Source organism: Algibacter sp. 2305UL17-15 (assembly GCF_040720935.1).
Taxonomy (GTDB): domain Bacteria; phylum Bacteroidota; class Bacteroidia; order Flavobacteriales; family Flavobacteriaceae; genus Jejuia.
Window position 1 is genome coordinate 1 of the sequence record NZ_JBFDAE010000013.1, and the last position, 57,671, is coordinate 57,671.

Consider the following 57,671-nt stretch of genomic DNA (forward strand, 5'->3'; position numbering starts at 1 on the left):
ATGATTGATCAGAAATTCAGGTAAGATAAGTTTGAGTAAGTCTAGATAATTGTCCAAGGTTCTTTTTTTAAACAAAAATCGGAATCTTATTCCAATTCACACACAACTTTTTGACTTGATCCAATCTTTGTCCTCCAATTCCAATTGAAAAGGAATCCATTTGATTCAGTCATCAAACCTACCACCATTTAACTTTATGTCATGGCCTTTCCGTACATGATGAATTTGGATCTCGAAATACGTTAGCAGGATTTAAGTCTTCTCCAGCCGGTATATACCTTAATGTAAAAGCTTCTCCAACCATGTTTTTTTCAAAAGACTAAAGAATATCGTTTTTAATAAATTGATTCCTTAATCCTCTTTTATATAAAAATGTAGCTATGGTTGCAGTACTTATTAATTGAAGTTTTTCTCTTAATTCTTTCGATAGTTTAGTCATTTCTAGTGTTTTTTGTTAAAATTATTTGGAGAATACAAAATAATAATTATATTTGGAAAACCAAATTGGTTTACCAGATTGGAAAACCAAAAAATAATCATTTATAATTAATGTAAAAGAATTGAGAGAAACATTTTATATTATGAAAACAAATCCCCTTTTATTTTGCGCTCTCATATTGGGTAAATCAATACCTCTTTTTTCATGGCATTTTTATGGTGCACTAAACTTCGGTTTTGGTAAAAAAGTAATTTCTGAAAAGAATTTAATTAATTGCAGTTTAAATATTTCAGATTTGAGCAGAGGTGTTTATGTATTGAAACCAAAAGGCGATGTAGAAAATTTAGTTTAAAAAAAAATAATTATTGAGTAGTTTGAGTTAGTTTGATTATTAAAGCCTTTTAAGTGTTAAAAGGCTTTTTTTGAATATGTAATAACTAATTGCAGATTATTTTAAAAGTGACTTAGAGAACAAGCTATTTAGTCAGTTATATTTAAAGTTAAAGAAAAACATAAGTGACAACACGAAGAAATTTTATTTTTAAAACGGTATGCGCAGCAAGTTTGCTGCCTTTTTCGATATTTCCTTACCAAGTGTCTAAAGGAAGTTTTAATGAGGCACGTTTAGATGTCAATATTTTTTCTAAACACTTGCAGTTTCTAGATTATAAGACTACCGGAGAAATGGCTGCAGAAATGGGTTTTTCAGGAGTGGACTTAACGGTTAGACCAAGAGGACACGTGCTGCCAGAATCGGTAAAAACCGATCTTCCAAGAGCCGTTCAAGAAATTAAAGAAGGCGGTTCCAGTTGTAAAATGATTACAACAAGTATTGAGAGCGTAACTAATACTTTGGATATCGACATCTTACAAAGCGCTTCTAAATGTGGTATAGAATATTATAGAACCAATTGGTTTAAATACATTGAAGGGAAATCTATGTTAGATGCATTAAAGGTGTATCAGAAAGAAATAGATAAATTAGGTAATATTAACGAGAAGTTAGGACTTATAGGATGTTATCAAAATCATGCCGGTAAAAATGTAGGCGCTTCTTTTTGGGAGTTAAAGAAAATTATTGAAACTGTTAACCCAGAATATTTTGGAGTTCAATATGATATTCGCCATGCTATGGCTGAAGGCGGATTTTCTTGGGAAAACGGATTACAACTTTTACATCCAAATATTAAAGTAATTGTATTGAAAGATTACAAATGGGGTAAAATTAATGGCAAATGGGAAGCTGTTAACGTTCCAATCGGAGAAGGCATGGTTGATTTTGATAAATATTTTAAGTTACTTAAACATTATAAATTAAAACCACCTGTTTCACTTCATCTTGAATACGATTTGGGAGGAGCAGAAAAAGGACATAGTTATATATCTATAGATAAAAAAGTGGTGTTTGATGCCATGAAAATTGACTTAAATAGAATTCAAGAACTCTGGAGTCAAGCTTAATAATTTATATCTATTTGAAAGATAAAATAAAAAACAATCAAATGAAAAAAATCATATTTATCTTAAGTTTAGTCTTGCTATTAGCGAATTGTAAACAACAAGTGCAAATAAATAGTGTTAAAGTAACTAATATCGATGAGCTCAATACGGCTATTGAAAATAGTAAGGCAGGAGATCATATTATTTTAAACAATGGTATTTGGAAAGATGTAGAAATTAAATTTCTAGCACAAGGCGCAAAAGAAAACCCAATAACTTTAAGCGCAGAAACTCCAGGTAAAGTATTTATTGAGGGTATTTCAAACTTAGCTTTTGGTGGTGACTATTTAGTCGTTAGTGGCTTACATTTTAGAAATGGATATTCGCCATCAGAAAATGTAATAGCTTTCAGAATAGATGAAAATATGATAGCAAATAACTGTAAAGTAACAAACTGTGTTATTACAGACTTTAATAAACTTCAACGAGATAATGATGATCTTTGGGTGCAGTTTTATGGAAGGCACAATCAATTAGACCATTGTTATATTGCTGGAAAAACAAACGGAGGCCCAACAATTAGGGTTGACTTAAAAGGAAATCAAAGCATAAGAAATTATCATAAAATTGTAAATAACCATTTTGGGCCTCGACCTCGAAAAGGTGGTGCAAGAGGTGAAACAATTCAGTTAGGAAGTAGTTTTACATCTATGAGTCCAAGCCATACAACTATTGCCAATAACTTGTTTGAAGCATGTAATGGCGAAGTTGAAATTATTTCTAGTAAAACTAATTTCAACGAAATTAAAAACAATGTGTTTTACAAAAGTGAAGGTTCAGTAGTAACACGACACGGCAATTATGCAATGATTGATGGGAACTATTTTATAGGTGACGGCATAAATGAAAATTACGGAGGTATCAGAATTGTAAATACAGGACATTGGATTGTAAATAACTATTTCTATAATATTATTGGTGAAAATTTTAGAAGCCCGTTGGCTGTTATGAACGGTATTCCAAAATCGCCTCTAAATCGATATAACCAAGTAACCGATGTCGTGGTAGCTTATAATACATATGTTAACTGCAGGTCGCCTTGGCAATTTGGAGTAGGTACAAATATTGCTCAAAAGGATGTGTTGCCTCTATCTGAAATTCGTTCAGCAAGACCTATTAGAACCATAGTTGCAAATAATATTATTTATAACGATAATGGCGATAAATTTCTTGTTATTGAACACGATAAAGCTGATGGTGTTCTTTTTAAAAGTAACGTAATTGATAATAAAGGTGTGGCATTTAAAAATTATGATGGAGGTGTTCAAGCAGCTTCGTTACAATTGAAAAATATTTCAGAGAGCATTAAAATTCCAACAGGAATTCCAGATACAGTAAAACCTTACATTGGTTTTGATTTTAAGACAATTACAGAAGATTTATTCGGAAATTCAAGAGCAAATAATAATAGAGTAGGAGCCGTTATAAATGCAGATGTTGAGAACCCTAATATATTAGATAAATCCAAATACGGTGCCGATTGGTTTTCAAATGAAATAGAAGTGAAAGAACCTGTAACTCATGTTGTTAATAGAGTAGAAGATATTCAAACTAAAATAAATGAAGCCAATAATGGTGACATTATAGCATTAAAAGAAGGTGTTTTTATTTTAAATAAATCATTAGTAATTAATAAAACAATTACCATTCAAACTCAAGGTGATGGCAAAGCACAAATCAATTTTTCCGGAGATGATAATACACCATTATTTGAATTAAATCCAAAAGGTAAGTTAACTGTAAATAACTTAATTCTTAAAGGAAACACTTCAAATTACGCCTTTGCAAGTTTAAAAGAAAACATGTCGAATCATTTTGGACTAACAGTTTCAGGATGCGAAATAAGCAACTTTAACTATATTTTAAAAGCCTATAAACAAACATTTTCAGAACGAATTACTTTCGAAAGTTCATTATTTTATGACTGCGAAAATGGTATAGAACTATCAGAAGAAACAAACGACAAAGGCGATTATAACACCGAATATTTAACCATTAATAACTGTAATTTTAATAACGTAAAACAAAATGTTGTTGATTATTATAGAGGTGGTTATGATGAATCTACAATTGGAGGAAACCTTTTGGTAACCAATAGCACATTTACAAATTGTGGAGCCAAAGAGAAAAACAAAAGACTACTAAACCATAACGGAATTGTAAATGTGAACATTAATAATAACACATTTAAAAACAATAAGGTAAAATTTGTTTCTATTCTTTGGGGTGCAAAAAACAATGTGGAATCAGAAAATACAATAGTTAATTCGGGACAAATTAAGACAGAAGAAAACTTAGTGATGACACTAATGTATTAATTTATTCCTGCGCAGACAGGAATCTCATAAAATCTAATATAAAGCTTAAAATGAAGAAATCGCTAATCATTATAATCACAGTTTTTACAGTTTTTTCATGTAAAAATAATTCAAAAACGGAATCAAGTACATCTGAAAAAAGCGAAATAAAAGAACAGGTGAAATTCCCTAGTGACGTCATTCCATTTATGGATAAATGGAAAATCCTTTTAGGAGATGGAACAAAATCTGAAGACTTAGTTGGTTTTCAAAAAGCCGATTTCTTTTATGTAGAAAGTGATGAAGATACAGATTGGGTGGTTTACAAAACACCAAATTCTGGCGTTACGTCAAGAACTTCAAGCAATACCAGAACAGAATTAGGAGAAAAGAAACATTGGGTTCCAGAAGAAGGAGGTAAATTAACCGGTACTTTGAAAGTAATGCATGTTTCAACTACTGGAAATGCAGATGTTTCATCTTCTTATTCTGTTGTTGTTGGTCAAATTCATAGTGATGAAGGTCATGAAAATGAACCACTTAAAATCTTTTATAAAAAATTCCCAGTACACAAAAAAGGGTCAGTTTTTTGGAATTACGAAATCAATACAGAAGGAGATAACTCTGGAAGATGGGATTATTCCACAGCCGTTTGGGGATATGATTTTTCTGTTGTTGGGACAAGTCCAACGTCTTATCCTGAAGAACCCGAGGATGGTATTACATTAAATGAAACGTTTAGTTATGAAGTAAATGTTTATAAAGGGATGATGTATCTCACTTTTACAAGTGATGGTCACTGCGCTAAGAAATTTACAAAAAACTTGTTGAAATCAGATTTCGAAAAAAAATCAGATATTCCCCAACAGGTATTGAAATTATATGCTGCAAAAGGACGAGACGGTGTTGAGCGTGATACTGCCTATGCAGGTGAACTACAATATTTTAAGCAAGGCGCTTATAATCAGGCGAACGGAAAGACTACTAAATCAGAAACTTACGGTGGTGATATAGCAAAGCAGTACGCAAATGGAAGTTATGCAGAAGTATGGTTTAAAGACGCTACTTTAGGTTCTGGTTCGCCACCGATAAATGAAGAGTGAATAACTTAAACTATTGTGCCAAAAGGGAATAAAAGTTTATAAAACATGCTCAAGTGTTTTTTTAATTTACCATTGTCCGATTAAATTTCGCTCCTATGTGCTTTCTAACATTTTTTTGCTTCGGTCTATAAAGATTACGGAGCTATGGAGCTAAAAAATTCCCATAGGCATGGAATATTTGTAGCAAAAGAAGAACTTAAAAAATAAGCCCTATCGAGGCGACATCTTAAAAATCGCTTATTTAGTAAGTGGTTGAAAGGTTTCTATAATTTTTTTATCGGATACAAATGTCTTGTCTCCTACAGCGCAACGCCTACCGGCCGGAAGGGTCTTTTGCTTTTTATCGAACAACACTATTTTTTTATATCCAATGCGCATGGTTTTATGTTAAATCTCCATATAATTTTGGTGTGTCGTAAAAATCATGTATATTTGGTAAACCAATCTGGTAAACCAATTTTATTCAATTCACTTTGAAACAAAAAAAGTTACTGTTTATGATATGTTTTACTAGGAGTAGTAGTCAATATGATACGGTTTTTTATTGAATAATATCAGGTTCAGATTGGTAAAGACAAAAATAAAACCTAAAAAACTATAGAGATTTTATCTTGTTTTTAAACTGATACATATGTGCTTTCTAAAAACTCCTTGAATGTAAAAGTATATATTAATTAGATTTTAGGACTAATTTTTAATAATTAATATGAATTCAAAAATTAAAATTACGCTCTTGGCTATGTTTTTTATAGTGTTTTCTTGTAAAGAAAAACCTGTTGAAATAGATAAAGACCAATCGGATAATCAAGGTCATCCTAGTTTGATTTTAACAAAATCTGGCGTTGAAAAAATTAAATCCCATTTGGGGAGTATTCCCATATTCGATACATCTTTAGAAAACACAAAAGAAGAGGTTGATGCCGAAATAGCGTTAGGGATTGAAGTGCCAATACCAGTAGATTATTCTGGTGGATACACACATGTTCGTCATAAAAGTAATATGGTAGTGTTACAAAAGGCTGGTGTGTTGTATCAAATTTTAGATGATGAAAAATATGCGAAATATGTAAAAGACATGTTAATGCAATATGAAGCACTATATAAAACATTACCTGTGCATCCAAAAACAAGATCGTATGCAAGAGGTAAATTATTCTGGCAATGTTTAAACGATTCCAACTGGTTGGTTTACGTAAGTCAGGCTTATGATTGTATTTATAATTACTTATCTGAAGAAGAGCGCCATACGCTAGAAACTAATTTATTTAGACCATTTGCAGATTTTATTTCAATTGGCAATCCACAATTTTACCAAAGAGTCCACAATCATAGTACTTGGGGAAATGCAGCAGTTGGCATGATTGGTTTAGTGATGAATGATGAAGAATTAATTGATCGTGCTCTATATGGAATTAAAGGGGTAAACTTAGATAAAACCGCAAAAGATGATGATGGTGGGTTTTTAAATAAAGATGGAAAAGCTGGTTTTTTAGCAAATATAGAAGAACCTTTTTCGCCAGATGGTTATTACAACGAAGGCCCATACTACCAACGTTACGCTATGTACCCTTTTTTAATTTTTGCTGAAGGATTACATAACGTAAAACCAGAATTGAAAATATTTGAATACAAAGAAGGTGTACTGTTAAAATCTATTGATGCCTTATTAAATTTATCGGATGCAGATGGCGATTTTTTTCCGCTTAACGATGGTCAAAAAGGAATGTCTTATTACACAAGTGCATTGGTTACCGCAGTAGATATTTCGTATCATTTTGGGACGCAAGATCCAGGTTTGTTAGCAATAGCACTGGCTCAAGATCGCGTTTTATTAGACGATTCCGGTCTGGCAGTAGCGCTCGGTATTAAAAATGGTAAAACCGAGCCTTTCCGTAAAAAATCCATTAACCTTTCTGATGGACCAAATGGAAAACAAGGTGGTGTTGCTGTGTTGCGACAGGAAGCTATTGAATTAGTTTTTAAATATACTGGACAAGGATCCAGTCATGGCCATTACGATAAGTTGTCCTTTTCTCTATATGAAGATGGAGAAGAGGTTATCCAGGATTATGGTTTGGCACGATTTGTAAATATCGAGCAAAAAGGTGGCGGTAATTATTTAAAAGAAAATAAAACATGGGCGAAACAAACCATAGCACATAATACCCTAACACAAAATGAGGTGAGCCATTTTGGAGGTAAATATGAAGTAGGTAGTAAATATCATTCTGAATTACATTTTTATGATGCTACAAATCCACACGTTCAGATAGTAAGTGCAAAAGAAGCGAATGCATATCCTGGTACCCAAATGCATCGAACGTTTGCAATTATTAAAGATGAAGATTTTGAAAAACCTTTTGTAGTAGATATAATGAATATAAATTCGGAAAATAAAAACCAATACGATTTTCCATATTACTATTTAGGGCAAATTATGAAAACCGATTTTGAATATAAAGTGCCTTCAGAACTGAAACCTTTGGGAAAATCGTTCGGTTACCAACATTTATGGAAGGAAGCAGAAGGCAAACCAGCATCAACTAATGCAAAGTTTTCATGGTTAAACCATGATAAATTCTATACCATAACAACTACATCCGATGCTACAGATAATTTAATTTTAGCAAGAATAGGAGCAGAAGACCCAGAGTTTAATTTAAGAAGAGAGCCCGCTTTTATAATAAGAAGGCATGCTAAAAGTACAACCTTCGCATCTGTAATCGAGTCACACGGAAGCTACAGTCCGGTTACAGAATCTGCGGTAAACTCAAACAGTAATATCAAAGAATTAAAGGTCGTTCTGGATTCGGACCTATATACAGCAATTGAAATAACGACTGTAAATGGTAATACTAAACTGTTTATAATTGCTAACAGAAATGCTTCCAAAGTAGCAACACACAACGTAAAAATTAAAGATAAAGACTACCAGTTTACAGGTGCTTATTATTTTAAATAAAAACAAATAAATTATAAATTATGAAAAGATTTAGTGAAAAGTACGTCATCACAAAAGACATGGAATGGGAAGAACTTGGTGGCGGCGTATCAAGAAAGTTCTTAGGTTACGATAACCAAATCATGATGGTAAAGGTGAAATTTGATAAGGGAGCATTGGGTTCCCCTCATCAACATTTTCACACGCAAGCTACCTATTGTGTATCAGGTAAATTTGAATTTGAAATTGATGGCATAAAGCAAATTGTGGAAGCAGGAGACGGAGTCTATATTGAGCCTAATTTATTGCATAGCGCCGTTTGCTTGGAAGAAGGGATACTGATTGATACGTTTAGTCCGGTAAGAGAAGATTTTTTAAGTGGTGGTGGAGTATCTTATTTTGGAGATAAAGAGTCATAAGAAAAAATCTGTTAGCCCCAATTCACTAGGATTTTAAATAATAAAAGTGTTAAAATTCAAAATTAATTTGTTTTAACAAAAAATTAGCATATATTTGGAAAACCAATTTGGTAAACCAGTTTGGTTTTCCAAATAAAACAACAACTAACTAGATGTATAACGCTTCACAAAACATTAACTCAATATGAAAAATTAGCACAAAAAAAGGATAGGTGCACGCCTATCCTTTTAGAATCATTTACTTCTTTTAGGAGGGAAGTAAAATTAAGAACAAGCTATTGCTTAACAATAAACTTGTATTCTTCAAAATTACAAAATTTAATTGAAGGTTCGGTTTTTTGTGAAGTAATTAATGATGGTTGAATTCTTTCGATCACATGGTTAGTATAAGAGCAATACTAATTAAGATTTACAATTTAAACATAAAAAAACTAATTATGAATTTAAAAACTAAGCTAACGCTAATTGCAATATTGTTTTTCAATATTGTATTAATTGCCCAGAATGGCACTATGGTTAAAGGTACAGTTGTGTCTGCAACAGACAACATTCCTATACCAGGTGTTAATGTTATTGTACTTAATACTTCAAGAGGTACTACTACTGATTTTGATGGCAACTATCAAATACAAGTAAATAAAGGAGAAGTATTACAATTCTCTTACATTGGTTTTGTGGCACAAACCAGAATTGTGGGAGATCAAGCAGCAATAAATATTTCATTAGCAGAAGACTTAGCTCAATTGGACGAAGTTGTTGTTATAGGTTACGGTACTCAAAAAAAATCAACAGTTACTGGGTCAATATCCAAAGTTGTTAACGAAACCTTGGACCAAATAGCGGTAGCAAGGGTAGATGATGCTCTTATTGGTCAAGTATCTGGTGTAAATATTCAATCCACCAATGCAGAAGCGGGTGGAGCTCCCACTATTACTATTAGAGGTGTAGGATCCGTAACCGGAGCATCAGGTCCAGCCATTGTGGTTGATGGTATTATAGTAGATTCTGACTTTCTTGGAACTCTAGATATGAATGATGTTGAATCTTTTGAGATTTTAAAGGATGCCGCATCTGCTTCTATTTATGGTAGTGAAGGAGCTAATGGGGTTATTCTAATTACAACCAAGACGGGAAAAGAAGGAAAAACAAAATTTAACTATGACGCTTACACGGGTTATAAAGAGGCTTTCGGGAGTGATGATTATAAGAGAAATGCTACCGATTGGGCAGCTAAAGAATTGGCTGAGACTGGTTCCATTTCTAATAGTAACTTGTACGCACTAAAACTTATAGAAGCAACTGGTATTGATAGAGATTGGCAAGATGTTTTCTTTGATGGAGGCTTTATTACAAGTCACTCGCTTTCTGCAAGAGGCGGTACTAAAGATACAAAATTTAGTGTGGCTTTAAGATATCTTCACGATGAAGGGGTTGTAATAACAGATGACTACAAGGTATATTCTGGAAAATTGAAAGTAGATTCCAAATTAACCAATAAGCTTAAATTTGGATTGAGTGCTACACCTTCTTATTCAAAACAAAGACGATTACCGACATCTATTCATAATCCTATAAGACAATCGCCTTGGTTACCTATTTATCATACAGCAGAAACGCTTCAGTTTATAGATAGGGATGCGTATCCAAATGTTGGAATAGGAGATTATTTTAGAGAAGACCATTTAGATGAATTGGACATAAATGGAGATGGTAGTAGTACAACGCCACGTACCTCAGGAGATCAAAACCCTTTTGCACAATATGTTGAAAGAGAGCATTATGAGTATGAGACGAAAGTATTAGGTTCTACTTATTTAAGTTATGAGATTATTGAGGGATTAACAGCAAAAACAAGTTTTGGTGTTACTTTAGAAGATGAGAAAAGAACAAGATGGGATGGTAGTGAACATCATCATTCAAACCCAGCAGTTTACGAGCTGAGAAATAGATTTAGATCGAGATTGATTTCAGACAATACCTTATCTTATAATAAACAAATAGGCAATCATGAAATTAGTCTATTGGCGGGTGCGACTTTTCAAAAGAGAAATGATGAAATTAGTACGGTTAACGGTTCTGGATATACTAATGATTTGCTTAAAAACTTACAAGGAGCAACAACTATTACCAAACCAGCAGATGGCGAAATCAATCTAAAAATAAGAAAGATTGGTTATTTTGGGAGGGTTACTTATGCTTACGCAGATAAATACTTATTTAATGCTTCAATTAGACGAGATGGTAGTTCGGTTTTTGGTATAGATTCTAAGTGGGGTAACTTCCCTGCAGTATCTGTAGGTTGGAATGCGCACAATGAGGATTTCTTAAGTGATAGTGATTTTCTAAGTAAATTAAAGTTTAGAGCTAGTTGGGGTCTTACAGGTTCTGAAAACTTTAACGTAGGAGATGGTTTAACTAATACTTGGCCTTATTTGGCACTTTTACAAAGTACCAATGCCATTACGGATGATGGTGCTATTGCTTCAGGTTTTTCTCCAAGAAATATTGCCAATGCACTATTGCAATGGGAAGCTTCAGAGCAACTTAACCCTGGTGTAGATTTTGGTTTTTTAAACAATAGGATAACAGGGTCATTAGACTACTATGTGAAAACTAGTGATAACTTATTGTTAAATCAGGATGTTTCTTATGTTACCGGATTTGGTGCAGGAATTGTAAACAAAGGAAAAGTAGAAAATACAGGATGGGAACTTGAGTTAAGGACGAGAAATGTTACCAATGAGAAATTTTCTTGGAGTTCAACCTTAATAGCATCAACCAATAAAAATAAATTACTTGATTTTGGTAACGACAATGGAAATCTTGGAGTAGATGGATTTGATAGAAATACCCAATGGATAAACTTGGTTGGCAATCCCATTTCTTCTTTTTATGGTTTTGTGGCTGATACAGAAATATCAACTGAATATTGGGATACGCCTTATAACCGAATTAATGGACAAGCCGAGGATATTATTGTTAAGGATTTAAATGGAGATGGTTTAATTACAGATGATGATAAGACCATTTTAGGAGATCCTTATCCAGATATTGTTTGGAGTTTTACAAACGAATTTAAATTTGGAAACTTAGATTTTTCTTTTATGTTTCAAGGAAGTCAAGGGGCGCAAATAAGAAACGTTGGAGATCAATATTTCTATCATTTTAGTGGTGCTACTTTAGATGGGGCTCCAGAACAGTTAGTGGCTAATGGAACAATTCCTGATGTCTCTTTTCTTCAACCAAAGATCTTTACAGACGATATCGTTCAAAATTCAGGATATTTTTCATTACGTAACGTAAATATTGGTTATAACTTACCACAGGATATTATATCAAAATTAGGACTCTCATCATTAAGGTTATATGCTTCTGGTCAGAATTTAATATACATTACTTCTGATGACTATCATGGTTTTAATCCAGAATTTATTGACAATAATAATACACCTATAACTTATGGTTCTCAAAGAGCAGGTACACCTTTGTTTAGTACTTATTCAGTAGGTTTAAACCTTAATTTTTAATCTTAAAAAGAAGTAATCATGAAATATTTAAAAAATATAAAATATTTAATTGTTGCATTAACAGGAATGATGCTTATTTCTTGTGATGCAGATGAGTTTTTAAACCCACTACCAGATACTGCTATTGCTGCTGATGGTTTCTTTCAATCAGATGAAGATGTGCTGGCTGGGATTTATGGAATTTACGATGCCATACAAGGTGTGAACGAAAATACAGAATCGAGTAACTCCAGTTTTAATAGAGGAGTGCAATTTGAGTACCTTTTAACCGAGCATCGCTCAGACAATACAAGAAGTGCTACACTAGAAGGGTCAAGAGCTGATTTTCATAGGTATGTAACAGATGCAAACAACATACAATCTGAAGATTATTATCAATCTATGTATGAAATTATTTTTAGGGCAAATAGTATTATTAATTATGTTGCTGCTGCAAATGCAGAAAATATTGCAAAATATACAGCTGAAGCTAAATTTTTAAGAGCTTATGCTTATTTTAATTTGATTAGACTGTATGGAAGCGATAATGATGCTATAGGTGGTGTACCATTGGTAACTGCCGTAGCAGAGTCCAATGAAGATGAACTACTTTTTACCAGAGTGCCTAAATCGGTAGTTTATGCACAAATTGTTGCAGACTTACAAGAAGCCATTGCTAATTTAGACAATAGTTATAAAGCTAGAGCTTCAAAAGCAGCAGCACAAGGCATTTTAGCAAAAGTGTATTTATCGCAACCAACACCTAACTATAGTGGTGCTAAAGGTTTGTGTGAAGATATTATTGCGGATGGAAGTTTTAGTTTACAAACTAATTTTAACGATGTGTTTTATAATGAAATGAACAGCGAAGTTATGTTCGTTATTCGATATGAGTTTGCAGAACCAAATGAAAGTCAAGGATTCTCGTCTGAATTCACCTCTTTTATACGTCAAGGAAGACAAGATGGGTTAAACATAGTGAACCTTAATTTGGTAGATGCTTTTAATGCGAACGGAGGGAACAGAACAGCAGTTTCGTATATAGCTTTTGGGGATGATGCAGAATTAATTGATTCTGAAACAGGATTGCCTGCGCCGGAAGACGCCGAAGTGGCAAAGTTTTTGCCTCAAGGCACCGACTTTACAAATCCTGACTTCCCTTATGGTACTAATGCGCGTCTTGCAGGTAATGATTGGATCGTATTACGTTATGCCGATGTATTGTTGATGCATGTAGAAGCTATTATGGCAGGGACCGGTAATGCTAATACTACTGATGCGTTAAGCTCATTCAACGCTGTTAGAAATCGTGCCGGTTTAGCTGATGATGCTGATGGAGTTATAACACAAGATGAATTATTATTGGAAAGAAGAGTAGAATTGGCTTTTGAAAATCAGCGTTTCTTTGATTTGTTAAGATTTGGAGTTGCTGATGCTGTGTTGAGTGCTCACTCTGTAGAAAACGGATATAGCTTTAGTGCTAGAGACTTACTGTTACCCATTCCATCAAGAGAAGTTAATTTAAGTAAGGGGCTTTTAAATCAAAACCCTGGTTATTAATAACATAAAAAATTAGAAAAGATGAAACATAAATTGAATGCTTTAAAAAACACTATCAGTTCAGTGTTAGCTCTATTAGCTATAATTTTCGTGGTAAGCTGTGAAGAAGCTTTTGACTTTGATTTGCCAGATACGGGTTCTATAGCCGATCTTACTTTGCCACAAGCAAACTTTAGCTATACTCCAAATCCAGAGAACTTTAAAATAGTTAAATTCACCAATGAATCTAATGAATCTACAAATTATCTATGGGATTTTGGTGAAGGTGTGGTATGTGAAAAAGATGCTAATGGTGTTATTGTTTGTGGTACCGAATCTACTTCAACAGATAAAGATGTAGAGTTTGTAAAATTTGATGCAGGCGAAGGTGATTACGAAGTAATATTGACGGCTCTTGATGCAAATCAAGCATCAGGGACTAATACGCAAATGGTTGCAATACGAGATGTATTTGTACCTATTACTCCAATAGTCGATAATGGAGATATGGAAGTTGGTTTTACTCCTAGTTGGAAAATAAATGCATTTACTGGCGGAACAACATCTACTGTTAATACTTCTAGTGATGGTGCTCCGTTTTTTTATGATGGAACTGAAGCTCCCGGAAAAACTAAAGGGATGAAATTTGCAGCTGGCACCTCTAATCCTGCAAATCCAGGCAGTAGAAGGTATGCATATCAAGCATTGATTGTATCTCCTACAACTCCCGATCGTACTGTTAAATATGTTATAGAATATATGTACGCTATAAAAGTTGCTGCGACTCCTGGTAGTAATATAACAGTTCAAATCTTAGATGGTCATTTTGATGATGGAGCTGATGCTTTAGCCAGTACCCCTTTGGCAGAGTCAGTTGCTAGTGAACTTAATGGAAAAGGAAACTTTATAACAGTTAAAAAGGAGTTTACGTCTAATGCAAGTGGTGAAATTGCTATTTGGATTTTTGGCGATACAGATCAGGATGCATATATAGATAATGTTAAAGTGTATCCAAAACCATAAAAAATATATTAATAAATAAACAAAAATTATGAATTTATTAAAAAAAGGAATACTAGCCATACTATTAACAGGTGCTATAGTTTCGTGTGAAGACGATGATTCTATTGTAGTTCCTAATGAAGGCAATGGAGGTACTGGACTTACTGAAATTACTTTTCCAGGAATTCCTACATCTTCAGTTAAAGCCAGTGGAGACGGAACGATAATCACTATAAGACCCCAGGGCTTAGGCGTTACTTCTTATGTAGTGGATTTTGGTGATCCAGATAGTACATCTGATATAGTAACAATTACAGAAGATGCAGGCACTGCTTCTTACGATTATCCTAATAATCTTGAGGAAGTGACATATACAATAACAGTAACAGCAAAATCTGATCAGGGTTTCGCGGATGTTGTTCAAACAAAAAATGTAACAGTAACCCATAAGTTTGAATCTATAGATACCGCTCCCGCATCGCCAACAGCAAGTTTCTATAATGTATTTTCAATTTTTACTAATGGGGCTGAAGTAGATGGTAATTTTGTGTCTTATGCAATTGGAGATGCGGCAACAGGAGGTAAAGTGGTAGCATTGGAATCCGGTAACTCTATACTCGAATTTTCTAGACTAGGTGCGGACGATGGTGTTTTAGAATTGAAAGATGAAGTTGTTATAGCAGATGCCATATCTGATGATGTTGCTGTTACCAACATTCATTTTGATGTGCACTCTATTTTTGAAACAGGCATTGATAAACTTAAAATAACTTTAGTTGATAATGCTAATTCTGTAAACTACGTTATTGATGGCATAGATTTAACAGATGGTGAATGGGCAAGTTTTGATTATGACTTAGCTACTGATTTTTCAGCGCCAGTTGTTCAATTTGATGAGATAAAATTTGAATTAGGTACTGGAGGTACCGCAACTGATCATGCAACCATAAGTGTGGATAATGTTTATATGTCTAGAGAGACAGGATCAACTATTATAAATGGTGATTTTAATGATAAACAAAATTTCTGGAAATGGGGCGTTTTTACAGATGGGGAAAAAAACCCTTTCGGATCTAGTAGCGACGGTTCTTGGACTAATTATGATGGAACAGCCAATGGGTCTAAAACGGCAGGAGCTAAATGGTCCTCAAGCCAATCAGGTGGGCCACTTCGAAGCTCTAGTTCTAGATACGCATACCAACCACTTGTATTAACTCCAAATACAGATTATATTTTAGAGTATGAATATACCTTGAAGAGCGACAATTCTTCAAACGAACCAATAGGTGGTAGAAGAATTGTAGGGCTAATTCTAGATGATCATTATACTGATGGTGCAGATGCTGTTGATGGTATTAGTTCTAATTTAGGAAATCATGTAGGAACTATAGCAGAAGGGAAATTTTCTGCCACAGTTGGTACAACAGTTCAAATACCATTTACATCCAATGATAGTGGTGAAGTTGCTGTAATGTTTTATGCAGTTACTCCAGTAGATGGTTGGATTGATAACGTTAAAGTTTTTGAAGCACCGTAATTAAATTTCTAATTAAATGAAAAACTTCCGAAAAGAAATATTAGGCTTTTTACTAATAATCATTCTATCTGTTAACGCTACTTCTCAAAATAAGAAAAGTAGCGTTACAGAATCGGATTCCAAAATCGAAAAAAAAGAAAAGAAAAAGAAGAAAAAGAAGAAAAAAAGAAAAGGGAAAGTAAGATTACCTAATATAGATTTAAGTCATTGGAAGGTTACTTTACCTGTTACAAATGAAGAAGGCAAGCCTTATGAAATTGAACCGCCAGCAATTCTAGATTTTGCAAAAGATGAAAAAGCGAAACCTTACATGTATATAGATTCTACAGCTGGAGCTATAGTGTTTCATGCAATGCCAACAGCATCAAAAACAGCGAATACAAAGTACACACGTTCTGAGCTTAGGGAACAAATGGTTCCTGGAGACAATAATGTAAATTGGACTTTTGCTCAAGGTGCTTATATGAAAGGGAAGTTAGCTATGGACGCAACCACTAGAGATTCTGATGGAAAATATCATAGAACCATAATTATGCAAATTCATGGACGCTTAACCAATGAGCAACGAGATTTAATTGGAGAAGATGATAATAACGCACCACCAATATTGAAAATATATTGGGATAAAGGGAAAGTAAGAGTTAAAACTAAGGTACTCAAAAATCTAAATGCAACCGACGAGGAACTATTGCATGAAGATGCATGGGATAATGATGAAGGTTTTAATTTTGAGCAAGAAGTAGGGTTCAGAAAATTTACATTGGAAGTAAAAGTTTCAGAAGGTAAGATGGTCATTATTTTAAATGGTAATGAATATAAAGTTTATGAAAATATTCATATGCGTAGATGGGGCATTTTTGAAAACTATTTTAAGGCAGGAAATTATTTTCAATCAAGAGATAAAGGGGCATATTCTAAAATAAAGTATTACGAGCTAGAAGTAACACATTAATTTCTAGTGTGCTGGTATTGAGGTAGGTGGAGGTAAGTTGAGGTTGAATTAAATGATAACTGAAAAATCAGACAGAAAAAGATAAGGCTTTTAACGTTTTTTGTTAAATTTATCACTATTATCTTGTAAAACAGTTTTAGAAAATCATTAGATGAAATGAAATTAGAAACATTAATAGTAGGAGACAACCATAAGAAAGTTCAGAATTCAATAATTCTTAAGATTAAAGAATTGATAAATTACAAAAACCTTGAACCAGGCGATAAGCTACCTTCGGAAAGAATGTTATCCGAAAAATTTGGGGTAACCAGGAGCAACGTTCGTGAGGCCATACAAAAGCTTGAATTCTATGGTTTGTTAAAATCGATTCCTCAAAGCGGGACGTTTGTGGCCAATATTGGCGTAGTTGCCATGAATGGCATGATTGACGATATTTTAAGATTGGAGCCTCCAGATTTTAAATCATTAGTGGAAACTAGAATTGTATTGGAGTTAAAAACCGCAAGATGTGCAGCTTTAAGATCCTCTGAAGAAGATTTAAAAAGGGTTAAAGAGGCTTTAGATGCCTATGAAGAAAAGGTGTTATCTGGTAAAGATGCGGTTCAAGAAGATTTGTTGTTTCATTTGGCCATAGCCAAAGCCAGTGGTAACAGCACTATCGAAATGTTTATGCTAAGTATAACACCACAAATAATTATGGATTTTGAAAAACACCATGTTTGTGACAAAAAATCGGCAGTCATAGGGATTAAGGAACACAGCGAAATTTACGAAGCTATTAAGAAAAGAGATCCAGATTTGGCGCAGCAAAAAATGAAAGATCATTTTAGTCAGTTGTACGAGTATATTAATAATATCAAATAAAACAAAACCTATTTGAAACATAAAATTGCACGCTTTTATGTTTTAAATTATAAAATAAATTAGGAGGGGAGTGTACTACTCGATATAGTTAGATATATCTAGCATATACTTCAAAAAAATATAACTATACCTTTCTTAAAGCTTTATCAATAGCTTTAGGGTAAACTAGTATTGCTAATCAATAACTAACAACCAAACATATGAAAGTAAAAGGCTTACGTTGGTGGATAATTACATTAATTTGTCTTGCTACCGTTATCAATTATATCGATAGAACCGCTTTTGGGGTCATGTGGCCAGAAATGGGCAAAGACCTTGGCATGGATGAATCAGACTATGCCGTTATGCTCAACGTATTTATGATTACCTATGCATTGGGTAAATTTTTATCAGGAAAATTATATGATATCATAGGCACACGTATGGGCTTTACAGTATCTATCGTGGTTTGGTCTGTTGCTTCTATATTTCACGCATTTGCTCGTGGCTTGTTTTCTTTAACACTCTTTAGAGCGCTTTTAGGATTAGGAGAGGCTGGTAACTGGCCAGGGGCCGTTAAAAGTAATGGCGAGTGGTTTCCAGTTAAACAACGTGCGATTGCACAGGGTATTTTTAATGCGGGTGCATCCTTAGGAAGTGTTATCGCACCAGTCTTAATTGCTTTTCTATATGGTCACTACGGTTGGAGAACAACCTTTATTATTATTGGTGCAGTTGGTTTATTATGGGTAATCCCTTGGCTATTTATAAATAAAACAACACCGGAATCCCATCCTTGGATTACAGATGAAGAAAGAAAACTTATTCTGAACAGTAGAATTGAAGCCGTTAAATCTACCGAAACCAAAAGAGAAAAAGGATTAAGCGTCACCAAAATTTTAAGTTATAAAGAATCATGGGGCGTATTGGCTTCCAGGTTTTTCATTGAACCTATCTGGTGGCTATTTGTTGGATGGATGCCTTTATATTTAAATTCAAAATTCGGATTTAGTATAGAAGAAATTGGCTCTACTATATGGATATCTTATTTAGGAGGTATGGCAGGAAGCATAATTGGGGGCTGGTACTCTGGTAAGTTGATGGAGAAAAAATCGGTTGATGCTGCTAGAAAAATAACAATAGTTATGGGGTGTTCTTTGATTTTCTTAGGATTACTGGGCATTATTTTATTGGTAACAGAGAAAAACCCAATGACATTTATTTACATAGTCAGTGTGGTGCTTTTCGGGTTTCAATTCGCAATTGGAAATATCCAGACCATTTCAAGCGATTTATTAAAAGGACCATCAGTAGGGACATTAGCAGGATTAGCTGGTACGGTAGCAGCAGTTTCAGTAATCATAATGAACTCGTTAATTCCTAAAATAGCATCAGTATCATATACGCCGGCTTTTATAGTGATAGCTATTCTTGCACCAATGGCGGTTTTGTCAATATTCATTTTGATAAAGAAAATAGAGCCAGTCGAAAATAATTCGTAAAACAAGTATAATATATTAATAAGTTTAAATTTAAAGGATATGGGTAATGTAAACGTAAAAGTAGCAGTAATTACAGGAGCTACGGGAGGTATTGGTTTCGAAGTAGCAAAAAAATTGGGTAAAGACGGATATGCCGTAGTATTAAACGGTATTGATAAAGAAGCAGGAGCCAAAAGAGTAGAAGAACTTACTGCAGAAGGAATCACGGCTGAATATTATGGATTCGACGTTACAAAAGAAGACGAAGTAACTGCGAACATCAATAAAATTGGCGAAAAGCATGGAAGAATTGACGTTCTCGTAAATAATGCTGGCGGATTGGGCGGTCGGTCTCGATTTGAAGAAATGACAACAGAATTTTACAGATTTGTAATGGCGTTAAACCTTGATTCGGTATTTTTTGCTTCAAGAGCGGCAATACCGTTTCTTAAAAAGGGAGAGCACCCTTCTATAATTAACTATACCTCAAATGCAGGATGGACTGCTGGGGGGCCTGGGGCAGGAGTCTATGGAGCGTCCAAAGCTGGTGTCCATGCAATAACTAGAGCATTAGCAAAAGATTTAGCGGAATATGGCATTAGGGTAAACGCAGTATCCCCTGGTACAATAGACACGCCTTTTCATGCCCAAATTAAATCAACAAAACCAGAAGTTTTCGCGTCCTGGAAAAATAATATCATGTTGGGAAGATTAGGGCAACCACAAGAAGTAGCTTCTGTTATTTCATTCTTAGCAAGTGATGCTGCATCTTTCATAACAGCCGAAACCATTCAGATTGGTGGGGGGCAAGCTTTGGGAATATAAATAAAGAGTTTTTTTTCAACCGCAATTTTCAAGCTTTGCAGGTATAGCCTTCAACCACTTTGGTTGAAGGTTTTTTAGTTTAAATTTTCTACTAGTTTGAAGTCTGTTTCAGACTCTGGGTGAACTATAAATTAATTATATTTAAATTTTGATTTAGTATTGGCTTTTCTGCAACAATTTCTAATAGCAATGGTGATGAATTTAAAAAAGATGCTTCTTTTAATAAGTGTATGGATTTATAGCCTTACACTCTACGGACAGTACACGCCATTTTTTCAAAATTATGCATTAACGGAATTTAATGCAGGTAATCAAAACTGGGGCATGTCATTAGCCGAAAACGGAAAGCTATATATTGCGAACGATAAAGGCTTGGTAGAGTTTGATGGCTTAAAGTGGGATTTGTATCAACTGCCAAATAAAACAATTATGCGCTCTGTACTGGCTTATAAAGGTGTTGTTTACACAGGGTCGTATGAAGAGTTTGGATATTGGAAAAAAAATCTAAAAGGAGAGCTTTATTATACGTCATTAAGTAATTTTAAAGAGAAAAGCGCCTCTTCAGATGAGGAATTCTGGCAGATACTTAGTCATAAAGAAGCCATACTTTTTCGATCTTTCTCAACGCTTTACAGCTACAAAAATGGAGAGATCAATAGAGTAAAACCCAAATCTACAATTTTGTCGTGTAGTGTTGTAAATGATGAGGTTTATGTCTCTACTGTAAGGGATGGTATTTTTATTTTAGAAAATAATAGGTTGAAGCCTTTTCTCAATGTGAGCACTTTGTATAATACTAAGGTGGTGTCAATTGCTAAATATCAAGAAAAATTACTAATTACAACGGCATTAAATGGCTGTTATTTGTACGATGAAATAAAAAACAAGCTAGAGCCTTGGGCGTCCGAAATCAATAGTATTATAAAAGAACAGCAGCTCAATACGTTTCGAATATTGAAAAGTAAGGACATGGTTTTCGGTACCATAAAAAATGGTATTTATATCACAAACAATGCAGGGACTATAAAATATCATATAAATAAGGAAAACGGTTTGTTGAATAATACTGTGTTGAGCCATGAATTAGGGAAGACTAATGAGTTATGGATTGGGTTGGATAATGGGATTGCACGGTTAGATTTGAATTACAGTCATGTTTTATATAGCGATAATTCAGGGAAACTTGGAGCCGTTTATGATGTGATACATTATAACAATAAATTATTCCTGGGAAGTAATACGGGTTTGTTCTATTTAGATGACGGGAAAAGTGAACTAAGGTTTGTAGAAGGGTCTCAGGGGCAAGTATGGGACTTAAAAGAGATTAACGGACAATTATTGTGTGGGCACAATAACGGGACGTATTTGGTTGAGGGCAATAGACTAAAACAAATATCAGATTTTACAGGGGGTTGGGTTCTCAAAAAAATCCCAGAATTGAAAAACACTTTTATCCAAGGCACTTATGGAGGTTTGGTGAGGTTTGATTTTCAAAATGGGAAATGGGAAACACAACACTTGGGAGATAAAACCATACCTATAAAATATCTGGTATTTGAAGATCCTTATACCGCTTGGGTAGCCCATGCTTATAGAGGCCTTTTTAGAGTTAAATTTAATGAGACTCATGATCGTGTTTTAAGCTATGAAAATTATAGAAACAAAGGGTTATTGTCCGATTATAATGTGAAAGTCCATAAAATTAAAAACGACATATGTTTTAAGACCAATGAAGGCTGGCAAAAATACGAGGTGCTAATTGACAGTATAGTTCCTTTTAAATTATTAAACAGTTTTTTTGGTTCCGATACAGATATTATTTCAGAATCTGATACAGACATCATTGTAACCAAAAACAGCACAGATAAAATCAGCTTTGTGTCTTTAACAGAAAACAAGCAAATCTTGAATCTTCCAAATAAACTACTCCAAAAAAGATTGGTGGTAGATGCCGAAAGTGTTTCAAAACTTAATGACTCCATATATACGTTTAATTTGTACGATGGTTTTATGCTTATCAATAAAGCCATCGAACGACATATGGATACACTCCAGATCCCAATAATTGAACATATTGAGGTGGATAAAGAATTCATAAGCATAAATGGTGAGGAGGGGTATGAGTTTCCGTTTAATAAGAATATAAGCGTTTCGGTATCGTCTCCACTGTCTAATAATCACTTTTTTGAGTACGCAATTACTACATCAGATTCATTAAATTGGTATAGGATGGATAACGAAAAGTTGGAATTATCAAATCTTAGCAATGGCGAGTATAGTGTGCATTTTAGAACAGTAAATTTTTCTGGAGAGACGTCCAAAGAAAAGATTATTCAAATTAAAATTCTACCGCCATGGTACAAGAATATATGGTTTTATGTAATGGTGCTAGTGCTTTCTAGCGGGGTGTTTTTCTGGTTGCATAAACGGAAGATTGGAAAAGAACAAATGGCTTTACAAAACAAGCTTGTTAAGGAACAAGAAATTTTATTAAAAGAAAAGGCCATTGAAAGTGATAAGAAAATAGTGCAATTAAAAAACCAGTCTTTAAAGAATGAAGTAAAACTCAAAAGTAAGCAATTGGCAAATACAGCCATGGCCTTGGTCAAAAAGAACGAATCGTTACTTGAGATTAAAAATGAGCTTGAAAACAATAAAAGTGATTTTAATAATGCATTGGCGTATAAACGCTTGATACGAAAAATTGATAATTCTTTAGGACATGAGGACGAATGGGAATTATTTGAATATAATTTCAATCAAGTGCATGAAGAATTCTTTAAGCAACTAAAGACCGAGCATCCAAAATTAACGCATAAGGATTTAAAGATTTGCGCCTACATCAAAATGAATTTGCTTACCAAAGAGATTGCGCCATTAATGAATGTATCTATTAGAGGACTGGAAACCCACAGATATCGATTAAAACGCAAGCTAAACTTAGAAAATCACAAATCTTTGAACGATTATTTGCGAAATTTCAAATAAATCCTACATTAAATTATCAATTTCATTTTTTTTTAATACGTCATAACTACGTCATAATTCGTGTGAAGCCTGTGTTTTATGTTATTTCCTACCTCCGTAACCTACGTCAGTTAGAGATTTCTTCAGTTTTTTAACTATGACGTAATTTATGTGTAAACCAATCTTTGTCAAGTTTTTGTATAGTATATAATTTAGTAGAAACTAACATTCTAAATAAAACTACATGAAAACAAGATTTACTTTATTGTTGCTTTTTCTATTTTCAGTCCACGCTTTTGCTCAGGACATATTGGTAAGCGGTACCGTAGTAGGCGCCGAAGATGATATTCCCATCCCAGGGGTGAACGTTATAGTAAAAGGCACAACAAGAGGTGTAAGCACCGATTTTGATGGAAATTACTCCATCAACGTAAACAAAGGAGAAATCCTGGAGTTTAGCTCTCTGGGTTTTAAAACCGTTGAGATACAAATTCAAAACCAAACTATTGTCAATGTGAGCTTAGAGCCAGACATTGCTACGCTGGACGAGGTGGTGGTAGTTGGGTATGGTACACAAAAGAAAAGGGACTTGACAGGTTCTATAGCAACAATCGATGCTCAGGAAATCGAGAAAACCCCAACAGCAAACGTTATGCAGTCTTTACAGGGTAAAGTTTCAGGCGTACAGATTGTTGCAGCAGGTGCTCCCGGTAATTCTCCAACCGTTAGGATTAGGGGTCTGGGCACTTTCGGAGGTGCAACAAACGTATTGTTTGTTGTGGACGGTGCTTTTTATGATGATATAGATTTTTTGAATACTAAGGACATTAAATCCGTCAACGTACTTAAAGATGCGTCTTCTTCAGCTATTTATGGTGTACGTGCCGCAAATGGCGTTGTAATTATTGAAACGAAAAAAGGACGCAAAAATGCAAAGCCGCAAATAGAATTTGACAGCTATACGGGGGTTCAGCGTGCCCAAAATGTTGTTAAAATGGCCAATGCAGAACAATTTGTAACCATGGCTCAGGAATCTGGTTCTGCACCAGATGCACAGTTTGTGGAGAATGCTATGCAACGCTATGGTAGAAGCCGTATAAATCCAAATGTGCCGAATGTCAATACTGATTGGTATGAAGAGATCATGAGGGACGGTATCATCCAAAACCACAGTATTAGTGCTACTGGTGGTGGTGAAAACGTAGCGTATTCGGTGGGGACCAATTATTTTTCCCAAGAAGGTATTCTCGATATGAAAAACGAATATGAAAGATTTAATATTCGCGGTAAGGTAGAGGCCGATTTAACTGATCGTATTAAAGTTGGCGTAAACAGTATATTTAGTAATGCCACAAAATATGAACCCGATAATGCCGCATGGTTTAGGGCTTACTTTGCTGTACCCATCATGCCAGTTATTGACGAATTGAACACTGAGGCATCACCTACCCGTTTTGCTAATGCACAAAACTTGGGGTATCGCGGCACACAAAACCCATTCCCTAATTTAGCATACAATAATAATCTTGTAAAAAGCAGGAAGATTTTATCAAATATTTTTGTGGAATTGGATTTGATAAAAGATAAGCTGAAATTTAAAACGTCTTATAGTCATAATTTCTCGGCGTTTGAGGAGCGCTACGTTAATTTGCCTTATACCCTCGGAAATAATGTTGAAATAATGTCTAGCATAAGGAGGGAGAACAATACCTTCTCGAATCAATATTGGGATAATACCCTAACATTCAAAGATACATTTGATGATCATGATATAACCCTGATGGCAGGACATTCTTTTAGAGACGAAGCTAGCAATGAGTTCAGGGCTACTGGGCAAGACATTACAGGTATCCAATTGGAAACGAGCTGGTTCTTGGATTTTGCCGATCCAGAATCCTTTAACAACAACGTTAGGGAAAGGGGCAGGCGTTTTTACGGACTCTCATTCTTTGGGAGGCTAGCCTATAGTTTTAAAAACAGATACTTGCTTTACGGCACGGTGAGGTATGAAAAATCGACAAGATTTACAAAAGATCCTTCTGGTGTATTCCCGTCAATAGGTGTTGGATGGGTGGTTTCAGACGAGGACTTTTTCAAGGACAATGGCATTTTTGACTTTTTTAAGCTAAGGGCCGGTTGGGGGCAATTGGGTAACGATAAGGTAACAGCAAGCTCAGGAGCCAATACCATTGATCTTGTTACAGCGGCGTTTGGAGACCAACAATTCTCAGGTATCACCTCAACAAGTGTTTTTACTGATAATGTATGGGAATTGGTCGAAGAAATGAATTTTGGTCTTAATTTAACGACATTAAACAGAAGGTTGTCCATGGATGCTGATTATTTTATCAGGGATACTAAAAATGCTATTTTCCCTATAAACATCCCAGTAGTTAATGTAACATTAAATCAAAATGCAGGGACCATACAGAACAAAGGTTTGGAATTAAACCTTACATGGAGCGATAAAATATCTGAGGACTTCAGTTATTCCATCGGTGCAAATTTCACCAGTATAAAGAATAAAGCCACTCATATAGATAACGAACAGGGTTATATTGATTCTGGTTCTGCTGAATTTAGGCAAAGAACAATCATTGGCGAACCTTTATTGGCATTTTATGGACTGGAAAGAATAGGAGTGTACCAAAATCCAGATCAGGTTGCTGCCGATCCATTTGCAGCGAACCATCCAGTAGCAAACCTGCAACCGGGTGATTTAATTTATAAGGATCAAAATGGAGACGGGTTCATCAACGCTGATGACCGTGTAGTTCTAGGATCGTTTTTGCCAACCTTCACGTATGGAGGGAACATAGGGATGTCATATAAAAATTTCGATTTTTCATTAAGTTTCTCTGGTCAAGGGGGTAACTCTATTTTGAACAGAAAAAGAGGCGAAGTCATCTTTACCAATGATACAAATATGGATGCAGATCTAGCCGTTAACAGATGGCATGGTGAGGGCACTAGCAATTCTTATCCATCCTCTGCGGGATTGCGTAAAGGCTGGAACCAACAATTAAGTGATTTTTGGATTGAAGACGGTGATTTCTTCAGAATCCAAAACATTCAATTGGCATATACCATTCCAAGTGAAAGTTTCGTTAAAAATATGCCGGAGACGCGTATTTACTTTACGGCGGAAAGACCACTAACACTTTTTAACTACAATGGTTTTAGCCCAGAAGTAAGTAACGGTGTTGACAGGCAAACCTATCCAGTACCAGCAGTATATACACTTGGAATCAATTTCAAAATATAAAAAATTGTAATTATGAAAAATATAAAAGTTTTATTTGTACTAAGTGCTATGGCAATATCCTTGCTTCTGGCATCATGTACCCAGCAATTTGACACCCAACAGGGACAGTTGAATACTGATGATTTAGATTATACCAACTCCGATGGTATGATAGCACCGCTTCTTGGAGCTTATAATGTGTTCGCTACCAGGGGGTGGGAAGAACCGTTACTTTTATCCGTTAGAGGAGATGACGTTAATGCGGGAGGTCTGGGAGACCAACAGCCTTTTGCGAATACCGATCTGTATGCTTACGATAAAGGCTACTGGATGTACAATGCATTATGGAACGGGCATTATAGTGATATGATAGACCTTAATACAGCAATCGTGCAAATCAATAGGTATAAGGAGTTTTTGCCTGAAAGTGAATTGCCAAGAGCTAATCAATATATTGCAGAAATAAAAGTGCTTAGGGCTTGGTTGCAGTTTAATGTAGCCAGGGTTTGGGAAAACGTATTTATTTACGAAACCAACACTCCAAATGATGAAATTGAAGCAAATGGGGTGTCTTCCAAAGCTGAAATTATGCAGCGCATCTCAGACCTTATGGACGAAGCCATTCCAGATCTACCTGCCGTAAGACCAAATGAACGGCAAGACTTGCCTGGAGCGGTTACGAGATATACTGCCTACGCAATAAAGGCCCTGGCGAACTTAGAGCTTCAGAATTACCAAGGTGTAGCTGATGCAACTGGAGCTATCATTAATTCCGGAAAGTTCATGCTATATTCAGATTTTTACCAACTCTTTAAAAAGCCTGGTGAATTAAGCGATGAAAATTTACTGGAGATGCAATATTCCGATTTCAATTCTGAAACTGGAGATACTTTTTATCACCTATATGCACCTTATGGCCCTCAAAACTGGACACCGTCCCGTGAAAACGCATCAAGTGGTTGGGGCTTTTATGAGCCAAGTAAAAAGTTCATTAAATTTATGCTAGACCGTAATGAAACGGTTCGTTTGGAAACAAGTGTGCTGTTTACTGATAGGGGTATAGCAGAACTTGAAGCCGACGGCTATACTGGTTTTCCGAATTTTGTAAAGAACACTACTAGAGATGGAGATCGTATAAATGACTACGCAAGAGCTATGTTTGCAAGTGGTAAACACTATTTGCCCTCAACACAATTAACAGATGGCAGAAACAATTACGGTGCTGGGAAAAACCATATTGTAATTCGATATGCCGAAATTCTGTTAATGTATGCAGAGGCATTGACTCAAGGCGCATCTGGCTCTGGGCTTTCAGCTGTTCAAGCCGTAAACTTACTTAGGCAACGTGCTAATATGCCAGCTCTATCAAGTGTAACACTTGATGGTGTTATGGATGAAAAATTTGCTGAATTGGCCCTCGAGTGGGGTATTCGTTATTATGATATGATCCGTTTGGATAAATATGGCGAATTAAGCTATGACGGAAGAACTTTTACAGCTGCCAATGAGTATTTACCATATCCTCAAGCACAAGTTGATGCACTGCCATTGGGAGAAGAATCTACTAATTAATAAAAAACTATAAAATGAAAAATTTAAATAAAATTATCATTGGGTTATTTGCACTCTTACTTGTATTATCTTCTTGTGAGGATGGTATAGACCCAATAACAGCGGTAGATCCAGGAGCAGATGCTGGAGCCCCAGTAATTAAGGTGACTTCACCTACAGAGGGTTTGTCTCTTAAAGTTAATGAAGTATTTGCAAGTGTAGATATAAGCTTTGAGGCCACAGACGATATTGAACTAGAGACCGTAACGGTGTCCTTAAACAATGTACAACTTGCTACTTTTAGCTCGTTTATTGATTATCGTCGTTTTATTGTAGATGATTTAAGCTATGATAAACTTGCAGATGGCGACCACGTGCTTAAGGTTGTTGCTACCGATATCAATGGAAAAACAACAACTGAAACCGTTAACTTTAAAAAAGAACCGGCATATATTGTTAAGTATGCCGGAGAAGTATTCTACATGGGGTTTGACGGCGATTATACAGATTTAGTTGCTCTTGAAAAAGCAACGGTGGTAGGTTCTCCAATGCTTAATGATGATAACCTGAATGGTAGCAACTCTTACGAAGGTGCGCTGGATTCTTATTTAACCTTTCCGGCAGACCGTTTTAAAACCAATGAGTTTAGTGTTATATTTTGGATGAAAGTAAATGATGCTGCCAATAAAAATGGCGTAAAAAGAGCTGGGGTGATTACACTTAGATCTCCTATGGTCGATGGCAAGCACGATCTAAAAAAGGGCTTTACGTTCTTTAGAGAAGATGCAGGTGGTAACCAACGTTTTAAACTAAACATTGGTTCTGGAGAAAAAAACCACTGGTTTGATGGGAATACAGCTGCCGATGTAGCTCCTAATTCAGGTGAATGGGTGAATTTCGCATTTACAGTTTCTGGAAGTGAAGCTACGGTTTATATTGATGGTCAGGTAGTGAAAACAGGGACACATGACGGTATTGATTGGACAGATTGTAATCTGTTGTCTATCATGTCAGGTGCGCCCAACTTTACCCAATGGAACCATTGGTCTGATCAAAGCTTGCTTGATGAACTTCGTATTTTTAACCGTCCTATTTCCCAACAGGAAATACAACAGATTATGGCAGACGATTCAGGCGAGTTTGTATCCAGCTATACGCCAACTTATGCCGGAGAGATGTTCTATATGCCATTCGATGGTAATTATAATGAGCTTTTTAGGGAAATGGAGGCCACAGCTGTTGGAAGCCCAGGTCTTGCAGGAGAAAGTGTTGCGGGTGCAAACGCCTACAAAGGTGCAGCAGATTCATATCTAACATTCCCTCCTGACGAAAGGGGTGCAATTACTACCAGCGAGTTTAGTGCAACAATGTGGCATAAAGTAAATGCTACACCAGATCGTGCAGGTATATTAACAATGAGGTCGCCAATGACTGATGGAGGCACTAAAAACGATTTGACAAAGGGCTTTAGCTTTTTTAGGGAAAATGCTAATGGAATGCAACGCTTTAAATTGAATGTAGGAATGGGCACCGCAGGTCAATGGGTTGACGGTGGAGAGGATGCTGATGTTGACCCAACCGTTAATGAATGGGTACATTTAGCATTCACCATAGGCACAGATAAGGCAACTGTTTACATCAACGGAGAGGTTGCAAAGGAACAAAGCTTAGCCTCACCAGTAGATTGGACGGGAGTAGATATATTGTCCATTATGTCTGGTGCACCCAATTTTACACAGTGGAACCACTGGTCTGATCAAAGTATATTGGATGAGTTGCGTTTGTACGGCAAGGCTCTTTCTCAAGCTGAGGTACAAGCCACAATGGGTATTTAATGAGTTAGTTTAGTTTGGCTTACATTGTTAAGTTAGTTTATTTAGTTGAAGTTTTAGCCACGCTTTTTTTGGCGTGGCTAAAATTAATTTAATCACTTTTTACAGATTTTTTATGAAGTATAAATTACTTTTCTTAGTTGCTGTATGCGTTATTGTTTCCAGTTGTAAAAACAATAAAAAAGAAGAGGTTTCGAATATAGCATCTAACAAACATCAATTCATTTTAGATGATGAAGCGCTATTAGACACCATTCAAAAACAAACCTTCAATTACTTTTGGGATGGTGCAGAACCTAATTCTGGTCTCGCTCCAGAGCGTTTGCACATGGATGATATTTATCCAACCTCACCAAAACACACCGTCACTACTGGCGGAACGGGTTTTGGAATGATGGCAATATTAGTTGGTGTAAAACGAGGGTTTATTACCAAAGAACAAGCCTTTAATCGGTTTGTTAAAATGATAGATTTTCTTGAAAAAGCAGATAGGTTTCATGGCGCATGGTCACATTGGATAGATGGACAAACAGGAAAAGCGATGCCCTTCAGCAAAAAAGACAATGGAGGCGATTTGGTAGAAACCGCATTTCTAATTCAAGGAATGCTAACGGTTGCAGAATATTTTAAAAATGGCAACGAAGAAGAACAAAAATTAGTAGAAAAAATTGATAAACTTTGGAAGGAAGTAGAATGGGATTGGTACACTAAAGGAGAAGATGTACTCTATTGGCATTGGTCTCCAGAATATGGTTGGGACATGAATTTTCCAGTAGGAGGCTACAACGAATGTTTAATTATGTATGTGTTAGCGGCATCATCGCCAACACATCCTATAAAACCATTGGTATATCATAAAGGATGGGCTAAAAATGGAGATATAGTTTCAAACGAAAAATATTATGATGAAGATTTGGTTCTAGATTATTACGAACATGATAAATCGCCAGTAGGCCCTCTATTTTGGGCGCATTATTCTTATACAGGTTTAAACCCAAAAGGCTTAAAAGATAAGTATGCAGATTATTGGAAACTGGTTCAAAATCAAGCTAAAATTCATCACAAACACGCACTAGCTAATCCGCATAATTATAAAGGTTATGGCGATAGTATTTGGGGTTTAACATCAAGTTATTCGGTTAAAGGTTATAAAGGGCATAGACCCGATAAGGATTTAGGTGTAGTTGCGCCAACAGCGGCATTGTCTTCATTTCCATATACACCTAACGAAAGTATGAAAATGTTAAAAAAACTGTATAAAGACCATGATAGTTTAATTGGTAAGTATGGACCTTATGATGCTTTCAGTTTTGAACATAAATGGTACACCCCAAGATATTTAGCGATAGACCAAGGGCCAATTCCCGTAATGATTGAAAATTATCGATCAGGTATGATATGGGATTTGTTTATGAAAAATGAAGACGTGCAAAATGGTTTGGATAGGCTGGGGTTTACCTATAAAAAAAGCAAATAAGAATTATGATTAGATACACATTTTTATTTCTATTGTTCATTATTATATCCTGCGGAAAAGATAACGGGCCTGGGTATCAAGAACCTTATATGCCTGGTTCCGATGATGACCCTGTGGTTATTACACCGTTAAGCGATGAAGAAATGATGGACTTAACCCAAAAAGAAACGTTTAAGTATTTTTGGGATTTTGCTAATACCGCTTCAGGTGCAGCAAAAGAGCGTTATCATCCCAATGAACCAACCTTAAATCAAAATGTGGTTACTACTGGAGGAACGGGTTTTGGCTTGATGAGTATTTTGGTGGGCATAGAGCGAAATTTTATTACGAGAACTGAGGCTGTTACACGATTAAATAAAATTCTAACGTTTTTAGAAAATGCCGATAGATTTCATGGCGCATGGTCACATTGGATTGATGGCAATTCAGGAAATGTATTACCGTTTAGCGCAAAAGATGATGGCGGCGATTTAGTGGAAACTGCCTTTTTGGTGCAAGGTTTAATCTGCATAAAAGAATACTTCAAAAATGGGTCAGATTCTGAAAAAGCTTTGGCTCAAAAGGCGGATGACCTTTGGAAAGGTGTGGAATGGAATTGGTACACACAGAATCAAGATGCTTTATACTGGCATTGGAGCCCAAATAATGGGTTTGATATCAATTTGAAACTTACAGGTTACAATGAGGTTTTAATAACTTATGTTTTGGCAGCGGCATCGCCTGATTATTCCATCGATAAAGTGGCTTACGAAAAAGGTTGGGCAAGCAGCGGTGGCATTAAATCATCTGCTACACAATATGGCTTTCCGTTAGTGCTGAGGCATGCAGGAGGTTCAAATTTAGGTGGCCCTTTGTTTTTTAGCCATTATTCATTTTTAGGATTGAATCCGAAAAATTTAACCGATCAATATGGGAATTACTGGAACGCTGCGGTCAATCACACAAAAATTAACCGTCAATACTGCATTACCAATCCCAAAAACTATATAGACTATGGTGAGGATTGTTGGGGATTAACAGCCAGTTATTCCAGAAATACGGATGGTTCTAGAGGGTATTCTGCCCATAGTCCTAATAACGATAAAGGGGTTGTGTCTCCTACTGCGGCAATAAGTTCAATACCATATACACCTAATGAATCTTTAAAAGTGATGCATTACCTCTATCAGAACAAAGATAAAATGTTAGGCCCCGCTGGATTCTATGACGCTTTTAGTCCGCATTATAATTTTTGGGTAACCCAAACCTATTTGGCGATAGACCAAGGGCCTCAGATTGTCATGATTGAAAATCACAGAACAGGTTTACTGTGGAATTTATTTATGCAAAATGAGGATGTTAAAAAAGGGTTGGATAAATTAGGGTTTAATTATTAAGAATGATATTAAAAAAGATACATAAACGGCACATATTTCTCATAACTTTTTGTGTGTTAAATTTATCTTTTTATGCGCAAAACAGTTTTGAATTTGTTGTGCTTCCTGATACACAAACCTATATTGAAGAGTTCCCAGATGTTTTTATGAAGCAAATGGAATGGATTTCAAATCAAGAAAACAGATTTTCCTTTGTGTTGCATGTAGGCGATATTACCCAAAATAATTCAGAAAAAGAATGGAAGATTGCCAAAGACGGATTTTTACTTTTAGATGGAAAAACACCTTATAATATAGCACTTGGTAATCACGATATGGGAAGCGGACCAGGAAAATTTGCCGATACGAGAAACACCAAATGGGCAAATACCTTTTTTTCTTTCGAAGACTACACTAAAAACTCAAATACAATTGCGTCATTCCCTGAAAACACTATTGATAATTCATGTGCGGAATACCATCTTATTGGAGAAAAATGGTTGGTGTTTTCGTTAGAATTTGGACCGCGAAATAAAACAATAGATTGGGCAAATAATATTATTAAAAATCATCCCAATCATAAAATAATTTTAAATACGCATACGTATTTATATCATGACAGTACGCTGCATGATGGCGAAGATTGGTACTTGCCACAAAAATATGGCGTTGGTAAGGCAATAGGTGAAAATGCTGTAAATGATGGTGGTCAACTTTGGGAAAAACTTGTGAAACCACATAAAAATGTCATCATGGTATTTTCTGGACATATTTTAGGTTCTGGTGTAGGTACGTTGGTTTCAAAAGGAAATTATGGAAACAAGGTCTATCAAATGCTTGCCAATTATCAAAAAAATGTAAAAGGTTTTGAAAAAGGTGACTCTGGGTATTTGCGAATTATTAAAGTTGATAAAGAAACACAAACAATTTCGGTTAAAACGTATTCGCCATGGATCGATGTTTACCTAAAAAACCCTAACCATGAATTTGTTTTTAACGATGTAAATATTTAATTTCTTAGTATGAAAAAGAGTTACAAAAATTATAAGCTATATTTTTTCACGTTGCTTCTTGTTTTTTGTACGGGCTTATCTTTTGGACAAAAAGAAGAATTATATGACTTTAAGTTGTTTGTAGATAAATTGGATACCTTACAATATCGGATGATGATGCCAAAGGATTTTGATGCCTCAAAGCAATATCCAGTAGTGTTGTTTCTTCATGGTGCTGGAGAGCGCGGAAGTGATAATAAAGCACAATTGGTTCACGGTAGCAAATTATTTGCTTCAGAAGACAATAGAACAAATTTTCCTGCTATCGTTATTTTTCCACAATGTCCTAAAAATTCCTATTGGGCAAATGCAACTGTTGATAGAACTTCAAGACCCATAAAATTGGAATTTCCATTAGATATAGCACCTACAAAGCCTTTGGAATTGGTTATGGAATTAATGGATAATATGGCAGCCAAACCTTATGTTGATGCAAGTAAAATATACGTCGGCGGTTTGTCCATGGGCGGTATGGGCACATTTGAAATCGTTTACCGAAAGCCGGGGTTTTTCGCCGCTGCATTTTCCATTTGTGGTGCAGGAAATCCAGAAGCCACAAAAGTATATGCTAAAACCACGCCGTTTTGGGTGTTTCACGGTGCTAACGACGATGTTGTAAATCCGCAATCATCAGTAAAAATGATAGATGCCATTTTAGAACATGGCGGAAAACCAAATTTTATATTATATGCCAAAGACAATCATAATAGTTGGGACTCTGCTTTTGCTGAACCAGATTTATTGCCTTGGCTATTCTCTAATAAAAAACTTTAAAAACATGACACACATCCTAAAAACACAAAATTTTATAGTAGTAGCTTTAACATTCTGCTTTTTAAGTTGTAAAAGTTCCGTTGCCCAAACAGCAAGTCCTTCAACCACTTCCTATGAACAAAAAGTAGATTCATTAATGAATTTAATGACCTTACAGGAAAAAGTTGGGCAAACCGTTATGTATAGTGGCAGCGGTGCTGTTACGGGTCCAACGGTAAATAAGAATTTCAGAACTTATATTAAAGATGCCGAAGTAGGAGCGATGCTGAATGTGTATTCCGCAAAAGCCACAAGAGATTTACAAAAACTGGCAGTTGAAGAGACCCGTTTGGGAATTCCGTTATTGTTTGGATATGATGTGATTCATGGTTTCAGAACTATTTTTCCAATTAACCTTGGACTTGCTGCGAGCTGGGATTTAGAAGATATTGAGAAAGGCACACGAATTGCGGCTGAAGAAGCTTCGGCAGTAGGTATCCATTGGACGTTTGCTCCGATGGTGGATATCGCAAGAGACCCACGTTGGGGACGAATTTCTGAAGGTGCAGGAGAAGATGTATATCTAGGAAGTAAAATTGCAAAGGCGTATGTGCATGGTTTTCAGGGTGACGATTTATCAAAAGACAATACCATTTTAGCATGTGCAAAACATTTTGTGGGTTATGGTGCTGCACAAGCGGGACGCGATTATCACACGGTAAATATGGGGCATGACGAACTTAGAAATGTTTATTTGCCACCTTTTAAAGCTGCCGTTGATGCTGGCGTTGAAACATTTATGACCGCTTTTAATGAACTCAACGGAGTTCCTGCTACGGCAAATAAATTCATTTTTAGGGATATTTTAAGAGATGAATGGAACTTCAAAGGTTTTGTGGTTACAGATTATACCGCCATAAATGAATTGATCCCACACGGATTTGCAAAAGATCAAAAACATGCCACTAAATTAGCTATTGAAGCAGGTATAGACCAAGATATGATGAGTAGCGCCAACCGTTTGCATCTTGCAGATTTAGTTAATGAAGGCGAGGTTGATGTAGCATTGGTAAACGATGCATGTCGAAGAATTTTGCTAACAAAATATAAGTTAGGATTATTTGATGATCCCTATAAATATTGCAACGAACAACGTGAAAAGGAAGTAATTTACAAACCTGAGTTTTTGGAAGCGGCACGTCAATCTGCTGCCATGTGTTCTGTATTATTGAAGAACGATGAAAAAGTATTGCCGTTAGATAAAAATCAAACCATTGCATTGATTGGACCGTTGGCAAAAGACAAGGAAAACATCATTGGGAATTGGGCCGCAGCAGGTGATAGAAGGGGTAAAGCCATTAGTGTGCACCAAGGTATTCAAGAATATCTAAACGATTCTAAAATTATTTTTTCTAAAGGCTGTGATATTGAAGGAGACGATGAAAGCGATTTCCAAAATGCCATCAACGCAGCTAAAGGAGCAGATAAAGTGGTTATGGTCATGGGGGAAGATTACGATATGAGTGGAGAAGCGGCCTGTAGAACCAACATAAAATTACCGGGTCGTCAAACGGATTTGATAAAAGCCATTAGAAAAGCAGTTCCGGACAAAAAAATCATTTTGGTTTTAATGAATGGTCGTCCATTAGATTTATCAGAAGAAGATATGCTTGCCGATGCTATTTTAGAAACATGGTTTCCAGGAACTAGTGGGGGTTACGGTGTTGCAGATGTGCTTTTTGGAAAATACAATCCCTCAGCAAAATTACCGGTTACTTTTCCAAGAACTTTGGGACAAGTACCCATTTATTATAACATGAAAAATACGGGTCGCCCAATCCCAGCTAATAATCCGAAAGACGATTATAAATCGAATTATTTAGATTCCCCAAATACACCATTATATCCGTTTGGACACGGGTTAAGTTATACTAATTTTGAGTATTCCGATGTTACATTGTCTGCAAATACAATTGGGTTTTCTGATACCTTATCAGCGTCAGCAACCATTACAAATACTGGCGATTATGATGGATACGAAGTGGTTCAACTTTATGTTCACGATAAGGTAGGAAGCATCACAAGACCAGTAAAAGAACTCAAAGGATTCGAAAAAATATTCCTTAAAAAAGGCGAAAGTAAAACAGTAAGTTTCGATATAACAGTTGAAGATTTGAAGTTTTACAACGCCGAAATGAAATTCGATGTAGAACCAGGAGAGTTTGAAATTGCCATTAAAGGCACTTCAGATTTTGATTTTGGGCAAACGTTTACATTAGAATAGTTAATAGCTAGAAACCTGCAAGGTTTCTAAAACCTTGCAGGTTTTAATTCTTATTAAATAAACAAAATTAATCAAGTGAAACGTTTAAATGTTGTCATTTTAATAGCACAATTATTTATTGTGGGCTTTGCTGCTCATAGTATAGCACAACTTGAAAAACCTAACATAATAATTATTAATGCTGATGATTTAGGGTATGGCGACATAGGCATTCAAGGTGCGACTAAAGTTAAAACCCCTGCTATAAATCGATTGGCTTCTGAAGGAAAGCGGTTTGCAGATTTTCATTCGGCTTCTGCTGTGTGTTCACCATCTCGTTATGCTTTGCTAACAGGTGAATATCCTGCTAGACAGAATTTATGGAGTCCCATTTTTTTAAAGAGTTCCTTGAAGGTTGATATCAATAAAATGACTCTGGGGAAGCTTATGAAATCGGCAAATTACAAAACTGCCTTAATTGGTAAATGGCATTTAGGTTTCGGTAACGAAGAACCAGTAAACTGGAATAAACCTTTAAAACCCGGGCCTTTAGAACTTGGGTTCGATTATTACTTTGGAGTTCCTGTACTTAATAGCCACCCGCCATTCGTTTATGTGGAAAACCATAGCGTAGTGGGTTTGGTTCCTGAAGATCCAATGGTATATGATACATGGGCGCGAACTAGGAACTTTGACGAAAAATTTGGCATTCAAGAAATTGGAGGTGCTGTTGCTGCTCACGAAAACTATAAAGATAGGCTAGTAGGGACTACCTTAAAAGATAAAGCGGTTAATTGGATAAAAGCGCATAAAGACGCTCCATTCTTTTTGTGTTTTGCCACTACAAACATACACCACCCTTTTACACCAGCACCACAATTTATTGGCACAAGTGAAGCAGGGCCTTATGGCGATTTTATTCACGAATTAGACTGGATGGTATCTGAAATTGTAAAAACCCTAGATGAAGAGGGTTTAACAGATAATACTTTGCTTATAATTACAAGTGATAATGGTGGCATGTTGAACAGAGGTGGGCAAACAGCAAGAGAAGCTGGTCATCTTCAAAATGGAGCATATCTGGGTTTTAAATTTGATGCTTGGGAAGGTGGGCATCGTGTACCATTTATCGCGAAGTGGCCTGGAAAAATCACTCCAGGAACTATTTCTAACCAATTAGCATCAAACGTAGATTTGTTTGCAACCTTGGCATCTATTATTGGTTATCAACCAAAAAAAGGAGAAGGTACAGATAGTGTAAATATGTTGCCTGCATTATTAAAAAAACCTAAAAAACCCATCCGAGACCATTTGTTAATCTCCCCTAGTTCTCCCAAACATATCGCTTTGCGAAAAGGGAAATGGATGTATATCTCAGGAAAAGGAGGTGGCGGTTTTGGAGCTAAATATTTAGGAGAACATGCTTTTGGTAATGCGTTTGCGTTTCCTTTTACAAAACAAGTAAATAGCGACATTGAAAACGGAAAAATTAAAGAAAATGCTCCAGATGGTCAATTATACGATTTAGATAATGACCCTTATCAAACTACAAATTTATATCATTCCTACCCAGATTTAGTAACAGATATGCAAGAAAAGATTAAAGATATCTTAAATGATTAATAGTTAATAATGAAAAAAGTAGCACTTTATATTGGAGTATTGGTTTTAGTCTTCTGTACGTCCTGTAATGAGCAAAACGGCACTATAATTACTTATGAAAATTTGGTAAAAAGATTAACAAATCTTGAGGCATTGGCTAAATTACCGAGTAAAGGTGAGAAGAGCGAAATGTGGTCTAGCTATGATCGTAAAAGCAAAATAGATTCAGTTACAGGGGAGTTTATTGATTGGTCGGCAAATAATGATGGTCTTAGACCTCAGTTTATAAGAAAAGAAGGGGACAATGAGGTTTTAGCAGAAATGACTGGCCCTGGAGCTATAGTGCGTATATGGTCTGCAAGTCCAAAAAAGGGAAAAGTAAATATTTATATAGATGGTTCTGAAACACCCATTATAAGTGAGTCTTTTGTAGATTATTTTAAACCAAGTATCCCCGCTTTCAATTTTTCAGAATTGGTGTATGAAACCAATGCTAAAGGTTTTAATAACTACGTCCCTATCACGTATCAAAAAAGTTGTAAAATAGTAGCTGAACCAGATTGGGGGCAATATTATCATTTTAATTACATTACGTTTAAGTATGATGTAGTCTTGGAAGCGTTTAATCCTAATTTGAATCAAGAAAACCAAAAAGCTTTAACTGAGGTAAACACGTTTTTTAAAGAGCGGATGGGAGAAAATCCAACGGATTCAAAATTACATATCACAAATAAAAATATTACACTTCAGCCTGATAAACAAACAGATGTTTATCAAATAAAAGGAAAAGGGGCAATTGCCAGTTTAAAGGCAAAACTTAAAACCGAAAACCCAGAACATAGCAATGAAGTATTACGCAAAACCGTACTTGAGATAGCATGGGACGGCGAAGCGAACCCCTCGGTATGGTCTCCAATTGGTGATTTTTTTGGTTCTGCTCCTGGCTTTAATAATTACAAAACATTGCCAATGGGTATGATAGGTGATGAGATGTACAGTTATTGGTATATGCCATTTTCAAAAGGTGCCAAAATCACTTTGCATAACTTTTCCAAACATCCAGTAGATATTTCTTTAGAAATTGGCGAAGCAGAACTTGAGGGAAAAACAAAAGATTATGGGCGGTTTCATGCGAAATGGCATAGAGATCTTGAGCCTGTTGAAAAGGGTCGTTGGCCTGATTGGTTGCTCTTAAAAACAAAGGGTAAAGGTAGGTTTCTAGGTGCTTCTTTATCTATATGGAACCCTAAAGGGGGCAGTAATACAAACGCTGGAGAAGGGCATTATTGGTGGGGAGAAGGCGATGAGAAATTTTTTGTAGATGGTGAAACATTTCCTTCCACATTTGGTACAGGAACCGAAGATTATTTTGGTTACGCTTGGTGCGATCCGTCAATTTTCGAGCAAGCATTTCATAGTCAATCTATTGATAGCGACAACATGGGCTATCAAGCCGTAAACCGATGGCAAATAATTGACAATATTCCTTTTCAAAAATCTTTTGAAGGTTATTTAGAAAAATATTTTGTCAACGATTGGCCTACACAATACGCTACAGTTGTGTATTGGTATTTAGATGCGAATGGGAAAGACCCCATATCCAAAACATCCGCTGAAGAATTATATGGTTATGAAATACCTTATGAGGTGTTTAGACATCCAAATGTTTTGGAAGCTGAAAGTTTAAATATTGTCAAAAATACCGGAGGTTGGGCAAACCTTAATGAGTTTGCTCATGAATCTTTATATAAAAACGTAAGCGGGCATAAAATCTTATTCTGGGGGACTCAAAAAAATAAGGATAATGAGCTTATTGTCGAGTTTGAATCAGAAAAAGCTGGTAAATTTGAAGTTTACGCCAATGTTTTAAAACAAAAAGACGGTGGTGTTTTTAAGATTTCGGTTAATAATCAAAAGTTGAAATCGTTGAGTTTTAAGTCCCCTATTGAAACAAGATATACAGAGGTGATAAAATTAGGGACAATAAATTTAGTAAAAGGAAAACAAGAAATAACGTTCAGTTTATTGCGAAATGATATATTTCCGCAAAAGCTTTGGGTTGATTATTTTGAGTTTAAGGAACTTTAATATATAATGGTTTAAATATAAAATAGCAGCGTTTTTTTTCTCAATGCATCGACACCTATAATTAAATAAGACATTTTTAAAATATAACACATTGAAGTTACAAAGTACGTCCAAAACAATTTATATCATTTGCATTTTAATATGTAACGTCTTTCTATTCAAAATAGAAGCCCAAACCGTTACCATAAATTCAGGGTGGCAATTTGTTTTAGGCGAAAAGACGTCTGAAAATTGGGCAACCATAAATATTCCACATACTTGGAATAAAGACGATGCTTTTGATGATGAAAAAGGCTATCACAGAGGTGTTGGATGGTATAAAAAACAACTTTTTTTTTCAGAAGAAAGTAAAAATTCAGTTCACTATTTACATTTTAAAGGTTCAAATCAAGAGACTGATGTGTATGTAAACGGCAATCATGTTGGGAATCATAAAGGAGGCTACACCGCATTCAATTTCAACATTTCAAAATGGATAAATTATGATGGATACAACTTAATTGAAGTTAAGGTTGATAACAGCCATAATCTAGATATTCCGCCATTAGATGCCGATTTTACATTCTACGGAGGTATCTATCGTGATGTGCAACTCATTTCAAAACCAAAGCAACATTTTTCATTATCTGATTTTGCATCGGAGGGATTTTACATAGATTATTATCATGTTTCAGAAGAAAAAGCGGGTTTAGAGGTTAAAGTATTGATTGATAATTTTGATACCAAATCTGTAAACACAAAACTTAAGACCGTTCTTTTTGACGCTGAAAATAAAATCATTTTTTCTAAAAACCTGAATTTTAAAAGTAGTGCTGATGCTTCGGAAGCTTTGGATATAAAATTTTCTGAACTATACAATCCAAAGTTATGGTCGCCAGAATCGCCATATTTATATAAGTTACAGCTTCAATTATCCAATGAAAATGGAACTGTTTTAGATGAAAAATGGCAAAATATAGGTTTCCGGTGGGCAAGTGTTGATGCTGATAAAGGTTTCTTTTTAAATGGGAAACCGTTAAAATTAATTGGTGTAAATCGACACCAAGATTATGAAGGATATGGAAACGCGGTCCCTATCGAGCTTCAAAAAAAAGACATTCAATTGATAAAAAACATGGGCGCAAATGTGTTGCGAAATGCACATTATCCACAATCGCGAGAGTTGTATGATATGTGTGATAAACTAGGAATTTTAGTGTGGACAGAAATTCCCGTGGTCAATAAAGTTACAAACAACAAGATGTTTTTCGATGTTTGTAAAACCATGCAAAAGGAGCATGTAAAACAATATTATAACCATCCTAGTGTAGTGATGTTTGGCTATATGAACGAGATTTATTTACGTTTGGCTTTTGATGGAAAATCAACTGAAACTGAAAAAGAAAGTCAGAAAAACGCAGCGTTAGATTTAGCCAAACAATTAGAAAAATTAACCCGTGACTTAGCGCCAAATCACATAACGGTAATGGCAGGACATTTAAACGAACTGTATAACGAAACTGGAATAGCTGATTTGCCCATGTTATTTGGTTGGAATTTATATTTTGGATGGTACGATAAGGACATTCCGGATTTGGGCGTTTTTTTAGATGAACAACACAAAAGATATCCAAATAGGTCATTATTACTTTCTGAATATGGTCCTGGAGCTGATGCTAGAATTTTTACAAAAACACCAAAAAAGTTTGATTTTTCTACGGAATATCAAGCGAAACTGCACCAATCCTATTACCAACAAATTACTGAAAGACCTTACATGACAGGAATGACCGCTTGGAATTTTGCAGATTTCGGTTCGGAGTTTCGTGGCGATGCCATTCCGCATGTCAATCAGAAAGGCTTGCTTCAATATGACAGAACACCAAAGGAAATTTACTATTGGTACAAATCTGTTTTAGATAAAAATGAACCTTTTATTCATATTGCTTCCAATTATTTAGATGGTGTGACTTTGTTTAATGATGATACATATCCTGTTCAACTATTTTCAAATCAAAAAGAAGGAGACCTGTTCTTGAATGGAAACAAATTTCAAAATATTTTATTTGAAAATGGAGTAGCAACGGTTGACATGCCATTTCAAAATGGAACTAATAGGATTAAAGTCATTATTGGAAGGACTTCCGAAGAAAAAACAATTCAAATTATAAAAACAGATGCTTTAAATTTTGATACATTTTCCAGAATCGGAATTAATGTGGGTTCTCATTTTTATTTTAATGATGAAGAACGTCAATTGACTTTTGTTCCAGACCAAGCTTATAAAAAAGGAGGTTTTGGATATGAAAATGGAGTCGTTTATAATTTAAGCAAAGACAAGCATCAGGGTATTCCTTATAGTATTAGAAATACAGATTCTGACCCTTTATTTCAAACCATGTTGGAAGGTTGCACTAATTACAAATTAGATATTCCTAACGGAAAATATAAGGTCAGTTTGTTTTTTGTAGAACCTCAAATAAAACCTACCGAAAATATTTATAATTTGAAAGCGTCGGATGTGGCATCAGACAAAGAAACAGAACAACGCATTTTTGATATTTATCTGAACGCTGATTGCATAGAAAGCAGGTTTAACATGGCTGAACAATATCCAGAAAAATACGGTATTGAAAAAACAGCAATTATTAATGTGAACAACAATGAGGGGTTGACAATCGCTTTAAAACCGATAGCAGGAAACCCTGTGATAAGTGGTGTTTTAATAGAAAAACTGAATTAAATAGACCGAAAAGACCTGCGAGGTTTTAAAAACCTTGTAGGTCTAAATCAACAGAATAAAATTTTATAAAATAGTAAACCATCAAAATGAAATTTGAATATTTAAATCTTAAATTTTTTGTATTGTTCATATGCATAAGTAGTTTTATGTGGTCTCAAAATAAAGCCACCTACACCTACGCCAAAAAAGATTCAGAAAAATTAAAACTAGATGTTTATACTCCAGAAAATTTAAAAAAGAATGATAGTTTGCCAGTCGTTTTATGGATGCATGGTGGCGGTTTTTCAGGTGGTAATAGAGATAATCATGATGAGGTTAAAATGATGAAATACTTAACCGAAAATGGCTATATAGGGATTTCAATTTCATACAGATTATTGCTCAAAAATTCAGAAACAGGTTCTGGTTGCGATTGCCCAAAAACCTTCAAATTAGATGTTTTTAGACAAGCAGCCATTGATTATCTGGATGCTGCAAAATATGTTGTAGAAAACAAGGAACAACTTCAAATTGACACAACAAAAATTATTGCTGGAGGCAGTAGTGCAGGTGCAGAAGGCGTTTTAAATGCGGTGTATCTAAAAAACTTTTTTGTAGATGATGTTTCAGTATATAACCATGTGAATTTTGCGGGTGTTATCTCGTTAGCAGGTGCTTTGGTAGATTCAGATTATATCTCGAAAGATAATGCAGTTCCAACTGTTTTATTTCATGGAACAGATGATAACTTGGTACCTGTTGGAAAAGCACCACATCATTATTGTACTCCCGATAGATTGGGCTATTTAATTTTAGAAGGCTCTGAAATAATTGCTGATAAATTACATGATTTAGAGGCATCGTATTATTATCATAAAGTAGTTGGTGGACGACATGAACTCTGTCAAATTCCTTTTAATCAATTAGACCAAATACTTGATTTTTTCAATCAAACTATTCAGCATAAAGAAACCGTTCAAACGAAAAAAACACTAACAAAAAAGCCATGAAAAAACGCATCTATATACTTTTAATAGCCATAGCTTTTCAATCTTGTAAAGACGAGAAAAAAGAAATTGTCGCCGAAAATCAGAAAAGACCAAACATCATTTTCATTATGGCAGACGACCATGCAACACAGGCAATAAGTGCCTATGGACACCCCATTAGCCAATTAGCACCAACACCCAATATTGACAGAATTGCTGAGGAAGGTGCAATTTTCAAAAACAACTTTTGTACAAATTCCATTTGTGGGCCTAGTCGCGCTGTGATTCTAACGGGAAAACATAGCCACATAAACGGTTTTAGAATGAATGGGAATCGTTTTGATGGCAGCCAACAAACCTATCCTAAACTGTTACAAAAAGCAGGTTACAAAACGGCTGTATTTGGTAAATGGCATTTACATGGCGAACCGGAAGGATTTGATTATTGGAATATTCTACAAGACCAGGGCAATTATTACAACCCTAATTTTATTTCTGTAAACCCAGAAACAAAAACCGTTGATACGACTATGGTTCAGGGTTATGCAACCGATATTGTAACCGAAGATGCCATTCGATACTTGGATAAAATTAAAGATGACAACGTCCCTTTTATGCTCATGGTACAGCACAAAGCCCCACATAGAAATTGGATGCCCGCTTTACGTCATACTAATAAATATGATAATGTAAAGTTTCCTGTTCCAGATACTTATTTTACAGACCATAAAGGCTCTACGGCTTCAAAAGAACAATACCAAACCATTTATAGAGACATGTACGAAGGCCATGATTTAAAAATGACCAAAAAGAAAGGCAGTCCAGAATTGGCGCACAATCCTTGGAAAACAGATTTTGAGCGTATGACACCAGGGCAACGCGCCGCTTGGGATAAAGCCTACCAACCAAAAAATGATGCCTTTCACGATGCCAATTTAAAAGGAAAGGATTTAGATTTATGGAAATTACAACGCTATTTACAAGATTATTTGGCAACCATAGCTGCGGTTGATGAGGGTGTTGGGAAAATTTTAGATTATTTGAAAGCCAATAATTTAGAGGAAAATACCATCGTGGTTTACACTACAGACCAAGGCTTTTATTTGGGAGAAAAGGGCTGGTTCGATAAACGTTTTATGTATGAGGAATCTTTGGAAATGCCTATGCTTATGAAGTACCCTAAGGTGATTAAACCAGGAACTGAAATTACTGCATTAACGCAGAATCTGGATTTTGCTGAAACCTTTTTAGACTTTGCAAATGTTGACATTCCCGAAGATATGCAAGGAAAATCATTAAGACCCTTATTTACTAACACTATTGAAGATGAAGATTTCCGTGATGCCATTTATTATCATTATTATGATTTCCCCGCATTTCACATGGTAAAAAAGATGTATGGTGTGCGTACCGACCGTTTTAAATTGATTCATGTATATGATGATATTGACGAATGGGAATTATACGATTTAAAAGAAGACCCTTCAGAAGTCAATAATGTGATAAATGATGATGCTTACAATGAAGTTGAACAGATTTTACGACAACGATTAGCCGAATTGCAAGAGCAATATCATGTTACCGAAAAAGAGTTTGAACGTGCAAAACCAGAACAAATTAAACGCGCCTATAAAGGTTTTGAACGATTGCGAGGACAGCCTATGGAAGCTTATGAACATTAATGTCATAAGACCTGACAGGTAAATTCAGAACTTAGCGATCCGACCTGCGAGGTTTTAAAAACCTTGTAGGTCTCACAAAATATAAACATCCTTTTCCTGCAAGGTTTCAATCCCGAAACTTCGGGAGTAGGTTTAAAAGATCAATCAGATGAAATCAATCTATAAAATCACACTAATTACATATTTAGGATTAGTTTGCCTCTTTTCCTGCAAGGACAAGATGGCTAATTCAAAAGCGGTTGCTAAAAATCAAACTTCAAGTTCAGAAAAAAAGAATTCAGAAACTTATTGCAATCCGTTAGACATTGATTATACCTACATGGTTTACAATTCAAGCAGAAACTTATCCTATCGCTCAGGTGCAGACCCTGCTGTAATAGAATTCCGTGGAGAATATTACATGTTCGTTACGCGTTCTTTTGGCTATTGGCATTCTACAGATTTGGTAAACTGGAAATTCATTAAGCCCCAACAATGGTTTTTTGAAGGATGTAACGCACCTACTGCTTTTAACTATAAGGATTCATTAGTCTATTTTGCAGGTGATCCGGCCGGTTACGGAAGCATTCTTTATACAGATGATCCAAAAGAAGGAAAATGGACTCCAACGGCTTCCATTACCAAAAACATTCAGGATTCGGAATTATTCATTGATAATGACGGCAAAACGTACCTTTATTGGGGGTCATCCAATGTACATCCCATCCGCGTAAAAATGCTGAATAAGGACGACCGTTTTCTCGAAACAGGTGTTAAAAAAGAATTGATAAATCTTGTTGAGGAAGCGCACGGGTGGGAACGCTTTGGCGAAAATAATTTTCATCCCACTTTGAAGGAAGGCTATATGGAAGGGGCTTCCATGACAAAGCACAACGGGAAATATTATTTACAGTATGCAGCTCCCGGGACTCAGTTTAATGTGTATGCAGATGGTGCATATATTGGAGATACACCACTTGGTCCCTTTACTTACATGAAAAATAACCCAATGAGTTTTAAGCCTGGTGGGTTTACCAATGGCGCAGGACATGGTATTACCGTTAAGCAAACTAACGGACAATATTGGCATTTTGGAACCATGGCATTGGCCTCTAATGCGCAATGGGAACGTCGTTTGTGTATGTTTCCCACCTATTTTGACGATGAAGGCTTAATGTACTGCACTACTGATTATGGCGATTATCCGCGTTTTGCTCCAAGCCATCCAACAAAAGCAGGACATCATAATGGCTGGATGTTGCTTTCTTATAAAGGAAGTACTACGGTGTCATCATCATTAAAACAGATTATGAAATTCACATCGAATGACGATGATGTACAGGTCACAGAATTACCTCTCGAAAAAACCGCAAACGATGAAATTATATCGAAAGTATTGACTGATGAAAACCCGAAAACATTTTGGGTGGCCGAAGCCAATAATGATAAACAATGGCTAAAAATTGAAATGCAAAACCCTGGAAAGATTCATGCGTTTCAGTTGAATTTTCACGACCACGAATCAGGGATATATACGCGAACCGAAGGATTGAGACACCGTTTCAGTATTGAAACATCAGAAGATGGTGAAAACTGGCAAACTGTAGTTGATAGAAGCAAAAGTGATATTGATGCGCCTAACGCTTATATCGTATTAGATACCCCAGTTCGTGCAAAGTATGTACGCTATAACAATGTGGAGGTGCCAGGAGCAAATTTTGCTATGTCTGAGTTCAGGGTGTTTGGTTTGGGCGATGGAGAAATACCAGCAAGTGTAAAAGGGTTCACGGTAAAACGCAAAACTGACCGAAGAGATATAGGGTTTACTTGGAATCCTGTAAAGGGTGCTCAGGGTTATAACATTCGTTGGGGAATCGCTCCAGACAAACTTTACCAGTCGTGGTTGGTTTATGATACCTCTGAACATTTTATGCGATGCTTGGATCGTGATACGCCATATTATTTTACAATTGAAGCATTTAATGAAAATGGGATTTCAGAAAAAAGTGAGATTATACAAACGCCTTAAATCTAGTTTCAAAATTATGAGAATCAGTTTCAATATAAGAACAATTTATTTAGGTTTAATCTTTGCAGTTACTTTTTCGTCTTGTGTTGATAAACCATTAAATACTAGAGTTCTTTCTCCTGATAACAATGTGAAAGTCGATTTTTTTCTATCTGAAAAAGGCGAACCATATTACATAGTCAATTATAAAAATAAAAAAGTTATCGATACTTCAAAAATGAGTTTTGATTTAAAGGATGCTGAATCTTTAAGTGATAATTTCAAAATAACAGCTATTGAAGCAACGACTACCGATGAAACATGGGACATGATTTGGGGAGAAGATGCTCAAGTGAGAAACCATTACAATGAATTGAAAATTGAATTAGAGGAAACTTCAGAATTAAAACGACAATTGAATATTGTCTTCAAAGTTTATGACGACGGTATCGGATTTAGATATGAATTCCCGAAGCAAAAACATTTGAATAATGTTGTGATTACAGATGAAAACACCGAATTCAATTTAACCGAAAACCACAAAGTATGGTGGATTCCTGGAGATTGGGATATTTATGAATACTTGTGTCAAACCACACAATTCTCAGAAATCGATGCCTTAAAATTCTATGAACCTGGGACACATTTAGGACAAACCTACATGCCTGAAAATGCTGTAAATACGCCAGTAACCATGAAAACGGATTCGGGTGTGTATTTAAGTTTTCATGAAGCAGATTTAACCGATTATGCAGGTATGACTTTAGCGGTTGATACCACAAACTTAAAAATGAAAAGCGAATTGGTTGGTAACAGTAAAAACATAAAAGTAAAACGGCAAACACCATTTGAAACACCATGGAGAACCATTCAAATTACAGACAGAGCAGGAGATTTAATTGAATCTAAACTCATCGTTAACCTAAACGACCCAAGTGAAATTGATGAGATGCCTTACTTCAAACCTATGAAATATTCAGGTATTTGGTGGGATATGCACATCGGCACAGGTAGTTGGGATTATTCTGGAAAATACCATGCCGCCAATACTGAATACGCCAAGGAGTTAATTGATTTTTCTGCGGAACATAACATCGGTGGAATGCTTGTTGAAGGCTGGAATATTGGTTGGGAAAAATGGTGGGATAAGAAGAATAAAAAAGTACACTTCGATTTTGTGACGCCTTATCCAGATTACGATTTGGAAGAAGTGGTGCGTTATGGAAAATCCAAAGGCGTGGAATTAGTGATGCATCATGAAACTTCAGCAGATATTATCCGCTACGAAAAACAAATGGATACCGCTTTTGCTTTGATGAAAAACCTAGGGATTCATTCTGTGAAAACAGGTTATGTTGGTAGTATTATTCCAGAAGGGGAATACCATCATGGGCAATATATGGTAAATCATTACCAAAAAGTATTGGAAAAAGGATTGGAAACTCAAGTAGCTATAAATGCACACGAACCCATTAAAGCAACAGGAAAGCGACGCACATATCCAGTTGCCATTGCTCGTGAAGGTGTTCGCGGGCAAGAATATAATGCATGGGCTAAAGATGGTGGTAATCCTCCAGAACATTTAACCATTGTGCCATTTACCAGAATGTTGGGCGGCCCTGTGGATTATACTCCTGGAATTTTCAATACCTCTTTAAAACCATCAAGACCAGAAAATCAAATCAATACCACATTGGCGCATCAATTGGCGTTGTATGTGGTGTTGTATAGCCCCGTGCAAATGGTGCCAGATTTGATGAAACATTATAAAGGGCATCCAGCCATGCAATTTATAAAAGATGTTGGTGTAGATTGGAATACCTCAAAAGTTTTGGATGCTGAAATTGGGGAGTTTATCACGGTTGCAAGACAAGAAAAAGGGACTAAAAACTGGTTTTTAGGGACGATTACTGACGAGAATAAACGTGCTCTAAAAGTTAATTTAGATTTTTTGGATGAAGGCAAAACTTATTTGGCAAAGATTTATAAGGATAAACCTGATTCTCATTATCTAGAGAATCCAGAGGTTTACGATATTGAAGAAAAAGAGGTAGATAGAGAAACTGTTTTAGAACTTAATTTAGCTGCAGGAGGAGGGTGTGCTGTTTCTTTGATGCCTCTATAAATAGGAATTAAAGCCAGCTTCTTGAAAAATAAAAGGCTTTCAGGAATCTGAAAGCCTTTAAAAGATTGCTAGCATTTCAACTAACATTCAAACTAAACTAAACTAAACTAATTTTTTTACATTAATCAACACTCAATCATAGTCTCAAAGAGTTTTAAAACTTTACAAGCTTTGTGAAACCCGTAATGCCAAAGTCATTTTTAGCCCTTATAAGATATATGCTTTTCGGTAAATTTGAAACATCAAATGCGTGTCCGCTTTTAAAATTACCTTTAAACAGCTTTACCAATTTTCCTCTTATGTCATAGATTGATACTGTTTTTACATCCGTATTTATAGAAAACATATATTGGGTTGGGTTAGGATATAATTTAATGGCATTGGAGGTTTCAAAATCATTTACCGATAAAGAAGACGCTTGATTCCCATACATTTTAAATTCCCCGGGTGCTAGATTTATGGATGTTGTGCTACCTGCGATAGTTGCAGGAGTAGCCGAGGTATCCATTAAATCATACCAAGTGCCCCCATAAGGAAAGTTTGGGTTTACATTGGTATTGGCCAATTCAAAATTAGCAATGATAACCACATTTTTTAACTCAGTGCCAGAAGTGGTTTCACTTCCGGTAAATATGCTTATTCTGGGCGTTAGGTTTCCAGATGTAATATTATAATCACCTTCAAAAACGGGTTCGTTCACCTTTAGATTGTTGATTCTGGACCATGTTTCATAAATAGGACTTCGGTTCGCATCATTCAACCAATTGTTGGTCCATTGAGGTTGTGGTTTGGTGTCCAGTTTACAATCTCCAGCAGGGGAACCATTATCACCACTTGGAGGTGAGTCATCAGGTAAGTTCAAACTGCCATTTGAGCATGTAAAAATAGAATTGTCCATGCCCAATTCCCCAAAATGCCAAATCATTTTTGGCCCAGGAATGGTTAATGACATAGCTCCTAAAGCCGACATTCTTGAGAGTCCTGTGTTGAGGTCTTTGGTGTCATATCCGCCACTACTATTACCGAAACGTTTGTTTTTTTCCATAATTCGGAGTTCATCATGACTTTCGGCATAGCCAACCACACGTTTGTCTGTAAAACCAGAATGTGCTTTATGTCCCATTCTGCTTATGTTAGAATTGTTTGCATATCCCATGGTCAATTGGCTATAAGGGTCCGTCATTTTTCCCCATAGCATAATACCTTTGGGAATTGCGTCTCCCAATCTGTAATTGGCCCATTCGCTTTCTTCATCGTCGTTACCCAAATGCTCAAAAATGACATAATGCGTTTCATCTAAACTCCAAGAATAATCGGCATACTCTTTTAATACATCAACACGATCTTGTTTGTAACTATTGGTGCAACCTTCATCTCCAGAAGAACATAATTGGGTAAATCCTTTGGTTAAATCCCATCGGAAACCATCAATGTTAAATTCTTCTATCCAATGTTTTACAACACGCTTTGTATAGACTCTTGTAAATGAGTTGGAATGATCAAAATCAGAGCCTACGTTATAGGAATGTTTTGGTGTGGTGTTAAAATAAGGGTTTTCTGAACTTGGTTCGCCCCAACCATCATTGTCAGGATCGTTCATCCACATACGCACCATCGGGTTTCTTCCAAAGGCATGGTTTAAAGCTACATCTAAAATTACGGCGATACCATTTTGATGGCATACATCCACTAACTCTTTAAATTTGTCTTCGGTACCATAAAATTTATCCAATGCCATATGAAACGAGGTATTGTATCCCCAACTTTCATTGCCTTCAAATTCCATTACGGGCATTAATTCAATAGCATTGATATTTAAGTTTTTAAAGTAATCGATTTTGTCAATGATGTCTTGAAAGTTTCTATCGGCATCAAAGTCACGAATTAAAACTTCATAAATAACCAGATCTTCTTTTTTAGGTTTATTGAAATTAGTAACCTGCCAATTGTATGGTGTTTTTCCAGTTTGAAGTACAGTTACTTCACGTTCTTGACCAACTGGATAAGTTGGTAAACTAGGATATGTTGAAGGAGGAATAGTTGGATCATCAAAAGGAGATAATACTAATGTGGAATAAGGATCGGCTGTTTTAACTAGAGCAGGGGAGTTTGCAATTGGTGTTTTGTCCACCACCCAATATTGATAGGTTTCTATTTGTTGCGAAGTAAGCCCCGTCAATGTCAACCAAAATTTATTTCTGGTAGTATCATATTTCATAGCATCGGTAGTTTCAGGATTCCAACTGTTAAAACTTCCTGCTACGTAAACAAAATCCTTTTCAGGGGCATTTAAAACCAATGTTGCCACGGTAGGATCTGTGTTGTCATAGTTGATGCCTTCTGGATAATCTTCGGGCATTGTAGCGTTATTGGCACCTGGATCGATAAGTACTGAAAATGCTACAGATTTAGTTGTGCTTCCGATGGTTGCTTCTAAAACATAATTTTTATTTACCATAATATTCATATCGGTATAGGAATAGGAAGATGCACTTGTAGCAGGCTCGTCTATTGTACTTCCATTGGCTTTTAAGATATAATTGGCATTGCCCCCAGTATTGGTAGCGGTGATGCTTAAATTTCCTCCAGAAGATAGTATGGTAATTGGATTTGTAGGTGCAGTAAGTGTTAATTGTAACGCCCCCACAGAAATATTGAGATTAGTGGTTTGCGTACCCGCATTGGCACTTCTCAAAACTATATTAATACCGGTAATGGTGCCTGCGGGATTATTATAGAAGTCGCGTATTGTTGGTGTAAGGTTTAAACTATACGTATTGCCAGATACCAATGCTAAAGCGGGTTGGTTTGAGTTATTTCCCCAATCGCCTTTAACATTTTGCCATTGTATTGTATTATCAAGAGTTACACCCGTATGGGCATAAATAGTGCCGCCATAAGATTCTAAAGGGGTTCCTGTTGCATCAAACAATAGCGTTGCAGAATCGGTTTCTTCTGGGTTGTTGCCACCTTGCCATGATAGTTCAGGAGATGGTTGGGCAAAAGTTGCCACATACGTAAATAATAGAACTGTAAATAGTAATAGTTTTTTCATAGTTGTGAGTTTCAATGAAAAAAGGCTGTGCGATGGTATAGCACAGCCTTTTGTCTTAATTAAACTAGTTTGCTATAATCACATAGCTACCATCCAAATCATTGAACCAAATATCATAGCTACCTGTTGGTGAGGTAAAAGGGATATTGTTTCCATCACCAGCTAAAACCGCTGTTCCATATAGTTCTGTGGAGCCTGTATATCGCCATACATCGGCCCAATCGTTATTGGCTCTAATCAACATAGAACCGCCATTCGTAAGTGTAACATCATTTAGATACCATAAATGAGGATTGTTAGGGTCTTGGGTTAAATCTGTATCATTGTCTCCGTCCCAACCATTAGGGGTTGCATCGCCAATAATAGCAATAGAGGTGTAGGTTGCCACTCCAGAAGCATCAAAAGGTGTTACTGTAAAAGTACCTGATTCGCCTACTGTTGTAAAATTGTAGGTGTAATACCCTGCTGTAGCAACATTAAATGTTCCCGGATCTGACCCACCACCTGTATTTACAGCTAAAGTAGAACCGTCATTGGTGCCCCATTGTGGTTGCCATTGATTGGTTTCCAGTAATTTGAATTCACCAGCTTGAAAATATCCTGTATATACATACGCATTGGGCACCTCTTGATTTCTAAATAAAGGGTTGTTATTGTTATCAGGATTCCACCCTGCTGTTGTAGCACTGCCTACCATAAATAAATTTGGAAAAGACGCAAGATAAGGGGTTACAGAAACCGTTACGGTTTCAGAAATGCGTTCTAAAACATTTTCATTAGAGTTTGTGTTTTTGGCCACAACCCTCATTTCCATGTCACCAGCCACTTCTGCTACTAAACCAATACCAATGGCTACTGCATTTAAATCGGAATGGGTTGCTGTTATTGAAGTGATATTGGTGCCCGTTCCAATTGAAATAGGAGTAGCAAAATCTGTTCCTGCTGCAGCCGCTTGAAGGTTGTAATCAATATTAGTGTCTAAATCGGAAGCAAGAGCAACATCTGTCCATTCAGCAGTCATTGCTATGGCGTCTAAAGAGCCAATAGATAGTACAAAAGCATCGTTTGCTGATGGACTGGTCAGTTCCGGTTTATCGGTAGGATATGTAGTTATTATATATTTTATAGCGTTGCTAGTAGCGTTATCTGCCACAACCCTTAAGTATACATCAATATCCTTGAATTTTGTTACGCCAGCATTTCTTATGGCTGCATTTAAATCTTGAACATTTATTGTGAAAAAGTTGGTACTAGAATTACCTAAATCAACAGTTGAAGTAAAATCGGTATCCAAAGCCATTTCAACGTCGTATGAAGTACTGCCCGTTAAATCGTCGTTCCACGAAAGTGTAATGGCGGGATTTGTTGGTGTCCCGAAATTTAAAAACACAGTGGAAATTCCTGGCTGCTCTAGTGTAAATGCTGGATCTGCAGACATTATCTGAATACTATCATCGGTTTCACAAGCGGTTAAGATAAACGCTAGTGAAAGCAAAAGAAAGCTTATTTTTTTTATATATAAATTCATGTTTATTTTTTTTATGATTATAAATTCAACGGAATTAGTATATAGCGACCATCTAGATCGTTAAACCAAACCTCGTAATCGTCTTCAACAATAACAGGAATGTTTCCACCATTAGCTGTTGCTTGACCAGAAAATTCAGTGGTTCCTCCCCAAACAGATCCTGAGTTTGTTTTAAACTGTAAGTCTCCTTGCGTTAAACGTACACTACTTAAGTACCAAATATGGCTATCAAAAGTAGATTGGGTCATAGCAGTAGTGGTAGCTGCCGAACCTTGAATTTCAATGCTAGTGAAGTCTGTTGCTCCAGAAGCATCATAAGCAGCCATAGTGTATGTTTTTGAAGAGAAGTTTATACTAAATTGATAATATCCATCAGCTGCCACTCCAAAACGCCCCGGATCGCCATCTTGTGTTTCTGGATTTCCTGCAATACTCCCAGAAGTTTTAAGAACATCATCCCCTTCATCATCTGATACACCCCATTGCGGTTGCCATGAACCTCTAGTTTCTAAAATCTTGAATCTTCCGTTACCAAAATCACCGTCACTATTTGTAAAATAGCCCGTATAGTAATATATATTTGGGTTGTTGCCATCTCTAAACAAAGGCGGGTTGTTATTGTCATTGCTCCACCCTGGTGCCACACCGTTTCCTACTAAGTAATAATCTTTAAAAGTATAATTAAAGTATGGAAATACGTTAAAGCTGATGCTGTTTGATGCAACGGGTAAACCGTTTTCAGTACCAACGGAAGAGGTTACTCTTGCATATAGCATATTCCATGCAAAGGGAGGTAAACCAACGTTGCCTGCTGCAACGTTTACTTCACTTGCAGAAAGTGTCACTGTATTACCACTATTAACAGTAGCTGCGGTTGCTGAATTCGAGAACATTTCGTCGCTAGCCACCTCAATCTGGTAGGTAACTGGAACTTGTTGCCCATAATCTGCTTCGGTCCAGTTAAAGGTAACCGCTGGGTTATTTGTGTTAACAGGATCCAGCACGATATCGGTAATGGTCAAATCGCCCAAAACAACGGGTTCGGTGTCAGAGACAATAAATTTTTCATCGTCTTCAGAACAAGAACTAACTAACACAAGTAAAAGTGCTGCTAGTATGGGTATAAATATGTTTTTCAATTTTTTCATTTTAATTCATTTTTAGTATTAAAACCCTGGGTTTTGAGATAAATTCGGGTTTGCTTGTAGTGCCGACGATGGTATAGGATATAATCTATAAGTAGTCGGTATCGATGTACCATTTTTTACACCACCTTTCCATGGCCATAAATAAGACCCTCCTGTAAACTTTCCAAAGCGTATTAAGTCTGTACGCCTGTGTCCTTCAAGGTTTAACTCTCTTGCACGCTCGTCAATAATGAATTGTTCTGTTAAATCATTTTGAGTAATGCTGCTTGCATTTGATCTTGTTCTAACATCATTTACATATTGAACAGCGGTTCCCATATCTGCTCCTGCTGCTCCTCGAACAGCGCATTCTGCATACATCAAATAAGCATCAGCTAATCTGAATAAAGGAAAGTCTGTTGGGGAAAAACTTGAGGGTAAAGAAGGTCCAGTAAAGTTTGTATTTCTAAATTTTATAGAGGGGTAACCATCGGTCCATTCTTTATAATCTTCCATTTCAAAATTATGTCCATCTGTCCAAAATAGGTTTGCTCTATCATCTGTTGAAGTACTTAAATCACCAAATAAACCATACCAAGCTTTGCTGGATCTGTGTCCACCCCAACCTTCAGTTGCACCAAATTGTGCTAATGGCATCGTGGCGTCATTTAAACTACCATTAACAATATAGGTAGTGTTTCCAAAACTCTGACTTACTTGATCATCAGCAATTAAAGGGAAAATGATTTCATTTGATTCATTATTGTCTCCAGAAAAAATACTCACAAAATCTGGATCTAATGTATAAGGTCCTTCGGTAATTACTTTGTTAGCAAATGTAGCTGCATCTCCATATCTAGGAGTACCTGTATAGACTTCAGCATTTAAATATAATTTTGCTAGTAACATTTGTGCTGCACCACTTGTAGCTCTACCATATGTATTGGTTGCTGGTAAAAGAGGCTCAATAGCTAATAATTCAGATTCAACAAAATCAAATAATTCTTGACGCGATGCTTCAGGTAAAGACTCTGTTTGACCAAAATTTTCTTCTGTTGCCAAAACCCCTTTTCCAAAAACATCAATTAAATAATAGTTAGCCAACGCTCTAATAAAGCGAACTTCAGAAATTATTCCGTCTTTATTTTCTACCTCTACGTTAGGAAGGATTGAAAGTAAGTTGTTACACTGTGGAATTGTAAAGAAAATTCTATTGTATAAATACCTAAAGAATTTATTTTCTGGTGTCCAATCTGTTGTTGTGGTTAATTGGTCTAGACCATTGTCTCCCCATCTGTTTTTCATAGCATCGGCTGCGAAGTCTTGCAGATTTACAATCCCTCTTAAAAAAGGTGATTCACCGGCATCGTCACTAATGTCTGAACTTCCAGAACCGTCGGCACCAGAAAGTGCGAACGAACCATAAAGTCTAGATAAAATACCTTCAACTGCGCGTGGATCTTGAGCCAGTAATTCTTCTAACGATAACTCTACTAGTGGTTTAGTGTTTAAATCATCTGTACAGCTAATGCTGACAGAGAATACTACTACCAAACCAAATAGTAATTTTAAAATTTTATTTTTCATAATTTTCATAGTTTAAAAATCAATATTAACACCTAAATTATATATGGTTGCTCTTGGGTAAAAGTTATTATCTATACCTGTGAAATTCTCAGGATCTTGTCCAGAATAATTTGTGATTAGGAAAGGGTTGTTAACCGCAGCATATAATTTAAGTCTTGCATTTTTTATGACATCAGTCAATGTGTGACCAAGCACAATGTTCTCACATCTTAGGAATGAAGCACCTTCAAGAAAATAATCCGAATATTGAACAGGGTCTACTATATCTGTAAATACGGGACTTGCCTCTCCTTCAAAGAAATTCAAGGTATTGTTAAATGAA

35 protein-coding genes (1 of these 35 running past the window's edge) are annotated in these 57,671 nt (G+C 35.8%); 30 read left to right on the top strand and 5 right to left on the bottom strand.

Going from position 1 to position 57,671, the window contains the following annotated elements; all coding sequences use genetic code 11:
• Positions 1-581 precede the first annotated feature (581 nt).
• The 30 genes from ABXQ82_RS13890 (at position 582) to ABXQ82_RS14035 (ending at position 50,052) form a co-directional block, all read left to right on the top strand.
• The gene (locus tag ABXQ82_RS13890) at positions 582-791 is read left to right on the top strand and encodes a hypothetical protein (protein WP_367060830.1); all 210 of its coding nucleotides are present in this window, start codon (positions 582-584) and stop codon (positions 789-791) included.
• A 164-nt stretch (positions 792-955) separates the two neighbouring features.
• A complete protein-coding gene (locus ABXQ82_RS13895; RefSeq protein WP_367060833.1) occupies positions 956-1,900 on the top strand; it encodes a sugar phosphate isomerase/epimerase family protein in 945 nt (314 codons plus the stop codon).
• A 41-nt stretch (positions 1,901-1,941) separates the two neighbouring features.
• Positions 1,942-4,257, top strand: a complete 2,316-nt coding sequence (locus ABXQ82_RS13900) for a chondroitinase-B domain-containing protein (RefSeq protein WP_367060836.1) — start codon at positions 1,942-1,944, stop codon at positions 4,255-4,257.
• Between the two features lie 50 nt (positions 4,258-4,307).
• Complete coding sequence (locus ABXQ82_RS13905) at positions 4,308-5,339, top strand: polysaccharide lyase family 7 protein (protein WP_367060839.1); 1,032 nt, start codon at positions 4,308-4,310, stop codon at positions 5,337-5,339.
• Between the two features lie 706 nt (positions 5,340-6,045).
• Positions 6,046-8,301, top strand: a complete 2,256-nt coding sequence (locus tag ABXQ82_RS13910; protein ID WP_367060842.1) for an alginate lyase family protein — start codon at positions 6,046-6,048, stop codon at positions 8,299-8,301.
• Positions 8,302-8,321: 20 nt separating this feature from the next.
• Positions 8,322-8,699 carry a cupin domain-containing protein gene (locus tag ABXQ82_RS13915; RefSeq protein WP_367060845.1) on the top strand — a complete coding sequence of 126 codons (378 nt, stop codon included), beginning with the start codon at positions 8,322-8,324 and terminating at the stop codon, positions 8,697-8,699.
• 437 nt (positions 8,700-9,136) lie between these two features.
• A complete protein-coding gene (locus ABXQ82_RS13920; RefSeq protein WP_367060848.1) occupies positions 9,137-12,226 on the top strand; it encodes a TonB-dependent receptor in 3,090 nt (1,029 codons plus the stop codon).
• An 18-nt stretch (positions 12,227-12,244) separates the two neighbouring features.
• A complete protein-coding gene (locus tag ABXQ82_RS13925) occupies positions 12,245-13,765 on the top strand; it encodes a RagB/SusD family nutrient uptake outer membrane protein (protein WP_367060851.1) in 1,521 nt (506 codons plus the stop codon).
• 21 nt (positions 13,766-13,786) lie between these two features.
• Positions 13,787-14,767, top strand: a complete 981-nt coding sequence (locus ABXQ82_RS13930; protein WP_367060854.1) for a hypothetical protein — start codon at positions 13,787-13,789, stop codon at positions 14,765-14,767.
• Between the two features lie 28 nt (positions 14,768-14,795).
• The gene (locus tag ABXQ82_RS13935) at positions 14,796-16,283 is read left to right on the top strand and encodes a hypothetical protein (RefSeq protein WP_367060857.1); all 1,488 of its coding nucleotides are present in this window, start codon (positions 14,796-14,798) and stop codon (positions 16,281-16,283) included.
• Between the two features lie 16 nt (positions 16,284-16,299).
• The gene (locus ABXQ82_RS13940) at positions 16,300-17,235 is read left to right on the top strand and encodes a polysaccharide lyase family 7 protein (protein ID WP_367060860.1); all 936 of its coding nucleotides are present in this window, start codon (positions 16,300-16,302) and stop codon (positions 17,233-17,235) included.
• Positions 17,236-17,391: 156 nt separating this feature from the next.
• Positions 17,392-18,099 (top strand): FadR/GntR family transcriptional regulator, encoded by a 708-nt coding sequence (locus tag ABXQ82_RS13945; RefSeq protein WP_367060863.1) that lies wholly within the window; start codon positions 17,392-17,394, stop codon positions 18,097-18,099.
• 200 nt (positions 18,100-18,299) lie between these two features.
• Complete coding sequence (locus ABXQ82_RS13950) at positions 18,300-19,580, top strand: MFS transporter (RefSeq protein ID WP_367060866.1); 1,281 nt, start codon at positions 18,300-18,302, stop codon at positions 19,578-19,580.
• 39 nt (positions 19,581-19,619) lie between these two features.
• Positions 19,620-20,384, top strand: a complete 765-nt coding sequence (locus ABXQ82_RS13955) for an SDR family NAD(P)-dependent oxidoreductase (RefSeq protein ID WP_367060869.1) — start codon at positions 19,620-19,622, stop codon at positions 20,382-20,384.
• 195 nt (positions 20,385-20,579) lie between these two features.
• Entirely contained in the window at positions 20,580-23,372 is a 2,793-nt protein-coding gene (locus ABXQ82_RS13960) for a transcriptional regulator (RefSeq protein WP_367060872.1), read from the top strand.
• Positions 23,373-23,595: 223 nt separating this feature from the next.
• Positions 23,596-26,616 (top strand): TonB-dependent receptor, encoded by a 3,021-nt coding sequence (locus ABXQ82_RS13965; RefSeq protein WP_367060875.1) that lies wholly within the window; start codon positions 23,596-23,598, stop codon positions 26,614-26,616.
• Positions 26,617-26,628: 12 nt separating this feature from the next.
• The gene (locus tag ABXQ82_RS13970) at positions 26,629-28,167 is read left to right on the top strand and encodes a RagB/SusD family nutrient uptake outer membrane protein (protein ID WP_367060878.1); all 1,539 of its coding nucleotides are present in this window, start codon (positions 26,629-26,631) and stop codon (positions 28,165-28,167) included.
• A 14-nt stretch (positions 28,168-28,181) separates the two neighbouring features.
• The gene (locus ABXQ82_RS13975; RefSeq protein ID WP_367060881.1) at positions 28,182-29,981 is read left to right on the top strand and encodes a LamG domain-containing protein; all 1,800 of its coding nucleotides are present in this window, start codon (positions 28,182-28,184) and stop codon (positions 29,979-29,981) included.
• 112 nt (positions 29,982-30,093) lie between these two features.
• The gene (locus ABXQ82_RS13980) at positions 30,094-31,455 is read left to right on the top strand and encodes a glucoamylase family protein (RefSeq protein WP_367060884.1); all 1,362 of its coding nucleotides are present in this window, start codon (positions 30,094-30,096) and stop codon (positions 31,453-31,455) included.
• 5 nt (positions 31,456-31,460) lie between these two features.
• Positions 31,461-32,831, top strand: coding sequence for a glucoamylase family protein (locus tag ABXQ82_RS13985; RefSeq protein WP_367060887.1), 1,371 nt, complete (start codon positions 31,461-31,463; stop codon positions 32,829-32,831).
• 53 nt (positions 32,832-32,884) lie between these two features.
• A complete protein-coding gene (locus tag ABXQ82_RS13990; RefSeq protein WP_367060890.1) occupies positions 32,885-33,823 on the top strand; it encodes a metallophosphoesterase in 939 nt (312 codons plus the stop codon).
• A gap of 9 nt (positions 33,824-33,832) precedes the next feature.
• A complete protein-coding gene (locus ABXQ82_RS13995) occupies positions 33,833-34,636 on the top strand; it encodes an alpha/beta hydrolase-fold protein (protein WP_367060893.1) in 804 nt (267 codons plus the stop codon).
• Positions 34,637-34,640: 4 nt separating this feature from the next.
• A complete protein-coding gene (gene bglX, locus ABXQ82_RS14000) occupies positions 34,641-36,899 on the top strand; it encodes a beta-glucosidase BglX (protein ID WP_367060896.1) in 2,259 nt (752 codons plus the stop codon).
• A gap of 75 nt (positions 36,900-36,974) precedes the next feature.
• Positions 36,975-38,501, top strand: a complete 1,527-nt coding sequence (locus ABXQ82_RS14005; RefSeq protein ID WP_367060899.1) for an arylsulfatase — start codon at positions 36,975-36,977, stop codon at positions 38,499-38,501.
• 9 nt (positions 38,502-38,510) lie between these two features.
• Complete coding sequence (locus tag ABXQ82_RS14010) at positions 38,511-40,568, top strand: glycoside hydrolase family 172 protein (RefSeq protein ID WP_367060902.1); 2,058 nt, start codon at positions 38,511-38,513, stop codon at positions 40,566-40,568.
• 91 nt (positions 40,569-40,659) lie between these two features.
• Positions 40,660-43,290, top strand: a complete 2,631-nt coding sequence (locus ABXQ82_RS14015) for a glycoside hydrolase family 2 TIM barrel-domain containing protein (RefSeq protein WP_367060906.1) — start codon at positions 40,660-40,662, stop codon at positions 43,288-43,290.
• A gap of 86 nt (positions 43,291-43,376) precedes the next feature.
• On the top strand, positions 43,377-44,279 hold the full coding sequence (locus ABXQ82_RS14020) for an alpha/beta hydrolase (protein ID WP_367060909.1): 903 nt from the start codon (positions 43,377-43,379) through the stop codon (positions 44,277-44,279).
• Positions 44,276-45,940: a sulfatase gene (locus ABXQ82_RS14025; RefSeq protein ID WP_367060912.1), complete on the top strand. Its 1,665-nt coding sequence runs from the start codon at positions 44,276-44,278 to the stop codon at positions 45,938-45,940. The genes ABXQ82_RS14020 and ABXQ82_RS14025 overlap by 4 nt, the downstream gene beginning before the upstream one ends.
• 148 nt (positions 45,941-46,088) lie before the next feature.
• Positions 46,089-47,948 (top strand): family 43 glycosylhydrolase, encoded by a 1,860-nt coding sequence (locus ABXQ82_RS14030; RefSeq protein WP_367060915.1) that lies wholly within the window; start codon positions 46,089-46,091, stop codon positions 47,946-47,948.
• 16 nt (positions 47,949-47,964) lie between these two features.
• Positions 47,965-50,052: a glycoside hydrolase family 97 protein gene (locus ABXQ82_RS14035; protein WP_367060918.1), complete on the top strand. Its 2,088-nt coding sequence runs from the start codon at positions 47,965-47,967 to the stop codon at positions 50,050-50,052.
• A gap of 154 nt (positions 50,053-50,206) precedes the next feature.
• Here ABXQ82_RS14035 and ABXQ82_RS14040 read toward each other — a convergent pair whose 3' ends face one another.
• From ABXQ82_RS14040 to ABXQ82_RS14060, 5 genes are all read right to left on the bottom strand, one after another.
• Positions 50,207-53,107 carry an alpha-amylase family glycosyl hydrolase gene (locus tag ABXQ82_RS14040; RefSeq protein WP_367060921.1) on the bottom strand — a complete coding sequence of 967 codons (2,901 nt, stop codon included), beginning with the start codon at positions 53,105-53,107 and terminating at the stop codon, positions 50,207-50,209.
• A 64-nt stretch (positions 53,108-53,171) separates the two neighbouring features.
• Positions 53,172-54,635 carry a SusE domain-containing protein gene (locus tag ABXQ82_RS14045; protein WP_367060924.1) on the bottom strand — a complete coding sequence of 488 codons (1,464 nt, stop codon included), beginning with the start codon at positions 54,633-54,635 and terminating at the stop codon, positions 53,172-53,174.
• A gap of 17 nt (positions 54,636-54,652) precedes the next feature.
• The gene (locus ABXQ82_RS14050) at positions 54,653-55,783 is read right to left on the bottom strand and encodes a SusE domain-containing protein (protein ID WP_367060927.1); all 1,131 of its coding nucleotides are present in this window, start codon (positions 55,781-55,783) and stop codon (positions 54,653-54,655) included.
• Positions 55,784-55,801: 18 nt separating this feature from the next.
• A complete protein-coding gene (locus ABXQ82_RS14055; RefSeq protein WP_367060930.1) occupies positions 55,802-57,358 on the bottom strand; it encodes a RagB/SusD family nutrient uptake outer membrane protein in 1,557 nt (518 codons plus the stop codon).
• A gap of 3 nt (positions 57,359-57,361) precedes the next feature.
• A protein-coding gene (locus ABXQ82_RS14060) for a TonB-dependent receptor (protein ID WP_367060933.1) crosses the window boundary here: on the bottom strand, positions 57,362-57,671 show its end. It continues 2,807 nt past the right edge of the window; 310 of the gene's 3,117 nt are visible here — the last part of the coding sequence; its start codon lies beyond the right edge, outside the window — the gene reads right to left on this strand; it ends in the stop codon at positions 57,362-57,364.

Coding starts and splice junctions, on each gene's coding strand:
- ABXQ82_RS13975 (WP_367060881.1), top strand. CDS start 28,182: ATGAAAAATTTAAATAAAATTATCATTGGGTTATTTGCACTCTTACTT.
- ABXQ82_RS14010 (WP_367060902.1), top strand. CDS start 38,511: ATGAAAAAAGTAGCACTTTATATTGGAGTATTGGTTTTAGTCTTCTGT.
- ABXQ82_RS13910 (WP_367060842.1), top strand. CDS start 6,046: ATGAATTCAAAAATTAAAATTACGCTCTTGGCTATGTTTTTTATAGTG.
- ABXQ82_RS14030 (WP_367060915.1), top strand. CDS start 46,089: ATGAAATCAATCTATAAAATCACACTAATTACATATTTAGGATTAGTT.
- ABXQ82_RS13965 (WP_367060875.1), top strand. CDS start 23,596: ATGAAAACAAGATTTACTTTATTGTTGCTTTTTCTATTTTCAGTCCAC.
- ABXQ82_RS13905 (WP_367060839.1), top strand. CDS start 4,308: ATGAAGAAATCGCTAATCATTATAATCACAGTTTTTACAGTTTTTTCA.
- ABXQ82_RS13925 (WP_367060851.1), top strand. CDS start 12,245: ATGAAATATTTAAAAAATATAAAATATTTAATTGTTGCATTAACAGGA.
- ABXQ82_RS13940 (WP_367060860.1), top strand. CDS start 16,300: ATGAAAAACTTCCGAAAAGAAATATTAGGCTTTTTACTAATAATCATT.
- ABXQ82_RS13920 (WP_367060848.1), top strand. CDS start 9,137: ATGAATTTAAAAACTAAGCTAACGCTAATTGCAATATTGTTTTTCAAT.
- ABXQ82_RS14040 (WP_367060921.1), bottom strand. CDS start 53,107: ATGAAAAAACTATTACTATTTACAGTTCTATTATTTACGTATGTGGCA.
- bglX (WP_367060896.1), top strand. CDS start 34,641: ATGACACACATCCTAAAAACACAAAATTTTATAGTAGTAGCTTTAACA.
- ABXQ82_RS13960 (WP_367060872.1), top strand. CDS start 20,580: ATGAATTTAAAAAAGATGCTTCTTTTAATAAGTGTATGGATTTATAGC.
- ABXQ82_RS13935 (WP_367060857.1), top strand. CDS start 14,796: ATGAATTTATTAAAAAAAGGAATACTAGCCATACTATTAACAGGTGCT.
- ABXQ82_RS13930 (WP_367060854.1), top strand. CDS start 13,787: ATGAAACATAAATTGAATGCTTTAAAAAACACTATCAGTTCAGTGTTA.
- ABXQ82_RS14055 (WP_367060930.1), bottom strand. CDS start 57,358: ATGAAAATTATGAAAAATAAAATTTTAAAATTACTATTTGGTTTGGTA.
- ABXQ82_RS14050 (WP_367060927.1), bottom strand. CDS start 55,783: ATGAAAAAATTGAAAAACATATTTATACCCATACTAGCAGCACTTTTA.
- ABXQ82_RS14035 (WP_367060918.1), top strand. CDS start 47,965: ATGAGAATCAGTTTCAATATAAGAACAATTTATTTAGGTTTAATCTTT.
- ABXQ82_RS13955 (WP_367060869.1), top strand. CDS start 19,620: ATGGGTAATGTAAACGTAAAAGTAGCAGTAATTACAGGAGCTACGGGA.
- ABXQ82_RS13915 (WP_367060845.1), top strand. CDS start 8,322: ATGAAAAGATTTAGTGAAAAGTACGTCATCACAAAAGACATGGAATGG.
- ABXQ82_RS13970 (WP_367060878.1), top strand. CDS start 26,629: ATGAAAAATATAAAAGTTTTATTTGTACTAAGTGCTATGGCAATATCC.
- ABXQ82_RS14025 (WP_367060912.1), top strand. CDS start 44,276: ATGAAAAAACGCATCTATATACTTTTAATAGCCATAGCTTTTCAATCT.
- ABXQ82_RS13900 (WP_367060836.1), top strand. CDS start 1,942: ATGAAAAAAATCATATTTATCTTAAGTTTAGTCTTGCTATTAGCGAAT.
- ABXQ82_RS13945 (WP_367060863.1), top strand. CDS start 17,392: ATGAAATTAGAAACATTAATAGTAGGAGACAACCATAAGAAAGTTCAG.
- ABXQ82_RS13890 (WP_367060830.1), top strand. CDS start 582: ATGAAAACAAATCCCCTTTTATTTTGCGCTCTCATATTGGGTAAATCA.
- ABXQ82_RS14020 (WP_367060909.1), top strand. CDS start 43,377: ATGAAATTTGAATATTTAAATCTTAAATTTTTTGTATTGTTCATATGC.
- ABXQ82_RS14045 (WP_367060924.1), bottom strand. CDS start 54,635: ATGAATTTATATATAAAAAAAATAAGCTTTCTTTTGCTTTCACTAGCG.
- ABXQ82_RS13950 (WP_367060866.1), top strand. CDS start 18,300: ATGAAAGTAAAAGGCTTACGTTGGTGGATAATTACATTAATTTGTCTT.
- ABXQ82_RS13980 (WP_367060884.1), top strand. CDS start 30,094: ATGAAGTATAAATTACTTTTCTTAGTTGCTGTATGCGTTATTGTTTCC.
- ABXQ82_RS13985 (WP_367060887.1), top strand. CDS start 31,461: ATGATTAGATACACATTTTTATTTCTATTGTTCATTATTATATCCTGC.
- ABXQ82_RS13995 (WP_367060893.1), top strand. CDS start 33,833: ATGAAAAAGAGTTACAAAAATTATAAGCTATATTTTTTCACGTTGCTT.